General features: G+C 57.5%; 57 protein-coding genes (2 of these 57 only partly in view). 36 read left to right on the top strand and 21 right to left on the bottom strand.

All coding sequences use genetic code 11. The features are described 5' to 3' along the window. The 5 genes from BLS30_RS08875 to BLS30_RS08855 all read left to right on the top strand — a co-directional run. On the top strand, nt 1-612 hold the 3' portion of the coding sequence (locus BLS30_RS08875; protein ID WP_052744059.1) for an SURF1 family protein. It extends 156 nt beyond the left edge of the window; 612 of the gene's 768 nt are visible here — the last part of the coding sequence; the start codon falls outside the window, past its left edge; the stop codon is at nt 610-612. Nucleotides 613-727: 115 nt separating this feature from the next. Continuing rightward, a complete protein-coding gene (thrC, locus tag BLS30_RS08870; RefSeq protein ID WP_046479469.1) occupies nt 728-2143 on the top strand; it encodes a threonine synthase in 1416 nt (471 codons plus the stop codon). Then, nucleotides 2140-3414, top strand: a complete 1275-nt coding sequence (locus BLS30_RS08865; RefSeq protein ID WP_046479470.1) for a M16 family metallopeptidase — start codon at nt 2140-2142, stop codon at nt 3412-3414. The genes thrC and BLS30_RS08865 overlap by 4 nt, the downstream gene beginning before the upstream one ends. Nucleotides 3415-3423: 9 nt before the next feature. Next, nucleotides 3424-4026, top strand: coding sequence for a GNAT family N-acetyltransferase (locus tag BLS30_RS08860; protein ID WP_046479471.1), 603 nt, complete (start codon nt 3424-3426; stop codon nt 4024-4026). After that, nucleotides 4023-8060, top strand: coding sequence for an EAL domain-containing protein (locus tag BLS30_RS08855; protein WP_090228132.1), 4038 nt, complete (start codon nt 4023-4025; stop codon nt 8058-8060). Before BLS30_RS08860 ends, BLS30_RS08855 begins: the two co-directional genes overlap by 4 nt. Before the next feature lie 89 nt (nt 8061-8149). On the opposite strand, the gene BLS30_RS08850 is transcribed toward BLS30_RS08855, so the two are convergent. After that, complete coding sequence (locus BLS30_RS08850; RefSeq protein WP_046479472.1) at nt 8150-8767, bottom strand: YqgE/AlgH family protein; 618 nt, start codon at nt 8765-8767, stop codon at nt 8150-8152. 279 nt (nt 8768-9046) lie between these two features. On the opposite strand from BLS30_RS08850, the gene BLS30_RS08845 reads away from it, so the two are divergent. Both BLS30_RS08845 and BLS30_RS08840 read left to right on the top strand, forming a co-directional pair. Next, entirely contained in the window at nt 9047-9922 is an 876-nt protein-coding gene (locus tag BLS30_RS08845; RefSeq protein WP_090228129.1) for a protein-disulfide reductase DsbD domain-containing protein, read from the top strand. Between the two features lie 127 nt (nt 9923-10049). Then, nucleotides 10050-10547 (top strand): peroxiredoxin, encoded by a 498-nt coding sequence (locus BLS30_RS08840; protein ID WP_090228126.1) that lies wholly within the window; start codon nt 10050-10052, stop codon nt 10545-10547. A gap of 37 nt (nt 10548-10584) precedes the next feature. Here BLS30_RS08840 and rnhA read toward each other — a convergent pair whose 3' ends face one another. The 3 genes from rnhA to ispH form a co-directional block, all read right to left on the bottom strand. Continuing rightward, nucleotides 10585-11046: a ribonuclease HI gene (gene rnhA, locus BLS30_RS08835; RefSeq protein WP_046480791.1), complete on the bottom strand. Its 462-nt coding sequence runs from the start codon at nt 11044-11046 to the stop codon at nt 10585-10587. A 17-nt stretch (nt 11047-11063) separates the two neighbouring features. Continuing rightward, nucleotides 11064-12038 (bottom strand): homoserine kinase, encoded by a 975-nt coding sequence (locus tag BLS30_RS08830; protein WP_046479475.1) that lies wholly within the window; start codon nt 12036-12038, stop codon nt 11064-11066. Between the two features lie 72 nt (nt 12039-12110). Next, entirely contained in the window at nt 12111-13124 is a 1014-nt protein-coding gene (gene ispH / locus BLS30_RS08825; RefSeq protein ID WP_046479476.1) for a 4-hydroxy-3-methylbut-2-enyl diphosphate reductase, read from the bottom strand. Between the two features lie 180 nt (nt 13125-13304). Between ispH and BLS30_RS08820 the strand changes: the two genes are divergently transcribed. Next, complete coding sequence (locus BLS30_RS08820; protein WP_090228572.1) at nt 13305-13961, top strand: hypothetical protein; 657 nt, start codon at nt 13305-13307, stop codon at nt 13959-13961. Between the two features lie 215 nt (nt 13962-14176). On the opposite strand, the gene BLS30_RS08815 is transcribed toward BLS30_RS08820, so the two are convergent. The 6 genes from BLS30_RS08815 to mutY all read right to left on the bottom strand — a co-directional run bounded on the left by BLS30_RS08815 (nt 14177) and on the right by mutY (nt 18213). Beyond that, nucleotides 14177-14662 carry a F0F1 ATP synthase subunit B family protein gene (locus BLS30_RS08815; RefSeq protein ID WP_046479478.1) on the bottom strand — a complete coding sequence of 162 codons (486 nt, stop codon included), beginning with the start codon at nt 14660-14662 and terminating at the stop codon, nt 14177-14179. Nucleotides 14663-14683: 21 nt separating this feature from the next. Beyond that, complete coding sequence (locus tag BLS30_RS08810) at nt 14684-15226, bottom strand: F0F1 ATP synthase subunit B family protein (protein WP_046479479.1); 543 nt, start codon at nt 15224-15226, stop codon at nt 14684-14686. A gap of 135 nt (nt 15227-15361) precedes the next feature. Next, entirely contained in the window at nt 15362-15586 is a 225-nt protein-coding gene (locus BLS30_RS08805; RefSeq protein ID WP_046479480.1) for a F0F1 ATP synthase subunit C, read from the bottom strand. Between the two features lie 65 nt (nt 15587-15651). Then, nucleotides 15652-16395: a F0F1 ATP synthase subunit A gene (locus BLS30_RS08800; protein WP_046480794.1), complete on the bottom strand. Its 744-nt coding sequence runs from the start codon at nt 16393-16395 to the stop codon at nt 15652-15654. A 46-nt stretch (nt 16396-16441) separates the two neighbouring features. After that, nucleotides 16442-16858: an AtpZ/AtpI family protein gene (locus BLS30_RS08795; RefSeq protein ID WP_046479481.1), complete on the bottom strand. Its 417-nt coding sequence runs from the start codon at nt 16856-16858 to the stop codon at nt 16442-16444. A 251-nt stretch (nt 16859-17109) separates the two neighbouring features. Further along, entirely contained in the window at nt 17110-18213 is a 1104-nt protein-coding gene (gene mutY, locus BLS30_RS08790; RefSeq protein ID WP_090228124.1) for an A/G-specific adenine glycosylase, read from the bottom strand. 118 nt (nt 18214-18331) lie between these two features. Here mutY and BLS30_RS08785 point away from each other — a divergent pair, with 118 nt between their 5' ends. The 5 genes from BLS30_RS08785 (at nt 18332) to BLS30_RS08765 (ending at nt 24434) form a co-directional block, all read left to right on the top strand. Continuing rightward, nucleotides 18332-18910: a DUF721 domain-containing protein gene (locus BLS30_RS08785; protein WP_160298735.1), complete on the top strand. Its 579-nt coding sequence runs from the start codon at nt 18332-18334 to the stop codon at nt 18908-18910. Nucleotides 18911-19109: 199 nt separating this feature from the next. Next, nucleotides 19110-19790 (top strand): DsbA family protein, encoded by a 681-nt coding sequence (locus BLS30_RS08780; RefSeq protein WP_244464961.1) that lies wholly within the window; start codon nt 19110-19112, stop codon nt 19788-19790. 19 nt (nt 19791-19809) lie between these two features. Then, nucleotides 19810-20607 (top strand): DsbA family protein, encoded by a 798-nt coding sequence (locus BLS30_RS08775; protein WP_090228121.1) that lies wholly within the window; start codon nt 19810-19812, stop codon nt 20605-20607. Between the two features lie 75 nt (nt 20608-20682). Further along, nucleotides 20683-24147, top strand: a complete 3465-nt coding sequence (smc, locus tag BLS30_RS08770; protein WP_090228119.1) for a chromosome segregation protein SMC — start codon at nt 20683-20685, stop codon at nt 24145-24147. A gap of 41 nt (nt 24148-24188) precedes the next feature. Then, on the top strand, nt 24189-24434 hold the full coding sequence (locus tag BLS30_RS08765) for a hypothetical protein (protein ID WP_046479485.1): 246 nt from the start codon (nt 24189-24191) through the stop codon (nt 24432-24434). Between the two features lie 31 nt (nt 24435-24465). On the opposite strand, the gene BLS30_RS08760 is transcribed toward BLS30_RS08765, so the two are convergent. The 4 genes from BLS30_RS08760 to BLS30_RS08745 form a co-directional block, all read right to left on the bottom strand. After that, nucleotides 24466-24864, bottom strand: coding sequence for a c-type cytochrome (locus BLS30_RS08760; protein ID WP_052744061.1), 399 nt, complete (start codon nt 24862-24864; stop codon nt 24466-24468). Between the two features lie 173 nt (nt 24865-25037). Further along, nucleotides 25038-26426: a YiiX/YebB-like N1pC/P60 family cysteine hydrolase gene (locus tag BLS30_RS08755; RefSeq protein WP_052744062.1), complete on the bottom strand. Its 1389-nt coding sequence runs from the start codon at nt 26424-26426 to the stop codon at nt 25038-25040. 223 nt (nt 26427-26649) lie between these two features. Beyond that, nucleotides 26650-27783, bottom strand: coding sequence for a site-specific DNA-methyltransferase (locus BLS30_RS08750; RefSeq protein WP_046479486.1), 1134 nt, complete (start codon nt 27781-27783; stop codon nt 26650-26652). Between the two features lie 334 nt (nt 27784-28117). Further along, nucleotides 28118-28507: a hypothetical protein gene (locus tag BLS30_RS08745; protein WP_139165310.1), complete on the bottom strand. Its 390-nt coding sequence runs from the start codon at nt 28505-28507 to the stop codon at nt 28118-28120. 484 nt (nt 28508-28991) lie between these two features. On the opposite strand from BLS30_RS08745, the gene BLS30_RS08740 reads away from it, so the two are divergent. From BLS30_RS08740 to BLS30_RS08695, 10 genes are read left to right on the top strand one after another with little or no spacing between them, the layout of a single operon-like run. Then, complete coding sequence (locus BLS30_RS08740) at nt 28992-29468, top strand: Na+/H+ antiporter subunit E (protein ID WP_046479488.1); 477 nt, start codon at nt 28992-28994, stop codon at nt 29466-29468. Next, nucleotides 29468-29755, top strand: coding sequence for an MrpF/PhaF family protein (locus BLS30_RS08735; RefSeq protein ID WP_046479489.1), 288 nt, complete (start codon nt 29468-29470; stop codon nt 29753-29755). The genes BLS30_RS08740 and BLS30_RS08735 overlap by 1 nt, the downstream gene beginning before the upstream one ends. Continuing rightward, entirely contained in the window at nt 29752-30129 is a 378-nt protein-coding gene (mnhG, locus tag BLS30_RS08730; RefSeq protein ID WP_197540869.1) for a monovalent cation/H(+) antiporter subunit G, read from the top strand. Before BLS30_RS08735 ends, mnhG begins: the two co-directional genes overlap by 4 nt. After that, on the top strand, nt 30126-30728 hold the full coding sequence (locus BLS30_RS08725; RefSeq protein ID WP_052744063.1) for a DUF4040 domain-containing protein: 603 nt from the start codon (nt 30126-30128) through the stop codon (nt 30726-30728). Before mnhG ends, BLS30_RS08725 begins: the two co-directional genes overlap by 4 nt. After that, nucleotides 30725-31141, top strand: a complete 417-nt coding sequence (locus BLS30_RS08720; RefSeq protein WP_090228116.1) for a Na(+)/H(+) antiporter subunit B — start codon at nt 30725-30727, stop codon at nt 31139-31141. The genes BLS30_RS08725 and BLS30_RS08720 overlap by 4 nt, the downstream gene beginning before the upstream one ends. Then, nucleotides 31138-31506 (top strand): cation:proton antiporter subunit C, encoded by a 369-nt coding sequence (locus BLS30_RS08715; protein ID WP_244464962.1) that lies wholly within the window; start codon nt 31138-31140, stop codon nt 31504-31506. Before BLS30_RS08720 ends, BLS30_RS08715 begins: the two co-directional genes overlap by 4 nt. Further along, entirely contained in the window at nt 31503-32999 is a 1497-nt protein-coding gene (locus BLS30_RS08710; RefSeq protein ID WP_046479492.1) for a monovalent cation/H+ antiporter subunit D family protein, read from the top strand. Before BLS30_RS08715 ends, BLS30_RS08710 begins: the two co-directional genes overlap by 4 nt. Further along, nucleotides 32999-34504, top strand: coding sequence for a proton-conducting transporter transmembrane domain-containing protein (locus BLS30_RS08705; protein ID WP_090228114.1), 1506 nt, complete (start codon nt 32999-33001; stop codon nt 34502-34504). The genes BLS30_RS08710 and BLS30_RS08705 overlap by 1 nt, the downstream gene beginning before the upstream one ends. Before the next feature lie 2 nt (nt 34505-34506). Further along, nucleotides 34507-34767: a hypothetical protein gene (locus tag BLS30_RS08700; RefSeq protein ID WP_076605429.1), complete on the top strand. Its 261-nt coding sequence runs from the start codon at nt 34507-34509 to the stop codon at nt 34765-34767. Next, nucleotides 34757-36445 carry a Na(+)/H(+) antiporter subunit D gene (locus BLS30_RS08695; RefSeq protein ID WP_090228111.1) on the top strand — a complete coding sequence of 563 codons (1689 nt, stop codon included), beginning with the start codon at nt 34757-34759 and terminating at the stop codon, nt 36443-36445. Before BLS30_RS08700 ends, BLS30_RS08695 begins: the two co-directional genes overlap by 11 nt. A gap of 33 nt (nt 36446-36478) precedes the next feature. On the opposite strand, the gene BLS30_RS08690 is transcribed toward BLS30_RS08695, so the two are convergent. Beyond that, nucleotides 36479-37162: a ribonuclease HII gene (locus tag BLS30_RS08690; protein WP_090228109.1), complete on the bottom strand. Its 684-nt coding sequence runs from the start codon at nt 37160-37162 to the stop codon at nt 36479-36481. Between the two features lie 134 nt (nt 37163-37296). Further along, the gene (locus BLS30_RS08685) at nt 37297-38400 is read right to left on the bottom strand and encodes a PA0069 family radical SAM protein (RefSeq protein WP_090228106.1); all 1104 of its coding nucleotides are present in this window, start codon (nt 38398-38400) and stop codon (nt 37297-37299) included. Between the two features lie 176 nt (nt 38401-38576). On the opposite strand from BLS30_RS08685, the gene BLS30_RS08680 reads away from it, so the two are divergent. The 3 genes from BLS30_RS08680 to BLS30_RS08670 all read left to right on the top strand — a co-directional run bounded on the left by BLS30_RS08680 (nt 38577) and on the right by BLS30_RS08670 (nt 40935). Continuing rightward, nucleotides 38577-39332 carry a TIGR04283 family arsenosugar biosynthesis glycosyltransferase gene (locus tag BLS30_RS08680; protein ID WP_090228103.1) on the top strand — a complete coding sequence of 252 codons (756 nt, stop codon included), beginning with the start codon at nt 38577-38579 and terminating at the stop codon, nt 39330-39332. Continuing rightward, nucleotides 39332-39991 (top strand): TIGR04282 family arsenosugar biosynthesis glycosyltransferase, encoded by a 660-nt coding sequence (locus BLS30_RS08675; protein ID WP_090228101.1) that lies wholly within the window; start codon nt 39332-39334, stop codon nt 39989-39991. The genes BLS30_RS08680 and BLS30_RS08675 overlap by 1 nt, the downstream gene beginning before the upstream one ends. Before the next feature lie 161 nt (nt 39992-40152). Continuing rightward, nucleotides 40153-40935 (top strand): hypothetical protein, encoded by a 783-nt coding sequence (locus BLS30_RS08670; protein WP_046479497.1) that lies wholly within the window; start codon nt 40153-40155, stop codon nt 40933-40935. 44 nt (nt 40936-40979) lie between these two features. Here BLS30_RS08670 and moaB read toward each other — a convergent pair whose 3' ends face one another. From moaB to BLS30_RS08655, 3 genes are all read right to left on the bottom strand, one after another. Beyond that, a complete protein-coding gene (gene moaB, locus BLS30_RS08665) occupies nt 40980-41519 on the bottom strand; it encodes a molybdenum cofactor biosynthesis protein B (protein ID WP_046480816.1) in 540 nt (179 codons plus the stop codon). A gap of 196 nt (nt 41520-41715) precedes the next feature. Continuing rightward, nucleotides 41716-42210, bottom strand: a complete 495-nt coding sequence (locus BLS30_RS08660; RefSeq protein ID WP_082101203.1) for a GyrI-like domain-containing protein — start codon at nt 42208-42210, stop codon at nt 41716-41718. Between the two features lie 146 nt (nt 42211-42356). Continuing rightward, nucleotides 42357-43262, bottom strand: a complete 906-nt coding sequence (locus BLS30_RS08655; RefSeq protein ID WP_090228098.1) for a uracil-DNA glycosylase — start codon at nt 43260-43262, stop codon at nt 42357-42359. A gap of 138 nt (nt 43263-43400) precedes the next feature. On the opposite strand from BLS30_RS08655, the gene BLS30_RS08650 reads away from it, so the two are divergent. The 3 genes from BLS30_RS08650 (at nt 43401) to BLS30_RS08640 (ending at nt 48128) form a co-directional block, all read left to right on the top strand. Then, nucleotides 43401-45086 (top strand): electron transfer flavoprotein-ubiquinone oxidoreductase, encoded by a 1686-nt coding sequence (locus BLS30_RS08650; RefSeq protein ID WP_244512397.1) that lies wholly within the window; start codon nt 43401-43403, stop codon nt 45084-45086. Nucleotides 45087-45271: 185 nt separating this feature from the next. Continuing rightward, on the top strand, nt 45272-47104 hold the full coding sequence (locus BLS30_RS08645; protein ID WP_090228095.1) for a tetratricopeptide repeat protein: 1833 nt from the start codon (nt 45272-45274) through the stop codon (nt 47102-47104). A 142-nt stretch (nt 47105-47246) separates the two neighbouring features. Next, a complete protein-coding gene (locus BLS30_RS08640; protein ID WP_090228091.1) occupies nt 47247-48128 on the top strand; it encodes a 4-(cytidine 5'-diphospho)-2-C-methyl-D-erythritol kinase in 882 nt (293 codons plus the stop codon). 9 nt (nt 48129-48137) lie between these two features. On the opposite strand, the gene BLS30_RS08635 is transcribed toward BLS30_RS08640, so the two are convergent. Then, on the bottom strand, nt 48138-49154 hold the full coding sequence (locus BLS30_RS08635; RefSeq protein ID WP_046479502.1) for a polyprenyl synthetase family protein: 1017 nt from the start codon (nt 49152-49154) through the stop codon (nt 48138-48140). A 114-nt stretch (nt 49155-49268) separates the two neighbouring features. Here BLS30_RS08635 and BLS30_RS08630 point away from each other — a divergent pair, with 114 nt between their 5' ends. The 4 genes from BLS30_RS08630 (at nt 49269) to BLS30_RS17980 (ending at nt 51488) form a co-directional block, all read left to right on the top strand. Beyond that, nucleotides 49269-49502, top strand: a complete 234-nt coding sequence (locus BLS30_RS08630; RefSeq protein WP_046479503.1) for a putative signal transducing protein — start codon at nt 49269-49271, stop codon at nt 49500-49502. Next, nucleotides 49486-50301 (top strand): tRNA1(Val) (adenine(37)-N6)-methyltransferase, encoded by an 816-nt coding sequence (locus BLS30_RS08625; RefSeq protein WP_090228089.1) that lies wholly within the window; start codon nt 49486-49488, stop codon nt 50299-50301. The genes BLS30_RS08630 and BLS30_RS08625 overlap by 17 nt, the downstream gene beginning before the upstream one ends. A gap of 178 nt (nt 50302-50479) precedes the next feature. Next, nucleotides 50480-51253 (top strand): S49 family peptidase, encoded by a 774-nt coding sequence (locus tag BLS30_RS08620; protein WP_342027535.1) that lies wholly within the window; start codon nt 50480-50482, stop codon nt 51251-51253. Between the two features lie 46 nt (nt 51254-51299). Beyond that, nucleotides 51300-51488, top strand: a complete 189-nt coding sequence (locus tag BLS30_RS17980) for a hypothetical protein (RefSeq protein WP_046479506.1) — start codon at nt 51300-51302, stop codon at nt 51486-51488. Between the two features lie 42 nt (nt 51489-51530). On the opposite strand, the gene BLS30_RS08615 is transcribed toward BLS30_RS17980, so the two are convergent. Beyond that, nucleotides 51531-51737 (bottom strand): dodecin family protein, encoded by a 207-nt coding sequence (locus BLS30_RS08615; RefSeq protein WP_046479507.1) that lies wholly within the window; start codon nt 51735-51737, stop codon nt 51531-51533. A 182-nt stretch (nt 51738-51919) separates the two neighbouring features. On the opposite strand from BLS30_RS08615, the gene BLS30_RS08610 reads away from it, so the two are divergent. The 3 genes in view from BLS30_RS08610 to glyS are tightly spaced (at most 6 nt apart) and all read left to right on the top strand, a layout consistent with a single transcriptional unit that may run on beyond the window. Continuing rightward, nucleotides 51920-52882, top strand: coding sequence for a glycine--tRNA ligase subunit alpha (locus BLS30_RS08610; RefSeq protein ID WP_082101205.1), 963 nt, complete (start codon nt 51920-51922; stop codon nt 52880-52882). Then, nucleotides 52879-53148, top strand: coding sequence for a hypothetical protein (locus tag BLS30_RS08605; RefSeq protein WP_046479508.1), 270 nt, complete (start codon nt 52879-52881; stop codon nt 53146-53148). Before BLS30_RS08610 ends, BLS30_RS08605 begins: the two co-directional genes overlap by 4 nt. Nucleotides 53149-53154: 6 nt before the next feature. Then, nucleotides 53155-54986: the 5' portion of a glycine--tRNA ligase subunit beta gene (gene glyS, locus BLS30_RS08600; RefSeq protein ID WP_046479509.1), read on the top strand. The gene runs 379 nt beyond the window's last position; the window shows 1832 of its 2211 coding nt (coding positions 1-1832); its start codon is at nt 53155-53157; its stop codon lies off the right edge, out of view.

Below are 54986 nucleotides of genomic sequence, written 5' to 3'. Positions count from 1 at the left end.
CGTGCGGAGGCGGCTCCGGTATCGCTGGACGAGGTTATTGCCCGATCGCGTGACGGTGATGTCGAGTACACGCGTGTGGAGGTTCCCGGCATCCTGCATCACGAAAAGGAGCGCTATCTGTACGCGCCGCATCAGGGCTATGGCCCCGGGTACGACGTGTTTGCGCCCATGCGGGTGGGGGAGAAGCGTTATGTGTGGGTTAACCTCGGATATGTGCCGGAGCGGTTTAAATCTCCGGATACTCGGCCTGCTGGGGGGGGCGCTGAGGATCGCACAATAATCGGGATCGTTCGCCTGAGTGCCAAACAGGAAACGTTTACACCGGATAACAATGTGGCAGACAACCTGTGGTATTGGCGTGATTTAGCCGGAATGCATGCCTCCGCGTTCGATCCGTCGAAGACCGATCTTGTGCCTTTTTTCATTGAAGCAGAGCCGGTCGCTGGCGGTGTGCCGGCTGCGGAATGGCCCAAACCAGGCACCAGTAAGGTCAAGATTTTCAACCGACATTTTGAATACGCCCTGACATGGTACGGCTTGGCGTTGACCTTGCTCGGCGTGTATGTCGCCTTTGTCTGGCATAGGCTGGAGAGCCGGCGGACCCCGGAGTAACCGGGATTGGCTCAAGAAGCCTGTCTTGTTGTGCACGGCCTAGCGCATTAGGGTGCTGCGCGAGGGCGGTTAGCCTCATGAAATTGCTCATAACGAAAAACGAAAGTTTCAAGGCTTGAAGTACGTCTCAACACGGGGCCAAGCCCCGTCGCTCGACTTCGAAGATGTTTTGCTGGCGGGATTGGCACGCGACGGCGGTTTATATGTCCCGGAGCAGTGGCCGCAATTTTCGCAGGAGGCCATTGAGGCCTTCGCCGGCATGCCGTTCAGCGATGTGGCGGTAGAGGTCTTGAGCCCTTATGTGGGCGAAGGGATCTCGCGCGCAGATCTGGCGGCGATGGCCCGCGATGCTTACGGAGCGTTCGGGCATGCCGCTGTAACCCCGCTCGTTCAGATCGATACCAATCGCTTCGTGCTGGAACTCTTTCATGGGCCGACGCTGGCGTTCAAGGATGTTGCCATGCAGCTCCTAGCCCGGCTTATGGATCATGTCCTGGAGAAGCGCGATAGCCGTGCGACGATTATAGGCGCGACGTCTGGGGATACGGGCGGGGCTGCGATCGAAGCGTTCCGGGGATCGAAAAACGTCGATGTGTTCATCCTGTTTCCGGAAGGGCGCGTGTCCGATGTTCAGCGGCGCATGATGACGACGCCCCGGGAGGCGAATGTCCATGCCATCGCGGTGCGCGGGACCTTCGATGACGCACAGGCGTTGGTGAAGGCGATGTTCAATCACCATGCGTTTCGTGACCGGGTGCAGCTGTCAGGTGTGAATTCGATCAACTGGGCGCGTATCGTGGCGCAGGTGACGTACTATTTTGTTGCCGCTGTTGCGCTTGGAGCGGGGCGACGTCCCGTCTCCTTTGCGGTGCCAACCGGGAACTTCGGTGACATTTTTGCGGGGTACGTCGCCAAGCGGATGGGGCTTGCAATCGATCGACTCGTGATCGCGTCCAACGAGAACGATATTCTGCCGCGTACCTTGGAAACGGGCAGTTATGAAATGCGCGGTGTGACGGCGACAACGTCACCGTCAATGGATATCCAGATTTCCTCGAATTTTGAACGTTACCTGTTCGAGGCTTGCGGGCGACAGTCCGATGTCGTCAGGGCTCAAATGGAGAGCCTGAAGCAGTCTCGGCGGTTCGATGTCGGTTCACGGGCGTTCGAGACGCTCAAGGCTGACTTTGCTGCGGCGCGTGCTGGTGAGAACGAGGTCGCCGATACCATTCGTCGTGTTCAGGCGGAGAGCGGTTATCTGTTGGACCCGCACACGGCCTGTGCGGTTTGGGCTGCGGATCGCGCTCCCGAGTCCAATATGGGCGTTCCTCAAGTTGTGCTCTCGACGGCACATCCCGCCAAGTTCCCTGATGCGATGGAGCAAATTACGGGAATGCGTCCAGGCCTCCCGGACCGACTTTCAACGCTGCTCAGTGATGAGGAGCGATACCCAGTTCTCGATAATGATCTCAGTCAAGTCGAAGCCTTCATCGAGCAGAACGCTCGTGCAATCCGTCAGGGGCAAGTATGACGACCAGGATCACTGAGCTCGCGAATGGTCTGAGGGTGGTGACACATCAGATGGATCACCTGGAGACGCTATCACTTGGCGTTTGGGTGAACACCGGCGCCCGGCATGAACCGGAAACGCTGCACGGTATTTCTCACCTTCTCGAACATATGGCGTTCAAGGGAACGACGTCGCGGACTGCGCAGCGGATCGCTGAAGAGATCGAAGAGGTCGGTGGTGAAATTAATGCCGCCACCAGCATCGAAACGACGGCGTATTATGCGCGCGTGCTCAAAGGTGACGATGGCACGGCTTTGGAGATCCTGGCTGATATTTTGCAAGACTCGCTCTTTGATCCGATGGAGCTTGATCGCGAACGCGACGTTATTCTGCAAGAAATCGCTGCCAGCCAGGATAGCCCTGACGATCTTGTTTATGATCTCGTCCAGGATGCAGCCTATCCTGAACAGCCAATCGGGCGAACAATCCTGGGAACGCCTGAAAGCGTGCAGGCAATTACGTCGAGGGATTTGCGCTCTTACCTTGATCGTCACTATGCCGCGAACCGGTTGGTGGTGAGCGCGGCGGGTGCTGTTGATCACGACAGTTTGTGCCGTCAAGCCGAGGCCCTTTTTGACGACGGGTCTGCGCCGTCCGGTGATCCGACCAGTGGCGCAGTTTACGCCGGGGGGGTCCGGTCCTCAAAGAAGGCCTTTGAACAAAGCCACATTGTGATCGGCTTTGAAGGTCCGGCCTATCGCGCGGAGGATTTCTTTGCGGTTCAGGTGCTTTCTGGGCTCCTCGGCGGGGGGATGTCATCCCGCCTTTTCCAAGAAGTCCGTGAAAAGCGCGGGTTGTGTTACGCTATTTATTCGTCAGCCTGGGGATTAAGCGATACTGGGCTGTTGGCTGTGCATGCGGCAACCGGGCCAGAGCAAATGCAAGAGCTGGTTGATGTGGTGTCTGAAGAGCTGTCACGGTTGGCACAGGATGGTCCCACGGACGCTGAGATGGGACGGGCCAAGGCCCAACTCAAAGCCGGGCTTATGATGGGGCTAGAAAGTTCGTCGGCGCGTGCTGAGCAAATGGCGCGGCATCTGATGGCCCATGGGCGTCTGATCGAAAAGGAGGAGCTGATTGCAAAGGTTGAAGAGGTCAGCCCCACCCAAGTTAAAGAGCTTATGCAACGTATGATAGCCAAGCAGCCGGCGGCAGCTGTGGTTGGTGCCGGGGCTTCATCGCGTGGACACGCGCAACGTGCCAGCCATTGTTTGGGCACGATTCGGCAGTGAGGTCGGGCCGTGGCTTTCCTTAAGGTGGGCCTGGGAAACGATATACAGATTGCGGTGCGCGGTGGGCGTGTCCTGCTGCGGCCTTATTTGACGTCAGATTATATGCTTTGGGCCCAGTTACGGGCGCGGAGCCGTGAGCATCTCAGGCCGTGGGAGCCAGTTTGGCCGCATGATGATCTCACACGAACCTCGTTTCGGCGTCGGGTTCGGCACTATCAACGTGAAGCACGCGATGATGCAGGGTACGCGTTTGGTGTCTTCAACGAGCACGGGCGTGAGCTGTACGGTGGATTGACGCTGACGAATGTGCGTCGCGGTGTGACTCAGGCGGCGTCTCTTGGATATTGGCTTGGTCTTCCGTTTGTCGGGCGTGGGTTTATGACAGATGCGGTACGTACCGCTGTCCACTACGCATTCGACGAATTGCGGTTACACAGGATTGAGGCTGCCTCGATGCCGTCCAATACTGGGTCCATAAATGTGTTGCAACGGGTGGGATTCGTGCGCGAGGGGCTCGCGCGGCGGTATTTGAAGATCAATGGCGTATGGCAGGATCACGTCCTGTTTGCGCTTCTTGCTGAAGATATCGCCAGGGGGACAGGCGACGAATGAGGCATCAGCAACCTGATCGAGCCGGATGGCCGGGCGCCGTGCTCGCGGGCGTGCGCTGTAGCACGGCGCGGCTGCTGAGCTTGGCAGTGGCTGTTCTTGTGGTTTGCTGCGCCAATCTCATTGCGACATCCCCGGCTTCGGCGCTTAAGGCGATTACGGTCGGTTCCGATCAGGATCGCATCGAGATAACCACCGACGGCGAATTTTACGACAATCGCGGCGACAGCCTGCAGGTCGAAACTGCACCTGGGCTTGATGGTGTTGTCGGGCGCATGAGCGTCAAAGCGGCTACGCCAGGGGTTAATCCAAGCTGGATTGTCTTCGCGCTGACTAACCCGACCAATACCGATATGGAGCGATGGCTTACGGCAGATCGCTACACGGTGGTCGGTTCCGGAACGGTCTGGCCGGATCTTGATGCCCGGCGCATTGAGGCGGTGACGCCATCAATCGGCTTTGTGCCTGAGCGTGTGAACAGCGACCGGGCCGACGTGTTCCGCATCACGCTAGAACCTGGCCAAACGATCACGTTTGTCGCTGAGCTTTCGTCCGAGCGCTTTTCGCGGATCTTTCTATGGAAGCCATTGGCATATGAGCTTGAGGTACGCGAACGGCAGCTCTTTAACGGAGCGTTGCTCGGTCTGACCGGTCTATTGGCGATCTTTCTGACGGCGATCTTTGCCGCGAACCACAAAGCGATCTTTCCGTCCGCGGCACTCGTCGCTTGGTGTGTGCTCGTCTATCTGTGCGTCGATTTCGGCTTTTTCCATAAGCTGTTCAACTTGCGGCCTGAGGATAACGCGGTTTATCGCGCGGCGGGTGAAGCGTCGATTGCGGCCAGTCTTGTCATCTTCCTCCACACATTTCTCAGGCTGGGCTTAAGTCACGGGCTTGTGCGCATGCTCTTTGGCGTGTGGATGCTGGCTCAGCTCGCGCTTGTTGCGGTTGCCGTTGTCGATCCGCGTCTGGCTTCAACGTTTGCACGCCTGTCGTTCTGTGTGATCGGCGGTGTGGGGGCTGCGATCATACTGTTCCTCGCTTTCCGAGGTCAGGATCGGGCCCTGTCGATCATACCGACTTGGATCATCTTCCTCGTATGGGTTTTTGGCACAGCGGTAACGCTTACCGGCAGGATGTCGGGCGATGTTATTGAAGCTGGCCTCGCAGCAGGTTTGGTTCTGATCGTTTTGATGATCGGTTTCACGGTTACGCAGTTTGCGTTCCGCTCTTTAGAGCCGGTGTATGGCGCCTCGCCCAGTCAACAGCAGCGACAGGCGCTCGCGGTCGAGGGGGCCGGTGCAGCAACGTGGGAATGGAATGCGCGTCGCGATGAGGTCAAGGTTAGCCCGATTATCGAAGCTGCGTTGGGGCTCAACGGCGGCGAGTTGACCTGTAAGGTCGAAGACTTCATTCCGCACCTACATACGGCAGATCGTGAGAAATTCCGTCTTATGCTCTGGTCCGTGCAGGAACGCGCTGGCGGTAAGATCCGTATCGATTTCCGTTTGCGCCACAGCGACAACTCGTATCGCTGGTATGAGTTGGACGCGGCGAGCATTGAAACGTCGGACCGGCGTGATGTGCGTTGCGTTGGTTTGATGCGCGATATCACAGAAAGCAAGCGCGCCCAGGAGCGGCTTCTGCACAATGCGGTACACTGCGGTCTTACCAATCTTCCCAACCGGGAACTCTTTCTCGACCGTCTTGGGACAGCCTGTATGCGTGCGGCTAGTGAAGCTGCCGTACGGCCTACGGTCATCTGTATCGATCTCGACAAGTTCAAAAGCGTTAATGCCTCCCTTGGTCTTGTCGTAGGCGATAGCCTGCTGTTGACAGTGGCGCGGCGTTTGAGTCGGCATCTTGGGCCGCAGGATACTCTGGCGCGGCTTGGTGGTGATCAGTTCGCTATTCTGATTTTGAACGAGCAGAGCGCCCGGGATCTGGCTGGGTTGGCTGAGAGGATCCGGCGGTCTTTGCGTTCGCCGATCAAGATCGCAGGGAAGGAAATCGTTCTCACGGGATCGCTAGGTGTCTCGGTTTACGATGGAGAAGAGCGTGGCCCAGATGAGCTTCTGAAGGAAGCTCAGATTGCGATGTATCGAGCGAAGCGCAGCGGTGCGGATCGTATCGAGATTTTCCGCCCAGAGATGCGTTCGAGCCGCGATGATCGGGCGGCGATGGAAGCCGAGTTACGTAAGGCGGTCGAGAAGGATCAGCTTAAGGTATTCTTCCAACCGATCGTTTATCTTCCGACTGAGGATCTTGCCGGGTTTGAGGCCATCGTTCGCTGGGAGCACCCGCGTGAAGGACTATTGTCGCCGGCGACTTTTGTACCCCTGGCCGAGAACTCCGATCTTATTATCAAGCTTTCCACGCATGTCCTGACGAAGGCTGCACATACGGCTGCCAATTGGCAGAAGATATTGCCGCGACACGAGTCGCCCCTGTTCGTTTCGGTTAACGTTTCTTGTCGGCAGCTCTTCAAACAGGATTTCATTCAAGAGCTGCGTCACATCATCGGTCAGGGAATCGTCCCGGTGAACTGCCTCCGTCTCGAGGTCAGCGAACCCCTGGTTATGGAAAGTCCTGAGCAGGCCACCGAGATGCTCGACGTGCTGAGGGGAACGGGTGTCGAGATCGCGCTCGATGAATTCGGCACGGGGTATTCCTCGTTTGCTTATTTGCAACGCTTCCCCGTTGATACGATCAAGATCGACGGTGGCTTGGTGCAAAACGGTGGCGGGAGCGAAGGTGCAGGAAGTGCCATTGTGCGCTCTATCGTGGCGCTGTCCCATGAGCTCGGTAAGAAAGTTGTGGCGGAAGGGATCGAGGAGCCAGATGACGTGGTGTTCCTGCGCTCGATCGGCTGTGAGTATGGCCAGGGCTTCTACTACGGCGACCCGATGCCAGCGGATGATGTGATCGCGTTGTTACGCATCATTGCCAAATCCGAGCGCAAGATCGAAGCGCGCAACCTCTTCAAGCCGAAGTCAAAGAGCAAAAAGGATCGCAAGAAGGCTTCCGTACACGTTGAGGCCGCACCGAAAGCGCCGAAGCCTTCGTCGCCGAAGAAAACTGCGGTGGTGGCTGCGAACGGACAAGCGCCTAGTCGCGGTGACCCGGGCTCTATACCCTTACGTGAAGTGCCGCCTCCTGCTGAGGTTACTGGTCCACCGCCAATTGCAGCACGCGGCAATGGCCGGGAACGGCCCTTGCTTCGCGGTGGTATGTTACCAACGGGGAGCGTCGGCGATAATCGTCAGATTTCTAGCGCTACCCATCCGGCGTTAGCGCCTCCGGTCGCGCCGTCGCAGCCGACACTGGCTCAATCGCTTGCCCAAGCCGCGCACGGGGGGCAGGCAGCGCCGCAATCGGCGCCAAGAGCCTCGTCATCACCGCCGCCTTTGACACCGCCTCCGCCGGTAAGTTCGTCAGCTTCGGGAGCCGGCTCCAACGGTGGCTATCCTTCAAACCTGTCCCAGCCAACGTCAACCGGACGAAACGGCAATGCGGGGATCGCTCCTTCGTCTCCACCTCAACCTCCTTCGGCACCGCCATTTAGTCATGGGCGGGGGGGGCCGCAGAATGGGGCGGGGGTATCTCAACCTCCTCCAATTCAATCTGCTCCTCCTGGAGGCAGTGCGGGTAGCCGAGCGGTCGGTCATCGCCCGCCGCCGCCACCATCGCCATCCGCTGCAGCCAATGGGCGGCCCCGTATGAACAACGGTCCAGCGGTTCAGTCGCCGCGCCCGCCTGTCAGCACTGGGCAGACGCAGCCGCTCAACGTGGCGATGGCTGGGGCAGAGGTGCCGGTGACAGCACCGCCAGTTACGCCTGCAGGAAATGGTGTTCCTAATGGTGCGGAAAGGCCGGTGCAGCCCGTTGCGGCTCCGCCGGACTACAGCTCATTGCCACCAGGTATCGCAGAAAGCTTGGCGCGGCTTGCCGGGACGCCACGTCCACGTAGCGATAGCGCGGCTCGTGGCCCGTCACAGAAGGCCGCTACGCCCAATGGCAAGCTTGGTGATAAGTGATTGCAGTGCGGGCGCGAATGCGGGTCCGCATGGTTTGACTGCCGATACCACATTTACATCATTGAAATCAGGTGAGATGGCGCTCGATGTCAGGCGTGGCCGGCATCGGCAACGAGATGCGATGGATCAATCCCGATCTTCGCCATTGCTCTTTGGTATTTCGCATGTGGGTCGGGCGAGAAGATAATGTCGGGGTCCGGCGGACAGTGCAGCCAGCCGTTCGCCTGGATCTCATCTTCCAACTGGCCTGGAGACCATCCTGCATAGCCTAGTGCGAGGATGGCCCGCGAAGGGCCGCGGCCATCGGCAATTGCTTTCAGAATGTCTAGAGTTGCCGTCAGGCAGATACCTTCGTTTATGGAGAGCGTGGATTCGGACACGAAGTAATCCGAGCTATGGAGCACGAACCCGCGACCGGTTTCCACAGGTCCGCCGACGTGAATTGGCATGGACGCAAGTGCATCAGGTTGCCATGAATGGCTGCCTTCGCCAGGCATTATGTCGAGCCTATCGAGAAGGTCGGGAAAGGAGATGTTCGGTGCTGTTTGATTGATGATCAGACCCATGGCACCGTCTTCGGAATGGGCGCACAGATAGATCACAGAGCGCGCAAAACGCGTGTCTGTCATCAATGGCATGGCGACCAGAAGTTGGCCGTCAAGGAATGAATGTGCGCCGTCGAGCGGCAGTGAGCGCAGAGTCGACATACGTTAGACTAACTCTGCGGCTGGCGCCCTGTGAAGACTGAATCGTTGGGCGTGCTATAGAGCCTATAATTCAGGGTGCGTTGTAATTTGTTGTTCTAAGCCGCATTTTGGTGTGGTTGCCACGGCAAGTGTGGAGCGCGCGTGCGCTGGGAGCGGCTTCAGTAAGACGTGACTTGTCGGTTACCTGCGTCTTATTTGACACTGAATGTCGCCGTCGCGACAGTGTGCATAACCTCACCGGATACGGATGGCGCCGATACGCTTAACAAGGGAAATCCCATGAAGGATGCCGGTTTCTCCGGACACGTTCACCGCGTCGCTTTGCTGAGCGCAGCGCTTGTGACGGCCACCGTGACTTTGAGTGCTACGGGGCAGACGGCAGAGTTGTCGTCTCCCTGGCACGAGGCGCATATGTCTCAAGTCCGTTTGATCGCTGCGCGCCGTGGAGATAACGGACAGGACATCGTTGCGGGTATACAAGTCGCACTTCAACCTGGTTGGAAAACCTATTGGCGTAATCCTGGGGACGCTGGCGGCGTCCCACCCGAATTCGACTGGTCGGGGTCGGGCAATGTCGCGAACACGGAAGTTCTTTATCCGGCGCCCAAACGTTTTCGCGATCCGGCGGGTGAAACGATCGGGTACAAAGGAAACGTCGTGATGCCCGTTCTGGTGCGACCGGCGGATCCAGATCAGGATGTGGAACTTCGCGTGAAGTTCAACTTTGGCATCTGTGCCGACATCTGCGTCCCAGTGGAGCAGGAGTTGACGGTGAACGTACCCCGTCAAGCTCAAGCGGGACTGCCTTCTCTCCTGCAAAAGGCACTCGATCTTATTCCCCGTAGTGAGGCGTCCGCCAAGGTAGGTGACCCCAAGCTTGTGCAACATGAGGTTCATCTTTCGGGTGATCAGCCTCGTATTCTTCTCGATGTTGATTTTGGCTCAGCTGCGCATGAGGGTGATGTTTTTGCGGAAGCATCGGACGACTTCTATCTCCCTATGCCGGCCCGAATGCAGGAAGGAAGCACGACCGCGAGCCGTTTTGAGATCGATCTTCGAGAAGCTGATGACGTGTCCAAGCTGAAGGGCAAAACTATTCGTTTAACCCTTGTGGGAGCTGAAGGGCAGTCAGAGGCAACATTCGTCGTCAAGTGATGCTTGCGTTCTGGGCTTTCGATTGAAAGCTGGTTGCGCGGTAGGGCTTGGTTTATGTTTTCCGCGACGCCTTTCCAACTATGCGCGACCTGATCGTGTCGCGTCTTTTTTCCGGAGGAGACAGCTCATGAGTATCAGTGTTGGCGACCGCTTGCCTGACGCGACTTTCTTTGTGTTGGGGGCTGAAGGGCCGCATAAGGTCACCACCAACGATGTCTTTGGTGGGAAGAAGGTCGCTCTGTTTGCGGTGCCGGGTGCGTTCACACCGACGTGCCACAAGCAGCACATGCCGGGCTTTCTTGCTCGTCTCGATGAAATCAAAGCAAAGGGCGTCGATGCGATTGCCTGCACGGCCGTCAACGACGCTTTCGTCCTCAACAATTGGGCGGAGCAAACTGGTGCGAGCGGCAAAGTGCAGATGCTCGCGGACGGTAGTGCGGAATTCGCAAAGAAGCTCGGCCTCGATATTGATCTTTCTGCGCACGGATTAGGTGTGCGTTCCAAGCGCTACTCTATGCTCGTGGAAGACGGTGTCGTGAAGATTCTCAATATTGATGATGCGCCGCCGGTCCATGACAAATCGAGTGCGGATACGCTGTGCTCGATGATTGGAAACAGCATCTAAGCGAGACGTGATGGCGAGGGGGCGATTGATATGTAGGTCAATCGCCCGCTGTCTGCTTTGCGCCCTTGAGAAAAGGGCGCATCCCTTCGCGGGCCAGTTCGTCGGCGCGTTCATTTTCGACATGGCCAGCGTGACCTTTCACCCAATGCCAATCGACATTGTGGCGCTGGCGCATTTCATCGAGGCGCTGCCACAATTCAGCGTTCTTAACCGGCTTTTTGTCCGCAGTGCGCCAGCCATTGCGCTTCCAGCCGTGAATCCACTGTGTGATGCCGTTCTTGACGTAGTTCGAGTCTGTGTGCAGTTCGACGTTGCTTTTGCGTTTGAGAGCTTCCAGCGCCGATATGGCGGCCATCAGCTCCATGCGGTTGTTCGTGGATTGCGCTTCACCGCCTGAAAGTTCCTTGCGGTGCTCACCTGACATCAGGATGGCGCCCCAGCCGCCAGGACCTGGATTCCCCGAACAAGCGCCATCGGTGTAAATGACCACCGATGGCATTGAGGTTTTTTCTGAACTCATCGGGAGCCATCTCCATAACCGTAGTCGGCGATTGAACGTACGCTCTGATGGAAGCGGAGCCGGCGCAGATAGTCGATCGGATCATGCGGATTGACGACGGCACCGGCAGGCCGGTTGAGCCAGTCGTAACAGCGTGTCAGCAAGAAGCGCAAGGCGGCACCTCGTGCGAGCAGCGGCATGGCTTTGCGCTCGTCTTCCGTCAGGCTGCGTACTTCTTCGTAGCCGCGCAGCAGCGCTCGCGCCTTGGTGACGTTGAACGAAAAATCCTGTTCGAAGCACCAGGCGTTTAGACAAATGGCGATGTCGTAGGCGAGCGCATCATTGCAGGCGAAATAAAAATCGATCAGTCCGGAAACGTCTTTCGCCAGAAAAAAGACGTTGTCCGGGAAGAGGTCGGCATGGATGACGCCTTCCGGTAGCGCCAGCGGCCAATCGGTTTCGAGCACATCGAGTTCGGCTTTGATCAGCGCTTCTAGGCCGGGCGCGATGGAGTCTGCTTCAGACGCAAAGCGTTCAAAGAGAGGACGCCAATCCCACGTGCTCAGGGCGTTGCGGCGGGTTAGTTTGAAATCAGCGCCTGCCTGATGAAGTTGCGCAAGGGCGTGACCGACCTTGGAGCAATGCTCAGGTTTGGGGCGCCGTATCCAGAAGCCTTCGAGAAAGGTGACGAGTGCGGCTGCTCGTCCGCATAACTCGCCGAGGTGGTTTCCCGTTCGGTCACGCACGGGCGTGGGGCAGGTGACCTGCCGCGCGGCGAGATGTTCCATCAGCCCGAGGAAGAAAGGAAGATCGTCCGCCGAAACCCGCTTCTCATAGAGCGTCAGGATATATGGGCCTGTCGTGGTGTGGACGATGTAGTTGGTATTTTCAACGCCTTCGGCAATGCCTTTGTAGGACAGCAATTCGCCGACTTCATAGCGGCTGAGAAAAGAGGCCAAGTCGTCATCACTGACTTCGGTATAGACCGCCATGGAGGGTCGTTCGTCCTTGTCGCAGGGCTTTCGCGGTTGTTCGAATTGGAGGATTGGTGAGCGGCCTAAACGTTACGTGTTGGCATCGACGGGTATGTCGCGCAGCGCGCGGGGAATATTAAAGGCTACATTTTCCTCTGCGGTGGTCACCGTTTCAAGTTTTGCATCGAAGCGCTCGCGCAATGCGCTGATCACTTCGTTGACGAGCACTTCCGGTGCGGAGGCGCCAGCCGAAAGGCCCACCGTGGCCCCGTCTTCGATGATCTCCCATGGGATATCTGTTGCTCGTTGAACGAGCATCGCCTTTTTGCATCCGGCGCGTTCCGCAACTTCCACGAGCCGCATCGAATTCGAACTGTAGGTCGCCCCCACGACGAAGAGGACGTCGCAGCGGCCCGCAATCTCTTTTACCGCGATCTGCCGGTTGGTGGTGGCGTAACAGATGTCTTCCTTTGGAGGATGGACGATGCCTGGAAAGCGGCTGCGCAAAACACCGGAGATTTCTGCGGTGTCGTCCACCGATAGTGTTGTCTGCGTGACATAAGCGAGTTTGGTCGGGTCGCGAGGAGTAAATGCGTGCGCATCTCCGACCGTCTCGATCAGATGTACGGTACCGGGCGGAAGCTGCCCCATGGTGCCGATGACTTCAGGGTGACCAGCATGTCCGATCAGGAGCACTTCCAATCCGTGCTCGTGATGGCGGATTGCCTCAAAGTGGACTTTGAAGACGAGCGGGCAGGTGGCGTCTATGACGAAAAGGTTTCGGGACTTTGCAGCTTCGGGTACCACCTTTGCGACACCGTGTGCCGAAAATATCACAGGCTGGTCCGTTACTGGAATCTCGTCCAGTTCTTCCACAAAAATGGCGCCTTTTTCCCTCAATTTGTCAACGACGTAGCGATTGTGGACGATCTCGTGGCGTACATAGACAGGTGAGCCGAACTTAGCCAAAGCAAGTTCTACGATCTTGATTGCCCGATCAACGCCGGCACAAAAACCACGCGGGGCAGCAAGCAGGATCGTGATGGCTTTATGCGGCACAGGAATTCTTTCCTTTGGTTTCCGGACCGTTTCGGTCGGAGGCATTAGGTATCGGATCTATCACGGCTGGGGACTACATGGGCACCCCGCCTTTGTGGGACCGGTTACATGATAGGATGGTTTGAGGTGACTCGAAATGGCATTGGGGGCCGAAAGTCAAGGCCTTGGGGGACAGTCAAGCCAATGCAATATTTTCCGGCCGATTATGGGAACTGGGGCGTCGGGATGCAATCGGTGGCAAAACCAATACGGCGGAGCGCTCACGTTTTAGCCGTTGGACTTATGGTTACTGCGCTTGGGGGGTGTGGCCTCCCTTCTTTGACGTCAGGGCTTGGGCCCGGCGGATTTGGCGGCTCTAGCCAGCAGACGTCACAAGTTCAATCGGTTAGCGAAGAACAACTTCTGTCGGCTGCAAAAGCCGAAGTGACGGGTGGTACAACCACGAGTGCCTCAGGTATTTCGCCAGGTTGTCCGAAATTCGAGGTTTGGCCGCGCGATAACAACCTTACCATCTATATGGAAGGCCGGGTCGGCGATAGCCTTGCGATACGGCATCGCGGCGAGATCACAAAGACAGCTCGCGAATGTGTGGTTGATGGCAGTCGTGTCACGGTGAAATACGGCATCTCGGGTCGGGTACTGCTTGGGCCAAGTGGCGTGGCAGGTCCAGTGACATTGCCCGTACATATCTTCGTGACCGATGCGAAACGCGAGAAGGTGGCCACCGACGCCATGCAGGTTTCCGTCGACATGGTGATGGATCAGCCGATCGGATATTTCTCAGCCGTCCAGTCAATCACGTTCGATGTTGCTCAAGGCGCGCGCCCCGGCGAATACGAAATGTTCGTCGCGTTCGACCGAAAAGCCCCTGGGGCAGGCTAAGAGCAGAAACGCTTTCCCTTCTCCTTCTTGGCTCGCGGATAACCGACCTACACTCTGAAACGCTACGAATCCAGCAGGCGGGCCGCCAATTGCGGCTTGCTCATCATCTCGCGCGTTGTGTTGCGTTTTTTTACGCCGCAAGATCATCTCAAAACGAAACGGCCGGACATCGCTGTCCGGCCGTTTCAGTATTTGTTGTGATCGTGCGGTGTAGCCTAGTTCAGTCGGTTCGACAGCTTGCGAATGCTGTCTTGAACCAACTCATTGCCGCTTTGGCCGGAGGTCTTGTTCCTAAGGATTGCTTCAGCAGCAGCAACGGCAGCATCGATCGCTTTGGAACGAACCTCGCTGATTGCCTGGGCTTCCGCGCGTGCAATCTTTTCTTCGGCGAGCCGAGTTCTACGCTCCAGGTTATCCTTGAGCTTGAGTTCCGTTTCCGCTTCGAGAGCTTCAGCCTCGCGGCGGGCCTGGTCGACTATGCTTTTCGCCTCTTCTTCGGCTTCCCGCGCTCTACGCTGGTAATCTGCCAGCATTGCCTGCGCTTCTTCACGCAGGCGGCGTGCGTCGTCCAGTTCCTGACGGATTTTATCGGCGCGGTTATCGAGTGCCGAACCGACTGTGCGTGGTACGCGCAGATAGAGCACAATCGCCATGAAGGCGATAAAGGAGAAGAGGACCCAGAACTCAGCGCTTAGCAACATGGCGAACGTTCGATCCTTTTATCAGTCAGACTGCTTGGCGAGCGCCGTTTTGACTTCGTCGTCAGACGGAGACGTTCCGACCAAGTTCGCAACCAATGGTCCGACGATGCCCGAAGCAATTTCGTCAACGCTCGTAAGCGCCTTCGTGCGGGTTTCATCAATACGCCGTTCGGCCTCGGATACCTTGGCTTCGATCTCCGTATCAACCTGCTTTTGCTTCGCATCAACACGCTGAGCGAGACGGTCGCGGGTTTCTTTGGCGATGGCGTTTGCATTGGCACGCGCGTCGGCCAAAGCCTGTTCGTATGCGGCCAAGGCTTGTTCGGTTTCGCCTTTTAAACGCTCGGCTGAATCAAGATCACGTTGGATACGGTCGCGCCGCTCCTCGATGACCTCGCCGATCCGCGGCAGCGCAATGCGCGATAGCAGCAGATAGAGGGCTCCGAAAGTGATCGCCAGCCAGACGAGCTGAGGGGCAACCGTAGAACCATCCAAAGGTGGGAACGCCACCGGATGGGCCCCGTCGTGCGGGATTTCGGTGCCGGTATTGTCAGGTGTGGCCATAACTCGGTGTCCGCGTCATTTACCTGAATCCTAGGCCAGACGGAAAGTTCCGCCCGTGCCAATATCGATGCCGCCCGGGGAGCCAAAGGGAACACGGGGTTCCCCGACACACTCCCCAAGCCGCAACTTTGATGATCAGGTGAACAGAAGCAGGAAGGCGATCAGCAGTGCGAAGATGCCGAGTGCTTCGGTCACGGCGAAGCCGAAAATGAGACGGCCAAACTGACCATCGGCAGCCGACGGATTGCGGAGCGCTCCCTGCAGGAACTGGCCGAAGAGGTTGCCTACGCCGATAGCGGCGAAGCCCAGGCCAATTGCGGCAAGGCCGGCACCGATGAGCTTTGCGGCTGCTGGATCCATTGACTTCTCCCTTTTGTTCAAAAACAGGTCTGTTGAGTTGGATTTCGGGTTACGAGGCTTCAACCCTAGTGGCTGGGATGAAGCGCATCATTAAGGTACATGCAGGTCAGCATGGCGAAGACGTAGGCCTGAAGGAATGACACGAGGAATTCCAGTGCCGTAATCGCGATCGCCATGAATACTGGGAGCGGCGTCAAAGCTGCATAGGTTCCCGAACCGATCAGCATGACTGCAAATCCGCCGAACACCTTTAGCGTAATGTGACCGGCGAGCATGTTGGCAAACAGACGCACCGAGTGACTTACCGGGCGGGACAGGAACGAGACGATCTCGATCAAGCTAACCAGCGGCAAAACGTAAATCGGAACACCCGAGGGCACGAACAGCTTGAGAAAGCCAAAACCGTGCTTGATGAGACCGGAGATGATAACCGTCGCGAAGACGAGCAGGGCCAACGCTGCCGTCACGCCAATATGGCTCATTACCGTGAAACTGCCCGGCACCATGCTGATCATGTTCGCGATTAAGATGAACATGAATAGCGTGAACACGAGCGGAAAAAACTGCATGCCGGCTTTGCCGGCGCTATCGCGTACCATTTTCGCGATGAATTCGTACGCGATTTCCGCGAGAGACTGAATACGTGAGGGTACCAGCGAACGACCGCGCGTTGCGTACATCAGGAAGCCGAATGTGACGGCAACCGTAATGATCATGTAAAGCGCAGAATTGGTGAAGGACGCGTCCAATCCAAAAAGCTCGAGTGGCAGGAGCCGTTTGATCTCGAACTGGTGGATAGGATCCGGCATGCCGCCTTCCGCCCCATTATGCGTCGATGCCACGTAGCTCTCCCGATCAATCGTCGTCGTCACTGTTGCGGATGTCGGTTCCGATATCTCCGCGTGTTTTTGCGGCGATCTCGGCCTGAAGCCGCTCAAACCCTCGTATCACGTTACGGATGCCGGCGATCAAGCCCAGAACGAAAAAGAAAAGGAAAAACCAAGGTACCGTGCCCAACAAAGTGTCGAGCCCAAACCCGATCAGTCCTCCGACCAGCACGGCTCCGACGAGCTCGCTTGCCATCCGCAAGCCGTAGGCCATGCCACGGCTGTGAATTCTGGCGTCTTCTTCGGCCTCCGCCTTGGCGGCTTCCTCCGACCTGATTTTATCAAGCCGTTGCCCCAACCCTTCCAAACGCCGTTCGAGCGCTTCCTTTTCCCTAGGGTCCGGCGCCCCGTTTTCAGGTGCGTCGCCTTTGGATCCGTTTGTCATGGGAGCGCGTCCTCGAACCAAGGCACAAAACAGCCTCTGGACGGGTTGATTGACGGCGCGAACATAGAGAGAGGCCAGGGGGGTGTCAAGAAACCGTGAAGCCCTCATAGGCCCCGTATCATAGGACGAAACCGCGCAGGGGGCAAAGTGCATTAAAGCTTGTAACAGCGGCCATTGCCGAAGACGGAAAATCCGTTCGCGATGCCTCGAAACTGCATCTGTCCGAAGCCTGAAATTGGGATGCACCGCTCCTATTGTGGCAATGCGTGTGCAATCACCTTGCGCATAAGGCTTGGAAGGGCCTCGTTGTGAAGATCGCGGCGATTCACCCAGCGGCAGCGGTTCGGTTCAGACCAAAAGGTTAACGTGGCGTCGGCCGGTACGATCGCGCGGTAAACGTTCAGCTGCAGGCGGAAGTGCGTAAATGTGTGTGTGACAGTGCCAGTGACCGGCCACCAGTCTGTTTTAAATGGGGCTGAGCGCATGGCATCTTCGACTGAGAGCCAGTCATCGCGCCATTCCGTCGAGGGGACTTCCATCATGCCGCCAAGGAGGCCGGCCTCTTGGCGACGGCGGAGAAGGATGTGACCGTCTTCGCTCAGCGCCAGGAAGGCGTAGCCGAATCGTGAGGGGCGGTCGGGTTTGGCGAGCTTGAGCGGGAGGCTTTCCGCCATGCCCTTGGCGTATCCGTGGCAGTCGGGCTGAATCGGGCACATGAGGCAGGATGGCCGCTTGGGCGTGCAGACAGTTGCGCCAAGATCCATCATCGCCTGCGCGAAATCTCCGGGACGGTCACTGGGCACCAGCGTAGAAGCGAGGCGTTTGATTTCTGACTTGGCGGCCGGAAGAGGGAGACGCAGAGCAAACAGGCGCGCGATAACGCGTTCGATGTTGCCGTCTACCGGGGTTGCTTCCTCGTTGAAGGCAATGGCGGCAATGGCCGCGGCCGTGTAGGGGCCGATACCCGGCAGCTTGCGAAGGGCGGCTTCGGAGCGAGGAAAGCGGCCGCCGTGTTCCTCCACAATGGCAATGGCGCATTTATGCAGATTGCGTGCGCGTGAGTAGTAGCCAAGTCCAGCCCACTTGGTCAGCACTTCATCGAGACTGGCGGCCGCCAGGGCGCGGACGTTCGGCCAAGCCCGAAGAAATTCGCGATAATAGGGAATGACCGCTTTGACGGTTGTTTGCTGCAGCATGATTTCGCTGAGCCACACACGATACGGGTCCGCTTTGCGACCAGGCGGGCTACGCCATGGCAACTCGCGGCGTTCACTATCATACCAGTCTAACAGGGCCGCCGTAGTATCCGGCCCGGCAGGTCGGAGAGGTAGTTGCTTACGAGCAACAGCGCCCATGTCATTCTCCCATGGCGGAAGCCACGAATCGTCTACCAGATGGTACCCATGGTGACTGTTCGTGGGAATGGATGTCTATCCGTTATCCCAGCACCGCAGAAAATCGGGAGCAGATCCAGTGACATCGTCTCCTCGCAAAGCGATTCTGGCAACCACGCGGCGCTCCAGATGGGGGATGCCGGTCGCTAAGACCGTCGGCAGTTTCGTACCGCAACTGACGCAAAAGGCCTTCGAGAAGTATGGATTTTCAACAGTTGCTTTGTTGACGGACTGGGCGGCGATCGCAGGCAAGGATCTTGCGACCTATACGCGACCGGAGAGGATCAAATGGCCGCGCAATGTGCCGATCCGCGGTGACGTTGAAAGTGGATGCGAGGGCCGTCCCGGCGCATGCTTGATTCTACGCGTGGATCCGGCGCGGGCGCTCGACGTGCAATATTCTACTGCGCAACTCCTTGAGCGGATCAACGTCTATTTTGGGTATCGCGCGATTGCCGACCTGCGCATTCTGCAAGCGCCGGTAGAAGTTGAGCCGAAGGCGAAGATTGGTGGCAAAACGCCGGATATCCTGCGTGCGGCTCCTCCTCCGGCTTCGCCCGCAGAACAACCGGTCAAAGCGCCTGTTGTGGCGGATAAAGCCCTGCAGGATGCCCTGATGCGACTTCAGAAGGGCTTTAGCCAAGACGCGGCCCGATAGAAATCCTATTCACCAGATTGAAGGTGAGCGACGGGCGATGTTTGGCTAGGTTTGTGAATGCCCTACGCTCAATCGCTCCTCGCGCGGACGTGATGGCGCCTTAAAAAGTATTCAGTTGGCATTCAGCGGCAGATTGCCTTAATGCGGGACCAATCATTACGCTAGCCACGATCGCGTGAATAACAAGGGAGCTTTCGCCTTGACCCAATCCGATTTTCGTCCCGAGGGAATTCGTCGCCGTACAGTTCTCGCCGGTGCGGGCACCGCGGCAGTTGCATTCGGCCTCGGGATCGTGCCTGCGCGGTTTGCGCTGGCGGCGGACGAAGTGCCTGTGGCGGAGCTCATGCAGCCCGATGGTCTTAAGGATCTGACTCTAGGTTCCCCGGACGCAAAAGTGACCGTGGTCGAGTATGCTTCGATGACCTGTGGGCACTGCGCGCGCTTCCATAAAAGCGTGTTTCCTGAGCTCAAAGAAAAATACATCGACACGAACAAGATCTATTTTGTCATGCGGGAATTTCCGCTGGACAATCTTGCGGCTGCCGCATCAATGCTTGCACGCTGCGCAGGTGATGACAAAACCTTCCCGCTTATCAGCGTCCTTTTCGATAAGCAGGCCGATTGGGCGTTTGTGAAGTCCAATCCGGTGCCGGCGTTGCGGGAAATTGCCAAGCAGGCTGGTTTCACGAAGGAAAGCTTCGACGCGTGCCTGAAAGACGAAGATCTTTTGGACAAAATCATGAAGCGTCGCGAACGTGCTTCTTCTGTGTTCGGTGTTAACTCGACACCGACGTTCTTCATCAACGGCAAGAAGCTGGCGGGGGGCACCTCCATCGAAGACTTCAGCAAAGTTATCGATCCTATTTTGAACGCGGGGTGAGGTCGTCTTGTTGAGGCGGATGTCTTCTGTTTTGGTCGTCAGTGTCATGACGCTCGTCGCGGGCTGCGCGTCGGAACAGTTGCTGCAGGCCAACAACGCCGCGAACCAAGGCGAAACATCGTCCACGAGCGCATACGGTGGATTAGGCGCGAGCAAGCAGACAAAAACCTCTGCGCCGTTTAACCCGTTCGCGGACCATAGCTCTACCTCCTATGGTGGGCGCCAAATCATCTCCAATCCGTCGATGGACGAGGTGATGAAGGTGGGGGCTTTGCCGGAAATGTCACTTGGGCGGGGGGACGCTCCGGTGACGATTATCAAGTACGCCTCGCTCACCTGCCCATATTGCCGCAAGTTTCAAAAAGAGGTGTTTCTGCAACTCAAGCGCGATTACATTGATCGCGGCAAAGTGCGGTTCATTATTCGCGAATTTCCGATCGGACGGTCTTCGGGCAATGCGACGATCGCGTTGAGATGCGCCCGTCCCGAGACCTATTTCACCCTCTACTCCAAGTTTCTCGAGCAACAGGGTTCCTGGGTAAGCCAGGAGGTTCGGCTTGATGCTATCCACAAGGTGGCAGCTCAAGTGGGGCTTAGCCGTGCAGAATTTGACGCCTGCCTCAAGAATCAAGCCATGATCGAGGGGCTTGAGTGGATCAAGGATCGCGGGCGCACGTTGGGCGTGATCGGAACCCCGAACTTTTTTGTCCAGAATAAGCTGGTCAAGAAGGTCCTTACGTATGCCGACTTGAAGGCGATGATTGATCCGCTTCTTGGCGTACCCGTAGCCGCACAGAATACAGCGGACACGCGTTGAAATTGAGAGCAGCTTCGTTTTCGAGGCTCGCGGTCCTAGTGCTTTCGGTCTGCGGAAGCTGGGGAGTTCAGGCTCATGCGCATCAGCCGGCTTAGGCTGCTCGGCTTCAAATCATTTGTCGAGCCTACCGAACTGGTCATCGAACCGGGACTGACTGGTGTTGTCGGTCCTAACGGGTGTGGCAAGTCCAACCTTCTCGAAGCGCTGCGCTGGGTGATGGGTGAGACGTCCCACAAATCCATGCGTGCAGCAGCAATGGACGACGTTATCTTCTCAGGTACGAGTTCGCGTCCGGCGAGGAACCTTGCCGAGGTGACGATCTTTATCGACAACTCGGAACGCTTGGCCCCAGTCGAATTCAACGACAGCGATACCATCGAGATTACGCGACGCATCGAGCGCGAGGCGGGGTCTGCTTATCGTATCAATGGTCGCGAAGCGCGTGCTCGCGACGTCAAGATCCTGTTCGAAGACGCGGCAACCGGATCGCGCTCTCCAGCGCTGGTGCGTCAGGGGCAGATCGGCGATATCGTCAATGCCAAGCCTGAGGCGCGTCGCCGAATTCTTGAGGATGCAGCGGGGATCGCGGGCCTGCATTCGCGGCGTCACGAAGCTGAGTTGCGCTTGAAGGCTGCGGAAAACAATCTCGCGCGCCTCAACGATGTGCTCGGTGGACTCAACTCGCAGATCGAATCATTGAAGCGGCAAGCGCGGCAGGCGCGGCGGTATCGAGATCTCTCGCGGGAGATTACGCGGGCGGAAGCCCTGCTCATGCATCTGACGTGGCGTGATGCTTACGCAGCGGCTGAGGCTGAGGAAGCGCGGCTGCGCGAAGTTCTGGTTCGGCTGGGTGAGGCGACGCGGGCGGAGGCAGCGTCTCTGCGGGCGGAGGCTGAAGCTGCTGCGCAATTGTTACCTCTGCGTGAGGCTGATGGGAAAGCGAGCGCCTTGCTGGCGCGTCTGCGCATCGAGGCTGAAAATTTCGAACGCGAGGCGGAACGGCAAACGACGCGGGCTTCGGAACTCGAAGATCGGATCGCGCAGTTGGAACGCGACTTGGCGCGTGAGGAGGCGCTCAAGACCGAGGCTGTGGACACCATCGCCCGGCTCGAACAAGAGATCCACGCTATCGAGGGCGAGGAGACCAACGCTGAGACATCGGCTCTGTCGGCTGAAGTTGATCTCAAAGATGCGGCCGCGGCACTTGAGGCCACGGAAGCCGAACTTTCACGCTTGACTGCGGCGGTCGCGCAAGAACGCGCACAACGCGACAGCGCACAATCCACTCTGACGCAGGCGCGCCAGCGCGTTGAGCGAGTCAAAACGCAGTTGGAGACGCTGGACCGTCAAGCTTCCGAGATCGGCGGTGGTGGTAATGATGCCGCTGACCATGAGCGGGTGCTGGCGGATGTGGCGCGGCTTGGCGAACTGATTGCCGATATCGAGCAGCGCACAAGCGATGCGGAAATGAGGCATGAGGGGCTGGCCGAAACTGTGACGGAGCGCCGCGAAGCCGCGTCGCAGTCGCGGATGACGGCCAATGCTCTCAAGACGGAACGTGAGACGCTTGCGCGTCTGTTAGTGCCGGACAGCGGTGACTATCCAGCGATCGTCGATTCAGTGCGCGTGGCTCCCGGTTTCGAGGCCGCGCTCGGTGCCGCGCTCGGCGATGACCTTGACGCGCCAGCCGATTCCGCCGCGGCCGTGCATTGGCTGTTGATCGAAGGCGATGATAACGACCCGCCGTTGCCAGAGGGCGTCGATCCGCTTGATGCTCACGTCAAAGCGCCGCCTGAGCTGCAACGACGGCTTCGGCAGATTGGCGTTGTTGCGAGCGATGCAGGTGCTGATTTGCAGCCTTACTTGCGGCCGGGGCAACGGTTGGTGAGCCGAGAAGGCGATCTTTGGCGTTGGGATGGCTTCGTTGCGGCGTCACACGGAATGACAGCTGCCGCGCAACGCCTGAGCCAACGTAACCGGCTTACAGCGTTGGCTCAGGAAGAAACGCAGGCGCGTGAGCAAGCTGAGCGGGATGCCGCAGCAGAAGTCCAGGCGGCCGCATTGTTGCGAGATGTGCAGGGTGAAGAGCAGCGGCTGCGGCAGGATTGGCGCAACGCGCAGAATGAACTTTCCGCCGCGCAGGCGACCTTGCAGAAAATCGATCGGCGGCGACGCGAGATTGAAAGCAAGCTGGCGGCGATCGCGGGCGCACGTACGAGTTCTGAGCGTGATCTCGAAGAAGCGGAGAGCCGTGCGGCAGAGGCTGCAGCAGTCGCCGAACGTTTTAGCGATTCCGCAATCGCGGCGCTTGAAGAGGAACGTTCGGCCATTCTGGTAAAGGCGCAGGGAGAACGTGCGCATGTCGCTGATTTGCGTGCATCCGTTGCGGCCTTAACCCGTGCGCGTCAGGAGCGGGCTCATAAGAGGGCGAGTTTGGCGTCGGACCTCGAACGTTGGCGCACACGACTAGCGGGCTCAGGCGAACAGATGTCGGCATTGAGCGGGCGCCGCGATGAGGCCCGTGTCGAACTCGAGACGCTTGCAGGGCTGCCCGCACAAATCGAGGCGCGCCGTCAGAAGTTGCTCGACGGATTGACTGAAGCTGAACGCCAGCAAAAGGAAGCCAGCGACGCCTTGCAGCGTGGCGATGCGGCTCGCACGGACGCGGCTTCGGCGTTGCGCGAGGCGCAAGGTGATGTGGGTGCTGCACGTGAAGATCGTGCGCGCATCGAGGCAAAGCTGGAAGCGGGGCGCAACCGTTGCCAGGAAGAGGCGCACCGTATTCATGAAACCTTCAATGTGACGCCCGAGGCGTGCTTGTCGCTCGCTGAGCTTGGTGAGGGAGATGCATTACCAGCGCTGGCTGATGTTGACCGGCAATGGAACCGCCTGAAAGCGGATCGCGAGCGGCTGGGCGGCGTCAATCTGCAGGCGGATGAAGACCTGGAGCAGCTTTCCGACCAATTCACGAGCATGGAATCTGAGCGGGGCGACGTTGAGCAGGCGATTGCCAAGCTGCGCGGGGGTATCGGTCAGCTCAATCGCGAAGGCCGCAAGCGGTTGAATGAAGCTTTCCAGACCGTCGATGGACATTTCCAGCGGCTGTTCGGCACCCTGTTTGGCGGCGGTGAAGCGCGCCTTGAGATGGTTCAGTCGGAAGACGATCCTCTGGAGGGTGGGCTTGAAATTATCGCGCGGCCGCCTGGCAAGAAGCCTGCAACTCTTTCGTTGTTGTCTGGCGGCGAACAAACATTGACGGCGCTCTCTCTGATCTTCGCCGTGTTTCTGACGAATCCGTCACCGATCTGTGTGCTCGATGAAGTCGACGCGCCACTTGATGACGCCAACGTCGACCGGTTCTGTACGTTGATGGAGAAGATGGCGGAGGAAACCGCGACGCGGTTCCTTGTTATCACACACCACCCGATGACGATGACGCGGATGCAGCGCCTGTTCGGTGTCACTATGGCTGAAAAGGGCGTGTCGCAACTCGTTTCGGTTGATTTGCAAACAGCGCAAGAGTTCCGCGAGGCTAGCTGAAGCTACCGCGCATCCTGACTGAGTGATTGGGGGAATTTTTTATGGGACGCCTTCTGATCGCAATAGCCATTCTACTGTGCCTTGCGTGGGCTGGTGCAGTTGCTTACGAGGCTTGGGTCAGCTGGCCGCATCTTTCCCTGGACCTCAGCCACGGTGATGCCGGAACTCAAGCTGCTTATGATCAAGCCGTGATTATGCACGTTGTGCGCTATGCGGTCGTTGGAATAGCGCCGTTTTTAATTGTCACGGCGCTATCACTTATGTTCGGTCGATCCAGGAAATCATAAATCAGTTTCATTTTTTGGATCTGAGGGTTTCCTATTTTCCCTCGCTGGCGAGATAGTCGACGATTTTCTTTCTCTCGGCCTCGTCCGTAATGCCGGAGAACGGCTTCATATTGTTGCCTGAAACGACAGCGTCCGGATTTGCGATGAATGCGTCAAGCTTTGCCTCGTCCCAAGTGAAGCCGGCATTTTTCATTGCTGATGAATAATTGTATCCTTCGGCTGCACCGGCTTTGCGCCCTATGATGTTGTGCAGATTGGGGCCTAGCCGATTGTCGCCTTCATCCGTAGTGTGGCATGTGCGGCAAGCATTGTTGTAGGCGATTTGGCCTTCGTTTTTTTCTTGTGCTTCCGTTTGTTTGTCGAGGGCCACAATAAACCCCGCCGTCAACAGGGCGGCGGCAGTGGTTCTTAAAAGGTCGCGATCAGCCATTTTTACCTCTCGAGGCCTGATTTTCAGTCATCATCGAGGAAACGCGGGGACAGGTTTCAATGTTCCCGTGTCGGCAGGCCGCAGGTAAATGGCTTTATTTTTCTATTGTTCGCATGCTCTTAGGGGCGAATAATGTATTCCTGATTTTAAATGTCAAAATTACAAATCTATCCTCAGCGGCGCGGGATCTTCAAATATCCAATTTCTTTGCCAGCTTCCTGGCGCATGCGCTCTAGGTGGTCTCTCACCTCACGCGGGTGCATCGGCAGATCCGATTGACGGATGCGGTCCGCTTCCAACTTGCGAAGTTCTTCGAGAAGCGGCTGCGCCGTCTGATGCAACATCGCGATCGCCGCAACAGCGCTTCTCTTCATGTTCGAGGGCACTTTGGGAATGATGTTGTCGATCATGTCTTTGACGTCGTTCGAGAGATAGCTCGACAAGCGCCCGAATATTGAGATCAGACGGATCTTGAAGGTTTCGCTAAAACGGAATCCGTCGCGTTCCATCCATTCAAAGATCTTGTCCATGACGATGTCCTGCAGACGCAGGTCAGAGGTTACGCGGTAGTCCTGCCATTCGGCGACGACGTCGAAGGCGGGTTCTAATTCCATCTCACCCGGTGCGAAGGTTTCGGTCGTTTGCACGCCGATACGATCGACGAAGTCACGATTTTTCATGTCGAGGCGCGTCGGGAATGTGGGCAGGATAAATTTGTGGTCGCTTGCTTCTTTATAGGCGCGCCGGACCAGCTTCGAGCAGAAGAGTGCGCGCGGATCGTTGTCCAGGCGCATGGTGAAATCATAGGGGATGTGTTTGCCCTGCGGGCTCAAGGACAGGCGAACGCGGTCATGGATCACGTAGGCTGCGCGTTGGGCGAGAGCCGGGTCGCGGTGGCGGAAAACGATGGCCCGCCCGAGGTCGTGGCCTAACACCTTCGCCAACGGCTGGATGACAGAGCCGTCTTCGATCAGAGCTTCTACGGCCCAGTGCGAGCCGTTGGGATCGACGTAAATGATGAAGACGTGACTGAACTGAGAGTCGATGTCGCCGATGCGTGCGATCGCGGCCGAGTTATGCAGGCGGCCTCGGACGAGGACGACGTCTCCGGATTGGAACGGTAGGCGCGCCGGTCCGGCCAGTGCAGCAGGTACTTGCGTGTTGTGATGAGGGCCGGTGAAGGCGCGGAACGTCTTTGCGTCGGCGGGCAGACTGGCAAACCCGATCCATAATTCACCGACGATGTCCGATGCGTAGCGGAGTGCCCGCAGGCAATCACGTGCACGTTTGATGGCGTGCCGCGACATCGCTCCGGCGTCGTGCCATTGCCCGACTTGCCCGCGCAGGGCGACGCGCAGATCGAACAGCGCGGCCATGATTTCTGGCGCGGTTTCGCGATGCTGGGCGATATCGTATTGGGCAAAGTCAACCTGCTCGAAAGCCTGGTAGAGCTGATCGAGGTTTGAAGCGAGCTGGCTCGTCGTCGAGACAGGTTTGGTTATTTCGGCCTTGAACGCGGTGACGTCGTTCAACAATTTAGCCGGTCCGGTGGACGTGTTCACGCAAAACTCCTCCACAATCTGCGATCCCGATTAAGTTCGGATGCGCAAAATGCGTACTCCCCCTGCTCAGATAGCGGAGCAAGATCAACTGGGCCAGAGCCTAGTTCGGTTTCGGCAGTAGCGAAATTGCAAACACGCACCACTCTGGCGCGATTGGTCGCCTCAAATATGTCGCCGGACAGACAATTGGGTGGCGCGTCCGGCGTTATCAATCGGGTCTTTGCTACTCGGCGGCGATCAACGCTGGCATGCGTGCGAGCCCAAGTTGCTGCTTGGCGCGTTCGCGCAACTCATCGATCGGCTTGAGTTTTCCGCCGGTCTCAAAGTGCCAGAACGTCCAGCCATTGCAGGCTTGTTTGCCTTGAACATGGGCACCCAGGCGGTGGATCGATCCTTGGCTTTTCTGCCAACTTAGAGTGCCGTCGGCCTTAACTTCGGCGCGGATCTTGCGGCGGGGATCGAACAGGGCGGAGCCGGGCTTAAGAATGCCAAGCTCGATAATGGTGCCGAATGGGACGCGCGGTTCAGAGCGTTTCGAGGGCTGTGTTTCCAGGGCGGATGCGGGGAGTTGGCGCACCTTAGCGATACGTTCACGGGCCGCTGCCGCGTAGTCCTTGTCACGTTCGATGCCGATGTAGGAGCGCCCGAGGCGTTTGGCGACGGCGCCTGTCGTGCCGGTGCCAAAGAACGGATCAAGGACGACATCGCCCACGTTGGAGGAGGCCAGCAACACGCGGTTCAGCAGGGCTTCAGGTTTCTGGGTCGGGTGAGCTTTGCGGCCGTCATCGTCCTTCAGGCGCTCAGGTCCGGAGCAGATTGGGAAAAGCCAGTCCGAGCGCATCTGCAAGTCGTCGTTAAAAGCCTTCAAAGACTCATAGTTGAAAGTGTAGCGTGACTTCTGATCACGTGCGGCCCAGATCAGCGTTTCGTGCGCATTGGTGAAGCGGCGGCCACGGAAGTTCGGCATCGGGTTGACCTTGCGCCAAACGACGTCGTTGAGGATCCAGAAGCCGAGATCCTGCATCGTTGCCCCAAGCCGGAAGACGTTATGGTAGGAGCCAATGACCCAGATTGCGCCATCGGGTTTCAAGATGCGGCGGCATTCGCCAAGCCACGTCCGGCAAAACGCGTCGTAGTCGGCAAAGCTGGCAAAGCGGTCCCAGTCGTTGTCGACACCGTCCACACGGGTGTTGTTGGGGCGCAGGAGTTCGCCGTCGAGCTGGAGATTGTAAGGAGGGTCCGCGAAGACCAAATCGACGCTGGCGTCGGGGATTTTTGCGAGCTGTTCGAGGCTGTCCCCGATGATGATGCGATCACGTTGAGGGCGGGCAGACTTGGGGGACCGACGCAAGACCATGTTCTACGTAACTTCCAAACGCTGAAACGACCACAGAATAAACCTGACGGGTGGTTGAGTGCCCGTACAGAAGGATGGCGAGCGTCACCATCGCGGAGGGGTGGTTAACGAGTCGTAACCAAGGCGTACGTCAAGTTATCCACAGACTCTTGGTAGTGTCGGATTCAGGCGAACGCATGACGAACATATCATGATCGTACGAAGGCGTCAGGTTCGAAGTTTGGCATTGAATAGTGGGGCATAAATGAAAATGGGCTGTACCGCTTTTCGCGATACAGCCCATTTTATCTTTTAGCTTGGCGGTGGTGTCGCTCAGCGCACCATCAAGCTGAACTTAGTAGCAATAGCGGTCTAGCTTATAGCAAGCGTTGTCATTACCACGGCGGCAACGGTGAGCCCAACGATCGCAGCGATCATAGCGGCCACGATAGTGGCGGTGATCATGCGCGTGGGCACGATTTGCTGCACCCAGTGCCAGGCCAAGGGCTACACCACCGACGATTGCTGGGCCAACCCAGCGGCCACGGCGGCCGGCGACCACGATCTTTTCTCCGCTCGCGTCGGATTTGGCGACGATCATGCCCTTGTTGTGCGTTGCATTGCCCGTCAGCGACTGCTGGACAGGAGCGTCAATGCGAGCCTCGGCGGCTGACGCCTGGCCCGCCATAAAGGGCATCGAAAGCGCGAGGGCCGCGACGCCGAAGAACTTCATGATAGTTTTCATCTCTAGTCTCCCTACTTACCCCGGGGCAATGATGCAATCATGCGACGCGGGACATCTCAATTTAATCTCGTCGCGCGGCATTGCTCTCTACAACGTAGTTTGCTGCCGCATGTTCCGAAACAATGAGATACTTTAGAGGCGGGATTGTGAATTCAGGATGAACAAGGACGTTCAGCAAAACAGCGGGAGTGCTGTATCGATCCTGCTGTTTTCAATTACAGTGAACGCTCTCTTGTTCCCATGCTCATTTTGAGCTTTACGGGATACTGCCCACCCTCCTCATTCTGATGACTTTTGTACAAAAACTCACGAATTGGTGCACTTTAGTCGGTTGACGCGGGGCGTCCCGTTTGGTGGGATACCAGAGAAACCCCCGGCGATCGCGGATCATCGCGCTGATTGTTTTCATAATGGGGGGCGAGCAAAAGCCTTAGCACGTCGCGGCCAGCCGCCAGGCGTCATCCCGGAGGCGAGGAGGAAGTGTATGAGGCAAGTCAGCCTAGGGCTGTTTTTGTTCGCGTTCTGGTTGATTTTATCTGGGCACTACACTCCCTTCTTGCTGGCTATCGGGCTCGGCAGCGTCGCTCTGGCCGTTTACGTCTCATCGCGCATGCGGGTGGTGGATGCTGAAGGCCATCCAATCGGCTTGCTCAGCAGGTGGTTGGGCTATCTTGTCTGGCTTTACATTGAGATCATGAAGTCCGCGTGGGCTGTCACGCGCATCATCATCGATCCGAAGCTGCCGATCTCACCGACCATGACCAAAGTGAGGGCGAGCCAAAAGACGCCCGCCGGCATCGCAACCTATGCCAACTCAATTACACTCACGCCGGGCACCATAACGACTGACGTTAAGGGCAACGTTTTAACGATCCATGCGCTCGTTCGGGGCGGGGCGGACGATCTGGAAGGGGGCGACATGGATCGACATGTCAGCGGCTTCGAGCGAGGTCGCGTCTAATGTTTTTCGTCGCTTCCGCCGCTATTCTCGTTGCCATCATACTCGTGGTGGTGCGCGCAATCCGAGGGCCGACTGTGTTCGATCGCGTGCTTGCGGCAAACGCCATCGGCACCCTTGCGATCTTGTTGCTTGCAGCGATCGGCTTTCTTACCGGACGTCCAGAATGGCTTGACGTCGGGCTGACCTACGGCCTGCTCAATCTCATCAGTATGCTCGCCGTCCTCAAATTCTTCCGTCATGGAGACCTTGCCTATGACGGAGAAGAAGAGAGGGAGACGAAAGCATGATGGAGCAGATCGTCGATATCGCCAGCTGGATCCTTATCGTGCTCGGCAGCTTCTTCATTATCACCGGCGCAGCAGGAATGCTGCGTATGCCGGATCTATTTACGCGCATGCATGCGGCAAGTGTCATTGAGACTCTTGGTGCGACGTTGCTTGTCGTCGGTCTGATGCTGCAGGCAGGCTTTACGCTCGTCAGCGCAAAGCTCGTATTCGTATTGCTGTTGTTTTTCTTTATCGGGCCGGTTGCGGCGCATGCGTTGGCGCAAGCAGCGTTGCACGCTGGTGTAGAGCCAATGCTCGATGAGGACAGACGCAACAGGGAGCCTCCGGGCGGGGCGGAAAAAAATGAAACAGACCCCGTGGAGCCGAAGACATGAACACAAAAGCTGCTCCTGAAGTCGTCGCCACTCCCGAAGTTTTCGTCATCATGGTGCTGCTGACATTGCTCGCGGCAGTGACGCTGGCAATTATCCGACAACGCAACCTTTTCAGCGTTGTGATTTTGTCGAGCATCTACAGCTTCCTGATGGCGAGCATCATGATCGCGCTCGATGCGGTTGATGTTGCGATGACGGAGGCTTCTGTTGGCGCTGGTATTTCGACAGTCATTCTGCTCGCGACGCTGCACCTGACAAAATCGGTCGAGTATCCTGCGGTCAGGCAGGTCGCGCTTCCATTGTTCGTGTGTATTGTCGTTGCTGGTGCGCTGATTTGGGGGTCTATCTCTCTTCCGCCGTTCGGCATCGCGGATACCCCAATTCATACCCACACGGCGCCGCGGTATATTGAAATGGCAAAAGAACATCTGATGCCGCCGAATATCGTGACGGCTGTGTTGGCCGATTTCCGTAGCTTCGACACCTTGGGTGAAACCACCGTGATTTTCACGGCGGGCATCGGTGTATTGCTGCTGCTGAAAGGGCGCGTGAAGAAAATGCAGGGACAGGATGATACTGAGAAGAAAGGTGAGGCATGAAACTCGACCTTGTCTTACGTGTCGGCACAAAGATCTTGCTGCCGTTCATTCTGGTCTTCGCGCTTTACGTACAGTTTCACGGTGATTATGGGCCGGGCGGCGGCTTTCAAGCCGGCGTGATCGCGGCGGGTATGGTGATCCTCTACGCAATCATCTTCGGGGTGAACAAAGCCAAGCACATTGTACCGCAGGCGCTTGTTGAAGCCATGATTCCGTTGGGGGTTCTGATCTACGCCGGGACGGGCACCGTGAGTTTGCTGCTCGGTTACAACTACTTGGACTACACAGGGTTTGCGGGTGATTTTCTGCGTGCCCACGAATGGGGAATTCTAATCGTTGAGCTTGGGGTTTTGGTAACGGTGTCTGGAACCATGATTGCTATGTTCTACGCTTTCGCCGAGAGGGGGCGATGATGGAAGCGCTCCAAAAGTTCGCCACGCACTACAACTACTTCGTGACGATCTTTTTGATGGTCGCCGGCCTCTACATTGTGATTGCGCGCGGCAATATGATCAAAAAGCTGGTAGGACTATCCTTATTCCAGACGTCCGTTTATCTGCTCTATCTGTCTCCAGGTAAAATCGTCGGTGGCACGGCCCCGATCTATGATGGGGCATATCAAGTCTACGCTAATCCTTTGCCGCACGTCCTTATGCTTACGGCAATCGTGGTCGGTGTGGCGACGATTGCTCTCGGCTTGGCCCTCGCTGTGCGCATCAATGAAGCGTACGGGACCGTCGAAGAAGACGAAATCTTCTCGAAAGATGGGGAAATATGATCGATCTGCAGCCGCACTTGCCGATCCTGCAGGTCGTTATCCCGCTCTTAGGATCGCTGTTAACAGCGTTTATTCGTCGTGGCACGCTGTCTTGGCTTGTGACGCTGATTGTCACGTGGACTCTGCCGTTTATTGCTGTTGCTTTGTTCTTGCAGGTGCAGGCCGCCGGCGCGCCGATTTACTACAAGCTCGGTAATTGGGAAGCGCCTTTTGGCATCGTCTACAAAGTCGATGTCCTCAGCGCATTCATGCTGTGCCTGGTGTCGGGCGCGGCTGCGGTCATCATGCCGTTTGCACGCAAGAGCGTTGCCAGTGAGATCGATTCCCATCAGCAGTCCTGGTACTATACGATGTATCTGCTGTGCCTTGCGGGCCTGCTTGGGATCATCATTACGAATGATGCGTTCAACGCCTTCGTCTTCCTCGAAGTGTCGTCACTGTCGACGTACGTCCTCATTGCGTTGGGCAGGCATCGGCGCGCCCTTGTCGCCTCCTACCAGTATCTCATTATGGGGACGATCGGCGCGACGCTCTACATCATAGGTGTCGGCCTTTTATACTTGCTGACAGGATCGCTGAACTTCGACGATATCGCAGCGCGACTGACGTCGGATCTGGTTTGGCCGTTGGAGCCGCTGCTGGCAGCGTTGGCCTTTATCTTTGTCGGGCTGAGTTTGAAGCTCGCGCTGTTCCCGTTGCACGTCTGGCTGCCCAATGCCTACGCCTATGCGCCATCGTTCGCGACGGTGTTCCTCGCGGGCACGGCCACAAAGGTGGCGATCTATCTGCTGGTGCGGGTGATGTTCGAGGTGTTCGGCGTCGCGCTCACGTTTGATCGTTTGCCGGTGGCTGAGATCCTTATCGTACTATCCGTGGCTGCCATGTTCATCGCTTCTTTCAGTGCGGTGTTCGAGGATAACGCCAAGCGGATGCTGGCCTATTCCTCGGTTGCGCAGATCGGCTACATCACGCTCGGCATCGGGCTTTTCAATCAGGCCGGTCTTACGGGGGCGTTTGCGCATGTCGCGAACCACGCGGTTATGAAAACGGCTTTGTTTCTGGCTCTCGGCGCAGCATTTTATCGTATCGGTTCCGTGCGCTTCAGCGATCTGGAAGGAATCGGTCGGCGAATGCCTTTGACGATGGGTGCGCTTGTGATCGCGGGTATCGGACTTATGGGCACGCCGGGTACCGCAGGCTTTATTTCCAAATGGTATCTCGCGATGGGAGCGCTCGAAGCAGGATCATGGCTTCTTGTGTTTTTGATCGTGGCCAGCTCGCTTATCTCTGTCATCTATGTCGGTAAGCTCGTTGAGGTGATGTGGCTTCGTGCGCCTTCGCCAGCTGCGGCAGAGGCGAAGGAAGCGCCATTGTCGATGCTGGTTCCACTGCTTCTCCTGGCTGCGGCTACTATTTATCTTGGTTTTGATACGCGCCTGACGGTCGATATCGGCAACCAGATCGCGACGTTGCTGCTTGGGGGGCTCAAATAATGCTTAGCCTCACACCTGAGCAACTGATGCTCGCCGCTCTTGTGATCCCTTACATTGCGGCGGTTCTCATTCCGCTGTGTTGGCGCGTGCCGAATATTCGGGAGGGCGTCACGCTCGTAGCGGCGGTCGCACTCGCGACGGTCGTCTGGAATCTCTATCCGCACGTCATCGATGGGGCGCGGCCTGAGATCGTTGGGTTCAGCGTTGCCCCTGGGCTCGATTTTGCTTTCAAGGTCGAGCCATTGGGGCTGCTGTTCGGGCTCGTGGCCTCGACTTTGTGGGTCGTGAACTCGGTCTATTCGATCGGGTATATGCGCGGGAACAACGAGCCGCGGCAGACACAATTCTATGTTTGCTTTGCGGTTGCGCTGGGCGCCACGATCGCGCTCGCCTTTTCGAAAAACCTCTTCACGCTCTTCATATTCTATGAGCTGCTCACTCTCTCGACCTATCCGCTGGTGACGCACAAAGCGACTCCCGACGCTTTCAAGGCGGGGCGCGTCTATCTGTTCATGCTCGTTGGCACGTCGATGGTGCTTTTGCTTCCGGCGATCATCGCGACATGGGTTTTTGCCGGGACGCTTGACTTTACGCCTGGCGGCATTTTCGCTGACAAGGTCAGTCCGGTCCTTATGGGCGGCCTTCTGGTGCTGTTTATTTTCGGCATCGGAAAAGCAGCCCTCATGCCAGGTCATTTCTGGCTTCCCGCAGCGATGGTCGCGCCGACTCCCGTCAGCGCCCTTCTCCATGCCGTTGCCGTGGTGAAGGCTGGTGTCTTCACGGTTCTGAAGGTGATCGTTTTCATTTTCGGTATCGAGACGCTTGCGGAGGCCGGAACTGGCGCGTGGCTTTTGTGGGCTGCGAGTTTCACGGTTCTCACAGCTTCGATCATCGCGCTGCGGCAGGACAACCTGAAAAAGCGTTTGGCTTATTCAACAGTTTCGCAACTCTCCTACATCGTGTTGGCAGCGGCGATTCTGACGCCGATTTCCGCAATCGGGGCGGCGATGCATATCGCTGGGCACGCCGTGGCGAAGATCACGTTGTTCTTTGCGGCAGGCTCCATCTACACGGCGGCGCATAAGACCGAGATTAGCGAGCTCAATGGCATCGGCTGGAAGATGCCTTGGACGATGACAGCCTTTGCTGTCGGTTCTCTCGCGATGATTGGCCTGCCGCCCACAGCAGGCTTTTTCGGAAAGTGGTTCATGTTGTCGGCTGCCTCAACGACACAGGACTGGCTCGTCATCGCGGTCATCGTTTTGTCTACGGTGCTAAACGCCTGCTACTTCTTGCCCATTATTATCCGGGCATTCTTTCGCGAGCCCGAAAAGGTCGTTGCCGGGCACGCAGTGGGCGCGCAATACGCCGGTCATAATGACGATCACGGCGAGGCGCCTTGGCCCATCGTCGTTGCGTTGACCGTGACGGCATCGATGACGGTGCTGTTGTTCTTCTTCCCGAGCGTGCCCTTCAATCTGGCGCAACTAATGGTGGCGGGGTGATCGTGAGCAAAGATAGAGAAAGAGGCGAAGACTATTGGCTCGCGAGGCCCGCGACGATCGGGTTGCTCAAGAAGCTGTTTATTGCCGCGCTTGTTCTCCTCGTGCTCGCCGACTTTACCGTTGAGCATCATTCGTACTTCGGCATCGATGGCACATTTGGATTTGGGGCGTGGGTTGGTTTCGTGACGTGCATGGCACTCATCGCCGTCGCAAAGATGTTCGGCACGCTGCTCAAGAGGCCAGACAGCTACTATGACAACTAGTCTGATCATCCCTCCCGGCTTAGTCCTCATTTTAGGCGGCCTGTTGATGCCGCTGTTAGCGCGCGTCGGCTTGCGCTCGCTCGTGCTCATTGTGTTGCCTGTTGTGACGCTTTGGCTCGTTTGGACGCCGCCGCTGGGCGCAACGCTGACAACTCCCTTCCTTGGCTTTGAGCTCATCCTCGTTCAGACAAGCGAACTGGCGCGCGTTTTCGCGACTGTGTTTTCCCTCATGGGATTCTTGGGCGGGCTCTTCGCGCTTCGGCAGCAAAATACGCTCGAACTGGCTGCGGCGTTTGTCTATGCGGGAAGCGCCATCAGCGTCGCTATGGCCGGCGATCTGATTACCGTCTTCATCTTCTGGGAGGTGATGGCGATCGCGTCCACGGTGGTTATCTGGTGTGGCGGCGCGAAAGCGCGACCGGCAGGGATGCGCTATGCCGCGATCCATATGCTGGGCGGCGCTCTGCTCATGGCAGGTATTGCAGGAGAGATCGCTGCCACTGGATCGACGGCGTTTACAGCGATGGATACGTCGACCGTGCCGCGCATGCTCATCCTGGCTGGAATTCTTATCAACGCCGGCGCGCCACCGTTGTCGGCGTGGCTTCCAGATGCTTATCCAGAGTCGTCTTGGACGGGGATGGTGTTCCTGTCCGCGTTCACGACAAAGGTGGCGGTTTTCGTTCTGTTGCGGGGTTTTCCCGGAACGGAAATTCTAATTCCCATCGGCTTTGTCATGGTGTTTTACGGGATTATCTACGCGATCCTGGAAAACGACGTGAGGCGCATCCTGGCGTATTCGATCGTCAACCAAGTTGGCTTCATGGTGATCGCGATCGGTATCGGCACCGAGATGGCGCTCAATGGCGCCGCGGCACATGCCTTCGTTCACATCATTTACAAAGCGCTGTTGCTGATGGCGACGGGATCAGTGCTTCTGGCCACCGGTAAGCGCAAGTGCACGGAACTCGGAGGCCTCTTCCGTTCGATGCCGCTGACGGCTGTGTGTTGCATCATCGGTGCGCTTTCGATTTCGGCATTTCCCTGGACGTCAGGCTTTATCGCCAAATCACTGATCAGCGGTGCTGCTGCGAAAGAGCATATGGAGACTGTGTATCTCCTGCTGGTCGTGGCTTCCGCAGGTGTTCTCCTGCCCGATATCAAGGTTCCCTGGTTCGTCTTTTTCCACAAGGACTCTGGTCTCCGGCCGAAAGATCCGCCGTGGAATATGGGCCTGGCGATGATCATTCTGTCGATCTTCTGCGTCGGGATCGGGGTGTTCCCGGCAGCCCTTTACGGGATGCTTCCCTACCCGGTGGATTACGAGCCCTATACGCCGGACCATATCGTCTATCAGCTTCAGCTCCTGCTCTTCGGCGCGTTGGCCTTCTACCTGACGCTCGGCTGGCTGAAGCAAACCAACACGATTACGCTTGACGTGGATTGGCTATGGCGGCGGCCAGGACCGGCCATTGCGGCTTTCCTCGATCGCTTTGCTGGATACACCTGGGAATGGTTTGTGGATCTGGTGACGGCGACAGCGATGCGGCTTTACCGCCTCGTGCATAGCCATCATGGGCCACAGGGCATTTTTGGACGGACGTGGCCCACCGGCACGATGGCATTCTGGACAACGGTGATGCTCGGCGCTGTCGTCATCATGTCGTACTTCCAGTAAGCACGCGGAATGTCCGCGTGTTTGCCGGGCGTTTTAAATCAGGTCGGCTTCCGCTGTGGCACGGGTCGCGTTGTTATCTGGATCGGCGATGAGGCCCAGTGCGTATTGCACGGGTCTGAATGAGCGACGATGCAGGGGTGTGACGCCGTGACGGCTCAAAGCTTCACGGTGCTCGGGGGTGCCATAACCCTTGTGGCGTTCAAACCCATAGGCTGGATAGTCGCGTGCGAGCTTACGCATGATCCTGTCGCGCGTGACCTTGGCGATGATCGAAGCTGCTGCGATCGAAAGACATTTCGCGTCACCACGGACGATGGTGCGTGTGGCGCACTTGATTTTCGGGGCGCGGTTGCCGTCAATCAGAGCCAACCTTGGGGCGATTTCTAATTGGGATACAGCATGGCTCATAGCCCACATCGTGGCGTTGAGGATGTTGTCTGTGTCGATGCGTGCGACGTCTGCGATGCCTACCGCAAAACGGCTTGTGGCTACGATCCGCGCGTAGACCGTTTCGCGCCCGTTCTCGTCGAGAGCTTTGGAATCGGTAATTCCGTCCGGGATGTTGTCGGGGTCGAGAATCACGGCAGCCGCTACCACCGGACCTGCCCAAGGTCCGCGACCAGCTTCATCAATGCCGGCAATAGGTCCCGGAATGAGAGCCATTTCGGCGCTCTCCAGCTCGAATGTCGGCAGCAGGCGTGAATCGCGAATCTTCATTCCGCGATTTTCCCGTGCCGGGGTTCAGAAGCAAAGCGCGTACGCCGAGTTTCAACGGGATTTGGCGACGCCTGTTACCGCATTGAGACTCGCGGGTGCAGTTTTACGCTTCTAACCCAGCGTTTCAACGTGCCTTAGAGCAAGGGAAATTGTCCGCCTTGAGGTGTGGGCCTGCGGAACAGATCCGTTCGCAACGGCAGGTTGGGCGTATCCATTCCGATGCGTTTAAGTGCCAGACGAAATCGTTTTGCGATCTGCTCGGCGTAGGGGCCGGTTCCTCGTTGGCGCATGTGAAAGGTTGACGTGTAGTCGCGGCCGCCATGCATGGATTGCATTAACGCGATCACGCGCCGTGCGCGGTCAGGGAACTCGGTTTCGAGCCATTGCCGAAAAAGATCTTTGATTTCTAGGGGCATGCGTAACAGGACGTAGCCAGCCGCCAAGGCTCCAGCGTCGTGGACGGCCTTGAGGATGGCTTCGATTTCATGATCGGTGAGGGCTGGGATGATGGGGGCGACCATTGCGAAGGTCGGGATGCCGGCAGCGCTGAGTTGGCGGATGGCTTCGAGTCTTTTGGGAGGTGTCGCGGCGCGCGGTTCCATCGCACGGGCGAGCTTGCGGTCCAACGTCGTGACAGATAGGGCAACTTTGGCCAAGCCCTTGGCCGCCATTGGCGCAAGTATGTCGATATCACGGGTGACGAGAGCGGATTTGGTCACAATGGCCACGGGGTGGTCGGTCGCGGCCAAGACTTCGAGAATTCTGCGCGTAATCGCTAATCGTCGTTCGACGGGTTGGTACGGATCCGTGTTGGTTCCAAGCGCGATCGTTTTGACACGATAGCCTGGCTTGGCGAGTTCCCGTTCCAGCAAGCGCGCGGCTTCCGGCTTAACGTAGAGTTCCGTTTCGAAGTCCAGGCCAGCGGAGTGTCCCAAGTAGCAGTGGGATGGGCGTGCGTAGCAATAGATGCAGCCGTGCTCGCAGCCTCGGTATGGATTTATGGATTGGTCGAACGAGATGTCAGGGCTGTCATTAGTTGTGATGATGGTTCGGGCGGTATCGGTGTGAAGTCGCGTTGTGAAGCCGTCCAGGCTTTGCAAGCCCTCCCAGCCATCGTCGAATTCTTCGCGGGTCTGATTTTCAAAACGACCGGTGGCGTTGGAGCGGGCGCCGCGCCCCCGGCGCCGGTCCTCATGGATCAGTCTTGAACTTTGCGGTGTCTCGTTGGGATGGGACATGATGTCAAACCGGGTGTTCAAAACGGCTGCAATTCGCGGAGAGGGGTTCTAAAGTGCCAAAACTTAAAACTGTTCTTGGAACAAATCAAGAACATAGAGGCTGACTTGCAACTCGCTGTATCGAGTTGGGCCGACATGGCTTGTTGTCCGAGGATGCTCCGTGCGAGACAAAGACTATGATTTCCGTAGTCATCCCGACGCTCAATGCCGAGGCGTCACTGCCTGGTTGTCTGGCTGCACTCGTTCCGGGTGCGGTTGACGGTGTCGTCCGCGAGGTCATCATCGCAGATGGCGGTTCCGAGGATGCGACGGCGCTGATTGCGGACCAGGCTGGCGCGCGCTGGCAGAAGTCCGAGCGTGGGCGCGGTCAACAGATCACGTGCGGTGCTTCGCTGGCTCGTTCAGATTGGCTGCTTATCTTGCACGCGGACACAATTCTTGAGTCCGGGTGGGAGCGTGAGGTCGGAGCTTTCATTGAAAAGGTGGAGAGCGGCCGGCGGTCTCAGACAGCCGCCGTGTTTCGCTATGCCCTCGACGATGACGGGGCTCTGCCACGCTTCCTAGAAACGATGGTGAATATACGCGCGAGCTTGATGGGGGCGCCATATGGCGACCAGGGCTTGCTGATTTCGCGAAAGCTCTTCGATGAGATCGGTGGTTACCGTCCGATGGCCATCATGGAAGACCTCGATATCGTTCGCAGGCTTGGGTGGAGCAGATTGGCCGTCTTGCGGTCGCGGGCGATCACGTCAGCCGCGCGTTATCGCAAGGATGGCTATTTCAAACGTATCGCGCGCAATCAGCTTTGTTTGGCGATGTACATGTTGGGTGTCCCGGTGACGCGCATCGCACGGTTCTACGAGGGCGTCTCGGTAAGTGACCATGAACGCAACGCTGCGGCAGAGGCCGTACAATCCGACGTGAAATCTTGATGAAGGAAGAAAGCGCTTGCCGTAGTACGACTGCGTTCGCGCGGCATCTCGTTGTGATGGCGAAGCTTCCCGTTGCCGGACGCGTGAAGACGCGGTTAGCGCGGGGTGTCGGTGTTGGACGGGCTGTCAGTTTTTATCGCGCGGGTCTGGCTGCTGCGTTGGGCCGCGTCAGTCAGGCGAGACGCTGGACGACCTACGTCGCTGTTGCGCCGGATACAGGTATCTACGAACCGGTGTGGCCGATCTCGTGTCGCCGCATTGCGCAGGGCCGAGGCGATCTCGGTCAACGCATGCAGCGGGTCATGGATGGCTTGCCACCGGGCCCTGTCGTCATCATCGGCTCGGATGTTCCAGAAATAAGATCCGAACACATCGCCAGCGCATTTAAAATTCTGGCAAGCGCGGACGTGGTGCTAGGTCCCTCTCCGGACGGCGGGTATTGGCTGGTCGGTTTGCGGCGGCGTCCGCGTATCGCGCGCATATTCGACCGCGTGCGTTGGTCGCATGCGGAAACATTATCTGATACTTTGGCCAACGCAGTCGGGTTACAAGTGTGTTGGCTCGAACAGCTTGATGATGTGGATGACGCCGATGATCTTGCGCGGTTAAGCGAACGTGCTGGGCGTCGTATTCCGAGCCCGCCAAACATATTTTCCTGACTTTGATCTGTATTGCGGCCCATGTGGATCACGTGACACATTGGGCTCAGTCAAGATTACATCGCCAGTATGGGTTTCTGCGGCGGATTATGCTCGCTATATTGGAATGACTGCGTTTCGCGTCGGCGACCGGGGAGTCGCTGAGTCGGGTTGGGGCACGAATGTCTGAGTCACAAAGTTACTCGCCGGCACAGCTCTTGGCGATAGGCCAGCGCGCCGAAGCCGAGGGCAAGTTTGACTACGCGACGCAGTTTTATTCTCATCTTGCAGACCATTACAGAAATACGCCCGAAGCGCATGAAGCGCTGTATGGGCTGCAGCGCATTGAACGCTATGTGCAGGCGCAAGCGGCCCAGACGCACAACCCTCAGCCGCAGGCTCCGCGGCGGGACGCCTCACCATCCTATCCATTGCAACAGAGGCAACCTTCGTCGCAAACAGGAGGGCGCGGCGCGGCGAGGACGGCGCAACCTGGCCCTCGTCACGAATGGCCACAGGCGGCGCAGCCAGAGCGTCCCAATTTGGCGGGGAACATCGCATCCGCGAGGTCGTCGCTTCCGGCGCCTGTTCACGACGATGAGCTAGAAGACGATGCACGGCTTCCGCGACTTGTCGCGCGCGCAGGCAGATCAGATGAAGATGAGTACGCGCATGGCGTGCCGGAGTATCGGATCGGCCGGTTTATGGCGGTCGTGCTGGCTGCTGTTGGCTGGTTCTTGCTGGTTGTTGGACTGGTGGTGCTGCTTGCGGGGCTTGCCGGTGTCCCTGCTTCCTTCAGTGCGGCGGGGCTTCTGGGGCTGCCGCTGGGCGTCGAGCTCGGGCTTGGGGCCATCGTAACAGGTGTCATATTGCTGTTTGTGTCCCAGTTGGGCCGCGCTGTTTTCGATTCTGCAAGCGCAGCCCGCGAACTGGTGGAGATGGAACGAACGAAGTCGGGGCGATAGAGCTCACCCATTCTCTGTTCTGGGTCTTTCGGGCCGATGGCCCATCAACTCGCGCGGTGTTCCTCCAGGCGCGGCATGATCTCCACGAAGTTGCAGGGCCGGTGGCGATTGTCGAGCTGCCACCTGAGAATTCCTTCCCAGGCATCGCGACAAGCTCCGGGCGAGCCGGGCACGCAGAAGATATAGGTCCCTTTGGCGACGCCAGCACAGGCGCGCGATTGGATCGTTGATGTCGCGATCTTCTGGTAGGACAACATATGGAAGACGACGGAGAAGCCTTCGATATCTTTTTCGAAAAGAGGACGAACGGCTTCGGGCGTCACGTCCCGGCCGGTAAATCCGGTTCCTCCAGTCGTGATGACGACGTCGATATTGGGATCATCAATCCAACCCTTCACCACAGTCTGTATGGCGGCAACATCGTCGGCGACCAGATTGCGATCTGCAACTTCATGGCCAGCGGCTGTGATCATCTCCGCAAGCAAGCTGCCGGATTTGTCTTCTTTCTTGGTGCGGGTGTCGGACATCGTCAGAACTGCGATGCGCACCGGTAGAAAGGGACGAGATTCATCGATCTTCGACATTGCGTTCGTTGCCTTTGATTGCGCCATTCAATGGGCCGGGGGCGTGCCGGCGGCCCCGCAAGAGGTGGCGCACCGGACAAGCGCGGGCCGGGTCAGTTTGGCCGCTTGCAGCAGGCCAGTAAAGCCTCGGACGGCAGACACTGGAGTTGAGAGTCTGGAGCCGCGGATCGCGTTGTCTATGAGAAGCTCGTTTAGTTCAAGCCGCGTTGCGACTCTGAGTGGCAACGGGGATGAGCAAATCGGTTTTGACAGTCGTGGGTGCGGAAAAATCCGGAGGGTCGAGAAAGATCGTAATCAAAGGACGGCTGCGATCGGCCGCATAATGGTTGGTGCCCGCCAGGTGAGATTGTATCGATGCAAACGCGGCGGAGATTTCGGCGCACGGTCCAACAAAGCGACTGCGGGCGAATGCTCCGCCGGGCAGACGATCAAACGGACAGTCGTCCAGGGGCGGTAATTTCCGAATGCCGTCAATTTCGACGCAAGCGATGTAGCTGTTGCCGTGGTAGCTTTCGGTCATCGCAGGGCCGAACTCAAGGCCGTAGCGTGTGGTTACGAGTCCCGAGATGGCGTTCCGTTGCAGCCAGGCCTCAATGCGCTGCCAGGCCGTGCGCGCCGCCACGGTGCCATTGCCGCTGACCCGCGTGCACGTAATTTGCTTTGGGCGAAGGTAGACTAAACCCACTGACACGTTGGTGTTCCCTCAGGGCCTTTGATTTCGATTTCGCGATGACTGTCAGCAATTGAGGCGAGTTGTCCGCGAAATTTGTTTTTCAGGACCTAAGTTCTCGGCAATAACTATATGAATATTTTATGCGAATTTTAACTGAGTTGAGGTCAGTCCGATGACTTCGATAACGCTTCGCGGATGTTGAGAAGATCGCGCCATGCGAGTCTCTTGGCGGCAGGTGTGCGCAACAGATAGGCCGGGTGCAGGCTTGCAAAAGCCTTGATGGATGCGTCGCCAACTTCGATCTGCTTCCATTTGCCGCGAAGGCGCATAATTCCTTCACTGGCATTGAACATCGACTTCGCTGCGGCACCGCCCAGGACGAGAATTATCTCAGGGGCGACCAGTTGGATCTGGCGATCCAAGAACGGTCGACAAACCTGAGCTTCCTGCGGCGTTGGCGTGCGGTTTCCAGGCGGGCGCCAATAAACGATGTTGGTAATGTGGACATCGTTCTCGCTGAGATCGATTGCGCCCAGCATACGGTCCAACAACTTGCCGGCGCGGCCGACAAATGGTCGCCCCTCGAGATCTTCGTCGCGGCCGGGTGCTTCTCCGATGATCATGAGACGGGCCTGCTCTGCGCCACGATAAACGCACGTATTCTTGGCGGTCGCCTTCAACGCGCAGCCTTCAAATCGTTCAAGTGCGGCGCGTAATTCCGAGAGTGAATTGACCGCGGCAGCCGCTTGCCGTGCGCTGCCAGCGCCGGCCGCTTGTGGCGTGACCGGCGTGAATCTCGACGCTTGCTGTGTTCTTGGGGGCTGCTCGCCGCCAGTCGCACGACGGTTGGGTGTCGGGGGCGGAGAAGGTGGCGGAGAGGGTGAGGTGGGGGCTGTTCCCGTACCCTGGTGGGCAGCGCCGCTTAGGGCAGCACGAACCGCCTCCCCGGGAGCTGTTCCGGGGCGTTCCATCCAGTTCAATGGCACGTCGGCAAGCACGCTGTCGATGCCCAATTCGCCGTACCAGGCGAGGAGGGAGACGAGCTGTGTGCGGTCAGGACCTTCCAACATAGCTCTTGTTTAGCCTGTTGGCTGTCGAAATACACCGACTTTGGCAACTTCTAGCTAGATGCGACTTGCGGTTTGCTTGACGGTATTGGGGCAGGCAACCTAATCCAAGGGTTTGACGCGATACATTAGGAAGGTGAGATGGAACGGAACGAGGCTGAACGGGCACCACGGGACTCAATGGATTTCGACGTTGTGATCGTCGGGGCCGGGCCAGCCGGGCTTGCGGCAGCCATCCGTCTCATGCAACTCGCCCAAGAGGCTGAACAGGAACTTTCTGTCGTCGTCCTGGAAAAGGGGTCGGAGGTCGGTGCGCACATTTTGTCCGGCGCTGTAATTGATCCGTCGGGGCTCGATAGCCTTATTCCCGACTGGCGAAGCAAAGGTGCGCCGCTTACGACGCAAGTCAAAAAAGACCGCTTCCTTTATCTCGGGGCCGCCGGGGAGCTGGCTCTGCCGAATTTCCTGATGCCGCCTTTGATGAACAATCACGGCAATTATATCGGCAGCCTCGGGGATCTGACGCGCTGGCTCGGTGAACAGGCGGCTGAGTTGGGCGTCGAAGTTTATCCGGGCTTTGCAGCCAGCGAGATCCTCTACAGCGAGGACGGCAGTGCCGTCGTCGGCGTGGCGACCGGCGACATGGGCGTTGGTCGCGACGGGGTTCCGAAGGACAGCTTTACCCGTGGTATGGAGCTTCGCGGCAAGTATACTTTGTTCGCTGAGGGAGCTCGAGGCTCACTGACCAAGCAGCTGACGGCAGACTTCAAGCTGGATGAGGGTTGCCAACCGCAGAAATACGGTATCGGCCTCAAAGAAGTTTGGGAGATTAAGCCGGAAAATCATCAGCCGGGGCTGGTGCAGCATTCTTTTGGCTGGCCGCTAGACAATAAGACGGGTGGCGGGTCCTTCCTCTACCACTACGGAGAGAATCTTGTCTCCGTTGGGTTTGTTGTTCATCTCAACTACGAGAACCCTTATCTCTCGCCCTATGATGAGTTTCAGCGCTTCAAGACGCATCCCGCGATCGCGCCAATCTTCGAAGGCGGCAAGCGCATCGCCTATGGCGCGCGCGCGATCACGGAGGGCGGTTGGCAGTCGCTTCCTCAGTTGGTCTTCGCGGGTGGCGCGTTGCTTGGATGCGCGGCGGGTATGGTGAACGTTCCCCGCATCAAGGGAAGCCACAATGCCATTTTGTCTGGCAAGGCGGCTGCGGAAGCTGCGTTCGCAGCCATTCAGGACGGGCGGTCTCACGACATTCTCGCAGCTTACGAGGAGGAGGTGCGCACCGGGGCCATCGCGCGCGATTTGAAACCTGTGCGAAACGTGAAGCCGTTATGGTCGCGTTTCGGAACCTTCGCGGGGATCATGCTCGGCGGCATCGATATGTGGGCGAATACGATCCTCAAGGGTGTCGGCTTCGGCTATACCCTCAAGCATGGAAAGCCGGATTACGCGGCTATTCGCCGTGCGGCGTCCGCACGTAAGATTGAGTATCCGAAACCCGACGGCGTTCTTACCTTTGATAAGCTCACGAACGTTTCTTTCTCAGGAACCAACCATGAGGAAGATCAGCCTGTTCATCTACGATTGGCCGACCCTAATATTCCGATTTCGGTGAATTTGCCTGAGTTCGCGGAGCCCGCACAACGCTATTGTCCGGCGGGCGTTTATGAAGTCATCGATGATGGTGCGGGTGATCCGCGCTTCCAAATCAACGCGCAGAACTGCGTTCACTGCAAGACGTGTGACATCAAAGATCCCAGTCAGAATATTAACTGGGTGTGTCCTGAGGGAGGTGGCGGGCCCAATTATCCCAGCATGTAGAGCTTCAATCTGGCCATAGCAGAATGGGCAGAATGACGAAATTAACATGCTTTTTTGAAGGCATGGCCATCGCATGGCCGCTTTCGGAGATAACGAGTCGCCAACCTACCTCTTTTGTTGTTAGCCTAGCGGCTAGGGGAATCAGGCATGGTCTCGTCTGGAAGAGCTATCAAGGAACCGTTGGCATGAGATTCTCGCGCAGTTCTGGCGTTGGCTTGCCTTTGTTGACCTGTTCAGCTCTGGTGCTTTCTGTCTTTTGGTCCGATGCGCGCGTGCAGGCCCGGACAACCGACGACACCTATCTTTCGCATTCCTTGGCTGGGAGCTATCTGGCGGGGCGGTTTGCACGGGCCAACCATGAGACGGGTCTGGCTGCAGAATTTTATCGCAACGCTTTGGTGCAAGATCCTGAAAGCGATATTCTCTTGGAGCAGAGCTTTCTCATGGAAGCTTCCGAGGGACACTTCGATCGAGCTATCAAGCTGGCTGAGCAACTCATTGTCAGACAGCCGAACCACCGCGTCGCACGCCTCGTCTTGGGCCTTCAGTCCTTCGATGCCGGTGATCTGAAAAAGGCCGAAGCTCACTTCAAAAAGGCTGGGACGGGCCCAATCGGCGAGCTGACGAGCGCAATCGCTCAGGCATGGGTGATCCTTGCGGAAGGCGATACGAACCGCGCATTGAATAAGCTCAAGCTGCCGCGGCAGGCGGATTGGGCGCAATTCTACTTGCAATACCATCGGGCTCTGATCGCGGATATCGGCGGTCGGCGATCGGTTGCGCGCGATGCGTACAATCAGGTCTTCGAACAAGATAGCCGGACTTTGCGTACCGCCCTCGCTTTTGCGCGGCATGCGGCAAACGGTAAAAATTTGAAGCAAGCGAAGACGATCCTTCGCAACCATCTTGAAGCGACCAGCGGAGACGGTCATCCGTTGGCGCACGAGCTGATGGATGAGCTCGGGAAGGGTCAAAAGGTCGATTTACTCATCGCCACTCCCCGGCAAGGACTTTCGGAAGTCTTTTATGGTTTGGGCGAGGCGTTGACTGGAGAAGGCGGCGTTTCCATTGGCGTGCTTTATCTGCAAATGGCGCTGTTCCTTGAACCGAAGCAACCGTTTGCGCTCGCGGCTCTGGCTAATGCTCACGAGACGACGAAGCGCTACGACGTGGCCATTGATACTTATCAGCGCATTCCCGATGGCACTCCGCTGCAGGCTGCCATTGATATTCGCCGCGCGTTGAATCTCAATTCACTGGATAAAGTGGATGAAGCCAAAGTGCTTCTCGAGAAGGTTGCGACGAAGAACCCGAAGGACATCAGGGCACTCGATACTCTCGGCAACATCATGCGCGCCCGTAAACGGTATGACGAAGCCGTTGTCTACTATACGCGTGTGATCGATTTGCTCGGCAGTGACCTTGAGCAGAAGGATTGGGTGCATTTCTATTCGCGCGGTACGTGCTACGAGCGGTTAAAGCGCTGGCCCGAGGCGGAGAAAGATCTGCAACAGGCTCTGAAGCTTAACCCCGATCAGCCGCTTGCTCTCAATTATCTCGGCTATTCCTGGGTCGATCAGAACAAGAATCTGAAAGAGGGCATGAAGCTCATCGAGAAGGCTGTTTCGCTTAAGCCTGATGATGGCTACATCGTCGATAGTTTGGGTTGGGCGCATTACCAGCTTGGCAATTACTCGCGCGCGGTCGGGTTCTTGGAGCAGGCCGTTGAGCTGCGCCCGGAAGATCCTGTTCTAAATGACCATCTTGGCGACGCCTATTGGCGCGTGGGTCGTCATCGCGAGGCTCGTTTCCAATGGGATCAAGCAATAAGCCTCAATCCCGAGCCTGATGATCTCGTCAAGATCAAGAAAAAGCTGTCGGAAGGTTTGCCGATTCGGCGGCAGGCAAACGCTGCTCAGGCGGTCAGCGACGAGCCGGCTGTTGATTTCAAGAAAACGCAGCCGGCGGCTGCGGCCTCCGAGGGGCAATCCTCAGTCCCGCTCCCGGCTCGTCGGTAACGTTGAGGGCAGGATACGCGCTCGTAAGAACTGCGGGTCCCCCTTGCCCCTCACTGCACAATTCTAGCTTGGCGTCGCGTCACTGTTCCTGGGCTGACATATCGGCTAGTTCTGCGGACCCGATAATACGGATGTCCGGTGCATGCCACGATCGAACCTCATACTCGAAACAGCGCCAGCCAAGGTGAACCTCAGTCTGCGCGTGCTTGGGCGCCGTGCTGACGGCTATCACGAGATCGAAAGTCTTGTGATGTTCGCTCGTTCAGCGGCTGATCAGGTGCGATTCACGCCTGGGAGAGAGCCGAAGTTAAACCTTTCAGGGCCGTTTGCTTCGGCGCTTAAGGGGACAAACATCGTGGAGACGGTGCTGGCGCGTATCTTCGACGTGGTCCCGGATATTCAGCTCGGCGAAGTTAGTTTGGATAAGAGGCTTCCCGTCGCATCAGGTGTCGGCGGTGGGTCCGCAGATGCCGCAGCAGTTCTGCGTGCGCTGCGTGTGGCAAACGCGGACTTGGCTTCTACGGTCGACTGGGTGGGGAGTGCGGCCGCGCTCGGAGCCGATGTGCCGATGTGCCTTGAAAGTCGGGCTTGCTTTGTGCGCGGCGTGGGTACGGAAGTCCTCCCGCTTTCGGATTTCCCCCCGTTGGCGATTGTGCTCGCCAATTCTCTTGTAGAGATGCCGTCAGACAAAACTGCGCAAGTCTTCAAATGTCTGGCAGCGCCGGAATATCAAACGGGCGGATCGGATGAGCCGCGAACATGTTTTTCTTCACGTGATGATTTGATTGCTTATGTGGCGAGTGTCGGGAATGACTTGACTAGTCCAGCACTCTCGCTTGCTCCGCAGATCAGTGACGTTGTGCGCGAGCTCAGTGCGAACCATGGGTGTCGGTATGCGGCGCTTTCAGGCGCCGGCCCCACGTGTTTTGGGCTGTATGACGATCTTCAAACAGCCAAGGAAGCCGCTATGGTGCTTACCGCTCGTCGACCGGATTGGTGGGTGGTTGCCAGTGAACTCGGTTAGACGACGCGATCAGTGCGCACGGTCGATGCAGAAGGCGATGACGTCCTGCATGGCTTGTTTTTCGGAGCAATCGTTGAAAATCGCCAGGGCGTCGCGTGCAATGGTGCCGTAGGACCGTGCGCGTGCGATCGTTGTTTCGATCGCGTCATGCTGATGCATGAGGGCGATGGCATGTTCCAGATCCCCCTCCTGAATATCACCCTCGCTGATGACACGCGTCCAGAATGTGCGTTCGCTCGCGTTGCCGCGGCGGTAGGCGAGGATGACAGGTAGGGTAACTTTGCCCTCGCGGAAATCGTCACCGATTTCCTTGCCAAGATTCTTGGTGTCGCCGGCATAGTCGAGGGCGTCATCGATGAGCTGGAAGGCGATGCCGAGATTGCGGCCGTAGGACTTCAGACCAGTGAGTTCTTCGATTGGGCGAGCGGCGATTGCGCCACCCGATTCGGCTGCACCTGAGAAGAGCGCTGCTGTCTTGGCGTCAATGATCGCGAGGTATTCATCTTCGGTCGTGGCCAGGTTCTTGGCAGCGGCAAGCTGCATGACCTCACCTTCTGCAATAACTGCGGCGGCATTGGACAGAATGCGCAGCACGGCTAGCGAACCAACGTCCACGAGCATGCGGAAGGCCTGACCAAGCAGGAAGTCTCCCACGAGGACGCTGGCTTGATTGCCCCACAGTATGCGTGCAGCTTTCTTCCCGCGGCGTTCGTCGCTCTCATCAACAACATCATCGTGGAGGAGCGTGGCTGTGTGCATGAATTCAACAGCGGCGGCGACGCGGATATGGCTGTCACCGTCATAGCCAACAAGCTTTGCAGCTGCGATGGTCAGCATCGGGCGTAAACGCTTACCGCCCGAGTCAATCAGGTGGTGGGCCAGCTGAGGAATGAGTTCAACATCGGAAATCGCCTTATCAAGGATCAGGCGGTTAATACCAGCCATGTCCGTCGCGACGAGATCAAGCAACGGCTTGATGCTTTGCGAAGGATCGCGGGCTTCACCGATCGGGACGACAACACCCAATGCTATTTCCTCAGTCTGCTATTATCCGTGGCCTGCAAGAGGTTGCGAGACGCGGAAACACTAAAGACACTTTGCCTACTTCGCACAAGAAACTTAGGAATGAGGTCATCGCGAATGCGCGAATTGATGAGGACCAACGATCCGGTGCTTCTTAGCTACGTAGAGGCACTCCTCACGGAGGTGGGTATCGACGTCACGGTTCTGGATGTCAATATGAGCATTCTAGAAGGTTCATTAGGCGTACTGCCGCGTCGAGCCATGGTTGCGGAACACCATCTCCCCAAGGCAATCAAGGTGTTGCAGGATGCGGACTTGGATCAATGGTTGAGCGATGATGCACGACGTTGATACTTCGCAAAAGGGTGACACAGCGCCATTGTGCCGCAGTGAAATCACGGATGACGACTTCCTGGGCGGGCAATTGAAGGTGTTGCAGCCAGTTCGTGGCTACCGCGCCGGACTGGATGCCGTATTGTTGGCTGCCGCCGTGGAGGCCAACTCAGATCGACGCACGCGGGTTCTTGATGTCGGGGCAGGTGTCGGGACGGTGGGATTATGCGTCGCGCGGCGGCTGCCTTTCGCGGAAGTCGTGTTGTTCGAGCGTGAAGCCGCGTTGGTGGATCTTGCCAGGGAAAATATCACGCGAAACGGGCTAGAAGGCCGTGTGCGAGCCTGTTTGGGCGAGGTGGGCGCGCGTGCGGGGCATTATCTTGAGCGTGAGGGATTGAAAGACGGTAGCTTTACGCATGTGCTCGCTAACCCGCCGTTTTTCGATGGCGGATCGGCAACACGTAGTGCGTCGAAGTTACGTGCGGCGGCTCATGTTATGGATGGTGGCGATTTCGAAGTATGGGGCCGGTTTTTGGCGCGTATGGCCGGACCTGCCGGACAGGCGCTTGTCATTCATAAGGCCGACGCGCTGGCCAAAGTTCTCGCCGGACTCGAGGGGCGTTTCGGGCGTATAAGGGTGCTACCGATACGTCCCAGGCCGGGGGAAAATGCAAACCGGGTTATCGTCAGCGGAATTAGGGGCAGCAAGGCGCCGTTGAGTGTCTTGCCGGGCTTTGTTCTGCACGGAGACGGTAATGGTTTTACACCTGCTGCTGAAGCTATTCTGCGGGAAGGCCGTGGCTTGTACCCTAAATGAGCGCAGAGATAGCCGAGGAGACGACTTAATCCCACCTTTCGGCTCTTGAGGGCCTTGTCAGAACATTAAAGTGACGGACGCCCCGCGTTCACAATTTCCATTAAGTGAGGACGTTTATATGTGGCCTTTTAGCCGTCGCCCTGTGGTTCCTGTGCTACGTTTTTCGGGACCTATCGGAATGTCGACTCCCTTGCGTCCGGGTTTGTCCCTGGGGGCGACAGCGGCAGCAATTGAGCGTGCGTTTAGCCTATCGAAATTGCCGTCGGTGGCGGTGCTGATTAATTCGCCCGGTGGCTCACCCGTTCAGTCAAGCCTGATTTTCAAGCGTTTACGTCAGCTCGCACAGGAGAAGGACAAGAAGATCTATGTCTTCTGCGAGGATGTGGCGGCGTCGGGCGGCTACTATCTTGCTGTCGCGGGAGATGAAATTTATGCGGATGCCGCCTCTATTGTTGGGTCAATCGGGGTGATTTCCGCTGGGTTTGGCTTCGTTGACGCCATCGAAAAACTGGGTATCCAACGGCGCGTCTATACAGCGGGGATTGCTAAGGGGCAGCTCGATCCATTTCAGCCCGAGAAGCCGGAGGATGTCGAGCGGCTTAAAGATTTACAGCGTGACGTGCACGATGTGTTCATCGGCGTCGTGAAGGAGCGTCGAGGCAGCAAACTTGCCGTTGTAGATTCGGAAGTATTTTCCGGAGCTTTTTGGTCTGCGAAGCGTGCTCTGGACATCGGGTTGATCGACGGGATCACGGACGTGCGCACGAAGATGCGTGAGCTTCATGGCGATAAGGTTGTTCTGCGTATGGTTCCGACGGCGCGCAGTGGGTTGCTCGGCGCGATGCGGCGTCCACCTTCTGCTCAGGAGTTCATTGCAAATCCCGGATCGTTGGCAGATGATCTCGTGTCCGCGATCGAGGCGCGTGCGCTCTGGTCGCGGTATGGATTGTAGGATGCCAGCATGGCCGTGATCGGCCAGTGTTGAGAGGCCTTTAAAGATGCCACCTCTAATCCTCTTGGCTGTCGCGGGCCTTGGCGCTTATGCCGGGTACCGATTGGTTCGCAGTGGAGTACACAAATCGATCAACCGTTCTTCGTTTCCCAGTGATGTGGCTGAGGCCGAGCCTCGCGATATGGGGGCGCTCGAACGCGACCCAGCAAGCGGAATTTACCGGCCACGGCATTAGGCTCGGCAGATAGCGCTGATCGGTAAACGTGTACTGTTTGGGTTAGTCTTTGACCTCGAAGGAGACTTTGCAGGTTACTCGGTAGGTGTCGAGCTTGCCGTCTGAGCCCACAGTCGCGGCAAAATCCTTGATCCATACGGAGCGAATGTTCTTCACGGTCTTTCCCGCTTTATCGGCAGCCTTTTGCGCTGCATGTTCCCAGCTCTCATCGGACTCGGACATCAACTCGATAACTTTAAGGACGGTCATGGTATGCACTCCACCACTTGAGAATGATCATACAACGTCCGTATGCTCCTGATGTTCCGTAATTCCTGCAGGCGCGCATTATTTTGCCGCGATTAGGAGCGGCATGGTGAGCATGGTGACAAGGTCGTCGAAGCGCGTATATTCGCCGCTCCATTGAGCCTTATGAGAAACGCAAAATCCCTATGGTAAGTTCTGCCGCCACAAAATCGGCAAAGACTGCGCATGGATCGGGCGCCGACGCGGTGCTGCGGCCTGCCCAATCCTTTCAGGATCTCATCCTAACGCTGCAGCAGTTCTGGGGGCGCCAAGGCTGTGTCATCCTGCAGCCTTACGACATGGAGGTCGGGGCCGGGACGTTTCATCCCGCGACGACACTGCGTTCTCTTGGACCGCGGCCGTGGAACGCGGCTTATGTGCAGCCGTCGCGACGGCCGAAGGATGGCCGGTATGGTGAAAACCCAAACCGCCTTCAGCATTACTATCAGTTCCAGGTCATCATGAAGCCGTCGCCGGCTAATTTTCAGGACCTCTACCTGGAAAGTCTGGATGCGATCGGAATTGATACGACGATCAATGACATACGTTTCGTTGAGGACGATTGGGAGAGCCCGACGCTGGGGGCGTGGGGGCTCGGCTGGGAAGTTTGGTGCAACGGAATGGAAGTTTCGCAGTTCACTTACTTCCAGCAGGTTGGTGGCTTTGATTGCCGTCCGGTTGCGGGTGAGATCACATACGGGCTCGAACGACTGGCCATGTACGTTCAGGGCGTCGACCGCGTCTATGATCTCAACTTCAACGGGCGGGATGATGAGCGAAAGCTGACCTACGGCGATATTTTCCTGCAGGCTGAACAGGAATATTCACGTTTCAACTTCGAGTACGCGGACACCGAAATGCTTCTGCGTCATTTCAAAGATGCCGAAATGCATTGTCAGAAGTTGCTCGAGGCGGGAGCCGACGGTGATCGGCACGTCATGGTGTTGCCTGCGTACGATCAGGCCATCAAAGCGTCCCACATCTTCAATCTGCTGGATGCACGCGGCGTCATATCCGTGACGGAGCGGCAGAGTTATATCCTCAGGGTACGTGAACTCACAAAAGCCTGCTGCGGAGCATGGCTGAAAACAGAAGGTGGTGGATTATGATGAGCCATTGGATCGGAATTGCGATCATCGTGGTGCCGGTGCTGCTCATTGCGGCACTAATCCTAAAACGGCCGGTGTTCTGGTTTCTCACGGTGCTGATCGCGGTTGGTATCGGTTATCTGCACTACACGGGTGCCGACGTTGAACTTGGCAACGCCGTGTTGGTTGAGGTGGACAAGATCTATCCGCTTGGTGATGGCGTGCCGAAGCCAGGTGAGGTGGGTCAACCTCAGCCGAGCAACGCTCCTGCACCTAGCGGCTACTGAGGGCGTATGGCACAGCTCCTACTCGAACTCTTTTCGGAAGAAATTCCGGCCCGCTTGCAACAGCGGGCCGCTGACGATTTGAAGCGGCTGGTGGTCGAAGGCCTCGGTGCGCACGGTCTTACGTGCGGGGCGGCGCAGGCGTTTGCGACGCCGCGTCGCTTGAGCCTCGTCATCGAGGATGTGCCGGAGGCGTCACCTGCGATTTCCGAGGAGCGGAAAGGCCCGCGCGTTGGGGCACCGGATAAAGCGATCCAAGGGTTCTTGAAGGCGGCTGGATTGGATTCAATCGAGGCTGCGGAAATCGTCAGTGATGAGAAGAAGGGTGACTACTATCTCGCCAAAATAGATAAGCCGGGCCGTTCCGCCGTCGATCTTATCAGTGAGGTTGTGCCGGCAGTTGCCGGCCGCTTTCCGTGGCCGAAATCGATGCGCTGGGGGAGCGGTGACTTTCAATGGATCCGGCCGCTGCAATCGGTTCTTTGCCTGCTCGATGGCAAGGTCGTGGGTTTTGAGATCGCCGGCATCGCCGCGGGAGATACGACACGCGGCCATCGCTTCCACGGAGGCAATGCCTTCGCTGTTTCGGATTTTGCCGACTACGGCAAAAAGCTGAAACAAAAAAAGGTGCTTCTGCCGACGTCTGAACGCGCAGCGATGATCGCGGAGGATGCGCGGGCACTTGCGACGGACGCCGGTCTTGAGCTGGTTGAAGATGACGCGCTGCTCAACGAAAACGCCGGGCTTTGTGAATGGCCTGTCGTGCTCATGGGCACGTTCGACGAAGAATTTCTTGAGGTGCCAGCGGAGTGCCTGATGACGTCGATGAAGACGCATCAGAAGTGCTTCTCTCTGCGCGACGTTGAGACGAGCAAGTTGGCGAACCGTTTTGTTCTTGTTTCCAACCTGATCGCGAAGGACGGAGGTTCTGCGATCATTGCGGGTAACGAGAAGGTCATGCGCGCGCGGCTCTCGGATGCAAAGTTCTTCTGGGAGCAGGACAAGAAGCATCCGTTGGAAGATATGCGGCTTGAGCTTAAGGCCATCACCTTCCACGAGAAGCTTGGCACGCAATGGGATCGCACGGAGCGGATTGCGGAATTCGCCGATCAGATCGCGGGAGCGGCGGATGCTGAGCCTGAATTGGCACGCCGCGCTGCGCAATTGTGCAAAGCAGATCTCGTTTCCGGCATGGTCGGGGAGTTCCCCGAGCTGCAAGGCTTGATGGGCCGCTATTATGCGGAAGCCGAACACATCGATTCCAAGATCGCTTCGGCGATTGAAGAGCACTACAAGCCGAAAGGTGCTGGTGACAGCGTGCCGTCGGCACCGGTGTCGGTTGCGGTGGCGCTGGCGGACAAGCTCGATACGCTTGTGGGCTTCTGGGCGATTGACGAAAAGCCGACGGGTTCGGGTGATCCCTATCAGCTTCGCCGTGCGGCGCTAGGTGTTATTCGGATCGTGTTGGAGAACGATCTGCGGTTGGGGCTTTTCAAACGCCTGCGAGATCACGCGATGCTCATGGGCGAACAAATCGCAGGTTCGGAGAGCGATGCTGTTTTGAAGGCACTCTATGACTTACCGCCAGAGCTTCGCGAAACAGAACTATTCGAAATGCAGGTTGAGAATCAGCTCTTCAAGAGTGCGTTTGGTTCCGGGTGGACGGAGAAGTTTGCGCGTTCAGTCCAGATTGCCGACGACCTCCTCGATTTCTTCGCCGACCGCCTCAAAGTCTATCTGCGTGATCAGGGGCAGCGCTATGATTTGATCGATGCCGTTTTTGCGCTGCCGGGACAGGATGATCTGGCGCTGATCGTGAAACGCGTCGAGGCATTGTCGAC

Origin of the sequence: Filomicrobium insigne, assembly GCF_900104305.1 — a bacterium.
GTDB lineage: Bacteria > Pseudomonadota > Alphaproteobacteria > Rhizobiales > Hyphomicrobiaceae > Filomicrobium > Filomicrobium insigne.
The sequence above is the reverse complement of the archived record's forward strand: the minus strand, read 5'-3'. Positions and strand labels throughout refer to the sequence as shown.

Excerpts from the sequence above, each read along its gene's own strand:
- BLS30_RS08865 (WP_046479470.1), top strand. The coding sequence starts at position 2,140 with ATGACGACCAGGATCACTGAGCTCGCGAATGGTCTGAGGGTGGTGACA.
- BLS30_RS08855 (WP_090228132.1), top strand. The coding sequence starts at position 4,023 with ATGAGGCATCAGCAACCTGATCGAGCCGGATGGCCGGGCGCCGTGCTC.
- BLS30_RS08850 (WP_046479472.1), bottom strand. The coding sequence starts at position 8,767 with ATGTCGACTCTGCGCTCACTGCCGCTCGACGGCGCACATTCATTCCTT.
- BLS30_RS08845 (WP_090228129.1), top strand. The coding sequence starts at position 9,047 with ATGAAGGATGCCGGTTTCTCCGGACACGTTCACCGCGTCGCTTTGCTG.
- BLS30_RS08840 (WP_090228126.1), top strand. The coding sequence starts at position 10,050 with ATGAGTATCAGTGTTGGCGACCGCTTGCCTGACGCGACTTTCTTTGTG.
- rnhA (WP_046480791.1), bottom strand. The coding sequence starts at position 11,046 with ATGCCATCGGTGGTCATTTACACCGATGGCGCTTGTTCGGGGAATCCA.
- BLS30_RS08830 (WP_046479475.1), bottom strand. The coding sequence starts at position 12,038 with ATGGCGGTCTATACCGAAGTCAGTGATGACGACTTGGCCTCTTTTCTC.
- ispH (WP_046479476.1), bottom strand. The coding sequence starts at position 13,124 with ATGCCTCCGACCGAAACGGTCCGGAAACCAAAGGAAAGAATTCCTGTG.
- BLS30_RS08820 (WP_090228572.1), top strand. The coding sequence starts at position 13,305 with ATGCAATCGGTGGCAAAACCAATACGGCGGAGCGCTCACGTTTTAGCC.
- BLS30_RS08815 (WP_046479478.1), bottom strand. The coding sequence starts at position 14,662 with ATGTTGCTAAGCGCTGAGTTCTGGGTCCTCTTCTCCTTTATCGCCTTC.
- BLS30_RS08810 (WP_046479479.1), bottom strand. The coding sequence starts at position 15,226 with ATGGCCACACCTGACAATACCGGCACCGAAATCCCGCACGACGGGGCC.
- BLS30_RS08805 (WP_046479480.1), bottom strand. The coding sequence starts at position 15,586 with ATGGATCCAGCAGCCGCAAAGCTCATCGGTGCCGGCCTTGCCGCAATT.
- BLS30_RS08800 (WP_046480794.1), bottom strand. The coding sequence starts at position 16,395 with ATGCCGGATCCTATCCACCAGTTCGAGATCAAACGGCTCCTGCCACTC.
- BLS30_RS08795 (WP_046479481.1), bottom strand. The coding sequence starts at position 16,858 with ATGACAAACGGATCCAAAGGCGACGCACCTGAAAACGGGGCGCCGGAC.
- mutY (WP_090228124.1), bottom strand. The coding sequence starts at position 18,213 with ATGGGCGCTGTTGCTCGTAAGCAACTACCTCTCCGACCTGCCGGGCCG.
- BLS30_RS08775 (WP_090228121.1), top strand. The coding sequence starts at position 19,810 with ATGTCTTCTGTTTTGGTCGTCAGTGTCATGACGCTCGTCGCGGGCTGC.
- smc (WP_090228119.1), top strand. The coding sequence starts at position 20,683 with ATGCGCATCAGCCGGCTTAGGCTGCTCGGCTTCAAATCATTTGTCGAG.
- BLS30_RS08765 (WP_046479485.1), top strand. The coding sequence starts at position 24,189 with ATGGGACGCCTTCTGATCGCAATAGCCATTCTACTGTGCCTTGCGTGG.
- BLS30_RS08760 (WP_052744061.1), bottom strand. The coding sequence starts at position 24,864 with ATGGCTGATCGCGACCTTTTAAGAACCACTGCCGCCGCCCTGTTGACG.
- BLS30_RS08750 (WP_046479486.1), bottom strand. The coding sequence starts at position 27,783 with ATGGTCTTGCGTCGGTCCCCCAAGTCTGCCCGCCCTCAACGTGATCGC.
- BLS30_RS08745 (WP_139165310.1), bottom strand. The coding sequence starts at position 28,507 with ATGAAAACTATCATGAAGTTCTTCGGCGTCGCGGCCCTCGCGCTTTCG.
- BLS30_RS08740 (WP_046479488.1), top strand. The coding sequence starts at position 28,992 with ATGAGGCAAGTCAGCCTAGGGCTGTTTTTGTTCGCGTTCTGGTTGATT.
- BLS30_RS08735 (WP_046479489.1), top strand. The coding sequence starts at position 29,468 with ATGTTTTTCGTCGCTTCCGCCGCTATTCTCGTTGCCATCATACTCGTG.
- mnhG (WP_197540869.1), top strand. The coding sequence starts at position 29,752 with ATGATGGAGCAGATCGTCGATATCGCCAGCTGGATCCTTATCGTGCTC.
- BLS30_RS08725 (WP_052744063.1), top strand. The coding sequence starts at position 30,126 with ATGAACACAAAAGCTGCTCCTGAAGTCGTCGCCACTCCCGAAGTTTTC.
- BLS30_RS08720 (WP_090228116.1), top strand. The coding sequence starts at position 30,725 with ATGAAACTCGACCTTGTCTTACGTGTCGGCACAAAGATCTTGCTGCCG.
- BLS30_RS08715 (WP_244464962.1), top strand. The coding sequence starts at position 31,138 with ATGATGGAAGCGCTCCAAAAGTTCGCCACGCACTACAACTACTTCGTG.
- BLS30_RS08710 (WP_046479492.1), top strand. The coding sequence starts at position 31,503 with ATGATCGATCTGCAGCCGCACTTGCCGATCCTGCAGGTCGTTATCCCG.
- BLS30_RS08705 (WP_090228114.1), top strand. The coding sequence starts at position 32,999 with ATGCTTAGCCTCACACCTGAGCAACTGATGCTCGCCGCTCTTGTGATC.
- BLS30_RS08695 (WP_090228111.1), top strand. The coding sequence starts at position 34,757 with ATGACAACTAGTCTGATCATCCCTCCCGGCTTAGTCCTCATTTTAGGC.
- BLS30_RS08690 (WP_090228109.1), bottom strand. The coding sequence starts at position 37,162 with ATGAAGATTCGCGATTCACGCCTGCTGCCGACATTCGAGCTGGAGAGC.
- BLS30_RS08685 (WP_090228106.1), bottom strand. The coding sequence starts at position 38,400 with ATGTCCCATCCCAACGAGACACCGCAAAGTTCAAGACTGATCCATGAG.
- BLS30_RS08680 (WP_090228103.1), top strand. The coding sequence starts at position 38,577 with ATGATTTCCGTAGTCATCCCGACGCTCAATGCCGAGGCGTCACTGCCT.
- BLS30_RS08675 (WP_090228101.1), top strand. The coding sequence starts at position 39,332 with ATGAAGGAAGAAAGCGCTTGCCGTAGTACGACTGCGTTCGCGCGGCAT.
- BLS30_RS08670 (WP_046479497.1), top strand. The coding sequence starts at position 40,153 with ATGTCTGAGTCACAAAGTTACTCGCCGGCACAGCTCTTGGCGATAGGC.
- moaB (WP_046480816.1), bottom strand. The coding sequence starts at position 41,519 with ATGTCGAAGATCGATGAATCTCGTCCCTTTCTACCGGTGCGCATCGCA.
- BLS30_RS08655 (WP_090228098.1), bottom strand. The coding sequence starts at position 43,262 with ATGTTGGAAGGTCCTGACCGCACACAGCTCGTCTCCCTCCTCGCCTGG.
- BLS30_RS08650 (WP_244512397.1), top strand. The coding sequence starts at position 43,401 with ATGGAACGGAACGAGGCTGAACGGGCACCACGGGACTCAATGGATTTC.
- BLS30_RS08645 (WP_090228095.1), top strand. The coding sequence starts at position 45,272 with ATGAGATTCTCGCGCAGTTCTGGCGTTGGCTTGCCTTTGTTGACCTGT.
- BLS30_RS08640 (WP_090228091.1), top strand. The coding sequence starts at position 47,247 with ATGCCACGATCGAACCTCATACTCGAAACAGCGCCAGCCAAGGTGAAC.
- BLS30_RS08630 (WP_046479503.1), top strand. The coding sequence starts at position 49,269 with ATGCGCGAATTGATGAGGACCAACGATCCGGTGCTTCTTAGCTACGTA.
- BLS30_RS08625 (WP_090228089.1), top strand. The coding sequence starts at position 49,486 with ATGATGCACGACGTTGATACTTCGCAAAAGGGTGACACAGCGCCATTG.
- BLS30_RS08620 (WP_342027535.1), top strand. The coding sequence starts at position 50,480 with ATGTCGACTCCCTTGCGTCCGGGTTTGTCCCTGGGGGCGACAGCGGCA.
- BLS30_RS17980 (WP_046479506.1), top strand. The coding sequence starts at position 51,300 with ATGCCACCTCTAATCCTCTTGGCTGTCGCGGGCCTTGGCGCTTATGCC.
- BLS30_RS08615 (WP_046479507.1), bottom strand. The coding sequence starts at position 51,737 with ATGACCGTCCTTAAAGTTATCGAGTTGATGTCCGAGTCCGATGAGAGC.
- BLS30_RS08610 (WP_082101205.1), top strand. The coding sequence starts at position 51,920 with ATGGTAAGTTCTGCCGCCACAAAATCGGCAAAGACTGCGCATGGATCG.
- BLS30_RS08605 (WP_046479508.1), top strand. The coding sequence starts at position 52,879 with ATGATGAGCCATTGGATCGGAATTGCGATCATCGTGGTGCCGGTGCTG.